We start from the raw sequence: 56,968 nt of genomic DNA, 5'->3' as shown, positions 1-56,968 counted from the left end.
GCCATTGGCGGACAGACAGCCCGTAGGCCACGCATTCCTCCCAGGTCACGGCGGTGCCCCATTCCTCGGCCAGGCGACGATAGACCACAGGCAGAAGCTCGTAATACTTCTTCGCCGGGGTCCAGCGTTGGGTGGTGGATTCGTGATGGGCATGGGCCTCAAGGATCTGGTCGCGGGTCAGTTCGCGCCCCGTCTCGCGTGCGACGCGGTCGGTCAGCGGCTTCAATGCCGTGACCATGCCGCTTTCCCAGTCGATCAGCGTTCCATAGACATCGAAGGTCAGCGCCTTGTAATCGCTCAGTTTCATGTGTCAACCTTTCCGGTTCGGCAGGGTGTCGAATGTCGCCATCCGCTCGTTCGTCAATCACTCATCCTATGGAAGCCGGTTATCATCATCGGTCGAATATTGCGACAGATCAGCATTTTATGCTGTCCGCACAATGTCAGGCGGGATTTCGTGCTGCCCAGATCAATGCAGCTGCACGGTTGGTGCCCGTTCCTCGGTCAGGCGGCGCCTATTCGCGCAGCCGCCAGCCGGTCAGGAAAATCCAGCGGATCGTGAACATGCAGACCGCGATCATCAGCGCCACTGCGAAAAGCGACAGTCCCACCGGCACATCGGCCATGTCGAAGAAGGCCCAGCGGAAGCCCGAGATCAGATAAAGCACCGGATTCAGCTTGGCCACCGCCTCCCAGAAGGGGGGCAGCATCGAGGCCGAATAGAAGGCCCCGCCGAGGAAAACCAGTGGCGTGATGACCATCATCGGCACGATCTGAAGCTGTTCGAAATTCTTCGCCCAAAGCCCGATGATGAAGCCCAGAAGCGAAAACGCGAAGGCGGTCAGGAACAGGAAGGCCAGCATCCAGAACGGATGGGCGATATGCACGCCGACGAAGAAGAAGCTGGTGATCAGGATCAGGAAAGCGATCAGGATCGCTTTCGAGGCGGCGGCGCCGACAAATCCCACCGTCACCTCGATCCAGCCGGCGGGGGCGACAAGATATTCGTAGATCGTGCCCGAGAATTTCGGGAAATAGATGCCGAAAGACCCGTTCGAGACCGATTGCTGCAACACCGTCAGCATCATCAGGCCGGGCACGATGAAAGCACCGTAGGAAATACCTTCGACCGACTGGATGCGCCCGCCGATGGCGGCGCCGAAGACGACGAAATACAGAACCGTGGACAGCACCGGCGAGGCGATGGACTGCCAGATGGTGCGGAAAAAGCGGCTCATCTCGTGGTGGAAGATGGCCCGGATCGCGCCGGTATTGATCATGCCGCGCCCTCCTCTTCATTGCTGACGAGCGACATGAAGACCTCTTCCAGGCTGGATTGCTTGGTCGACACGTCGCGCACCGCGATGCCCAGCCGGGCAAGCTCGGCCAGAAGATGGGCGATGCCGGTCCGGTCGGAACGGGTGTCGTAATCGTAACCCAGCCGCAGCCCGTCCTCGGACAGGGTAATGCCGCGTTCGGACAGTTCGGGCGGGCAGATGGCCATGCGCTCGGACAGCTCGACGGTCAGGTGCTTCTTGCCGAATTCGCCCATCAGCTCGGCCGTGGGTTTCATCAGCAGCAGCTTGCCGCGATTGATGACGCCGATGCGGTCGGCCATTTCCTCGGCTTCCTCAAGATAATGGGTGGTCAGGATGATGGTCACCCCGTCGCGGCGCAGCTGATCGACGACCTGCCACATCTCGCGGCGCAGCGCCACGTCGACGCCGGCGGTGGGCTCGTCCAGGAACAGCACCTGCGGATTGTGCGACAGCGCCTTGGCGATCAGCACCCGGCGCTTCATGCCGCCGGAAAGCGCGCGCGTCTGCGCATCGCGCTTGTCCCAGAGCGAGAGGCTACGCAGCACCTTTTCCAGATAGGCATCGTCGGGCGGGGCGCCGTAAAGGCCACGGGTGAAACGGGCACAGTTCATCACCGTCTCGAAAGGTTCCAGCGTGATTTCCTGCGGCACCAGCCCGATCAGCTTGCGCGCCGCGCGCCAGTCGCTGCGGATGTCATGCCCGCCGACACGCACGGTGCCGCCGGTCGGCACCACCAGCCCGCAGACGATCGAGATCATCGTCGTCTTGCCGGCCCCGTTCGGCCCCAGAAGGGCCACGATCTCGCCCTCGTCGATGGACAGCGAGACATCGTCCAGCGCCTTCGGACCGTCGGCATATTGCTTGCTGAGGTGATCGACCTCGATAATGGCGGCCATGGTTTCGTCCTTCCTGTTCGGCGGCGAAAGCTAATGCGCGCGGCCGGGCCTGTCCATCGGGACCGGGCGACGCCGGACCACAAGGGCCAGAAGCAGCGCCAGCACGATGCAGCCGACCGCCGCGATGCGGAACGTCCCCTGATAGCCGTAGCTGGCCACCAGCGGCGTGCTGACGATGGGCGACAGGAACTGGCCGAGGAAGAAGGCCGAGGTCACGAAGCCCGAGACCAGCCCGCGCCGATGCGCCGGCGTCGCGTTCAGCGCGGTGATGACAAAGGTCGGCACGCAAAGCCCAAGGCCGGCCCCGATCAGCGCCGTGCCCAGCATCGCCATGACCAGCGTTTGCCCGGTGGCCAGGGCGGAAAAGCCCGCCGCCAGCAGCATGTAACCCGAAACCGGCGTGCCGATCCGACCCAGCCAGGGCCGGATCCAGCCCGACAACACCGCCATCAGCGCGGCCGAGAACATCATCGCGCCCATCACCTCGCCGGCATAATGCGGATCGGTCAACCCGATCTCGGTCAGGTGATAGGGCACCTGCGTCGGGACCGAGTAGAAGATGACGAAGGTCAGCGCCGCCGCCGTCGCCATGATGGCCACGGTAATCGGCCAGCCCGTTTCCCCCGGATCGGCGGTTCTGGCGCCGGGGGCGCTGTAATCGATGCGCGGCGGCTCCGGCAGGATGCGCCACAGGATTGGAAGCAGCGCCAGCGAGAAGGCATAGATCAGGAAGGGCAGCTTCGGATCGCGCTGCGCCAGAAAGCCCGCCGTCATGACGAAGACCAGCCCGCCCATGTTCACCGCTGCCAGCTGGTAACCCATCAGCCGGCCCCGCTCTGGCCCGGTGAAATAGTCGCCGATCAGCGCCGCCTGCGCGGTCATGATCGCGGCCACACCGATGCCCAGGACAACGCGGCTGGCCAAAATCGCCTCCAACGAGTTCAGATAAAGACCCGCCGTGCCGGCCAGCGCATAGATGACCATCCCGGTGAACAGCGGCTTGCGGCGCCCCAGCCGGTCGGTCAGCACACCGGCGAATGGCGCGATGATGGCCACCGCCAGCGAGGGCGCGGTGATCAGCAGCCGGGTCAGAAGCTCGGCCCGGGGGTTGTCCGAAAACATCTGCTGCAGGCCGGGCAAAGCCGGGGTGATCGTCGCGTTCGACATGATCGTCAGCATTGCCGCAAGCATCACGCCCCACGCACGCGGGTCGAGCAGGATCCGGTCCATGATATCGCCTTCTGATCAGACAGGACCGCGCATGACGCAACCGAAACGTGGCCACAAATTGCCGACGGTCCCTGAAAAGGATGCGGCGGCCTGATTGGCCGCCGTGCCTCTTATGTCGGTCATATGTCCGCCCGCGTCAAGGTGCCGCGCCGGTCGCGGAGCCTCAGCCCCGCGCCGCCTTGACGCTGTCTTCGAGGATATCCAGCGCCTCGCCGAAGACCTCGTACGGGATGGTCAGCGGTGCGAGAAAGCGGATGACATTGCCGTAAACCCCGCAGGTCAGCAGGATGAGGTTGCGCTTCAGCGCCTCCTCGCGGACGCGGTTGGCCATTTCGGGGTTGGGCCGGTCGCTGCCGGCGATATTGAACTCGACCGCGTTCATGAAACCCGGGCCGCGAATATCGACGATCTCGGGCACCTGATCGCGCAGGCCGGACAGGCGCTGTTTCAGCCGCTGGCCCAGCCGCTCGGCCCGGTCGCAGAGCTGTTCTTCCTCGATCACGTCCAGCACGGCATGGGCGGCGGCCACGCCAAGCGGATTACCGGCATAGGTGCCGCCCAACCCACCGGGGCCGGGGCTGTCCATGACCTCGGCCCGGCCGGTGACAGCGGAAATCGGCAGGCCGCCGCCCAGACCCTTGGCCATGGTGGTGATATCGGCGGCGACACCGGAATGCTCCATCGCGAACAGCTTGCCGGTGCGGGCAAAGCCGGTCTGGACCTCGTCGGCGATCAGCAGGATGGAATGGGCGTCGCAGATCTCGCGCAGCTTCTTCAGGAAACTGGCCGGGGCCTCGTAGAAGCCGCCCTCGCCCTGCACCGGTTCGATGATGATGGCGGCAATGCGCTCCGGCTCCAGATCGGCCTTGAACAGCCGGTCGAGGCCTGCCAGCGCCTCTGCCTCGCTCACGCCATGCAGCGGATTGGGGAAGGGCAGATGCCAGACATCGTTCATCATCGGCCCGAAACCGGCCTTGTAGGGCTGGACCTTGCCGGTCAGCGCCATGCCCATGAAGGTGCGCCCGTGAAAGCCGCCGGCAAAGGCCACGACGGCGGGGCGGCCGGTATAATGGCGGGCGATCTTGATCGCATTCTCGACCGCCTCGGCGCCGGTGGTGGCGAAGATGGTCTTCTTCGGTCCCTTGCCGGGCACCAGGGCGTTCAGGCGTTCGGCCAGTTCGACATAGTTTTCGTAAGGCACGACCTGATGGCAGGTATGGGTGAAGCGGTCCAGCTGGTCCTTCACCGCCGCCATCACCTTCGGATGGCGATGGCCGGTATTGACCACGGCAATGCCGGCGGCGAAGTCGATATAGCGGTTGCCGTCCTTGTCCCAGATCTCGGCATTCTCGGCCCGGTCGGCATAGATCTGGGTGGTCATGCCCACCCCGCGCGAAATGGCGGCATTCTTGCGGTCGGTCAGCGTGGACATGGCATCCTCTCGATTCTGTCGCGCGATCCTAGCGCCGCCGGATCGGCCCGGACAAGGGCCATGCTTGCACGCAGGGCCATGCTCGGGCATCGTCGCGGGACCAGTTGCACAGGACCGCCATGTTTCCGATCCGAGATCACAACCCGTCCGAGCGGACGCCCTATGTCACCACCGGGCTGATCTTCCTCAATGTGGTGATGTTCCTGCTGACCATGCCCTGGGCGCTTGGGATGACCGGCCTCTGGGACCGGCTGGCGCTTTATCCGGTCGCGGTCGTGCACGGACAATATCTGTGGGGGCTGATCACCCATATGTTCCTTCATGCCGGGCTCATGCATATCGCCGGCAATATGCTGTTCCTGTGGATCTTCGGCGACAATCTGGAGGATCAGATGGGACATCTGGGCTTCCTGGTCTTCTATCTGGCCTGCGGGCTGGCGGCGGCGGGCGCGCAGATCGCCGTCAACCCGTCCGAGGGGGTGCCCATGGTCGGCGCCTCGGGCGCCATCGCCGGGGTGATGGGCGGCTATCTGCTGCTGTTCCCGAAAGCGCGGGTCGATGTGCTGGCGATCATCATCGTTATCATCAAGATCTTCACCATCCCGGCCTGGGTCATGCTGGGGGTCTGGTTCGTCCTGCAGCTTTTCGGGGGCTTTTCGCTGATGGGCGGGGACGGCGTCGCTTATTGGGCCCATGCCGGCGGTTTCGTCGCCGGGGTCGTGCTTGCCCTGCCCCTGTTCTTCCGGCGCGGCGGCACGGTGTTCTGGGATCGCACCCATGGCCACCCGCCACACCCGCCGATCGACTATCACCGCTCGCGCATACCGGAGGTCCGTCGATGAGCCTGCCCGAGATCCAGAGCCCGCACCGCCTGACCTGCCATTGCGGCGCGGTCGAGCTGGCCGTCACCCTGTCCGACGGGCTGAACAGCAAGCGCCGCTGCGACTGTTCCTTCTGCCGCCGCCGGGGCGCGGTCGCGGTCAGCGCCCGCTTGGACGGCATCCGCATCGTCCGGGGCGAGGATGCGCTCAGCCTCTATCAGTTCAACACCGGATCGGCGAAACACTACTTCTGCCGGCATTGCGGCATCTATACCCATCACCAGCGGCGTTCGAACCCGAACGAATACGGCGTCAATGCCGGCGCGCTGGAAGGTGTGAACCCCCGCGATCTCGACCCGGTGCCCTGGAACGACGGGGTCAACCACCCCTCGGATCGCTGACCCGCGCCTGTCAGCCGGCCCGCAACCCGGTCATGGCGTAATTCACCGACAGGTCGCGATCCGACAGCGACCAGCCCCAGCTTATCGGGTTGAAGACCATGCCGCGCCGGTCGGCGACGCGCAGCCCGGCTTTCTGCATCATCTCGGCAAGCTCGTCCGGGGTGACAAAGCGCTGCCACTCATGCGTGCCCCTGGGCAGCCAGCGCATCACCCATTCCGCCCCGATGATCGCCGCGCCATAGCTGCGCAGCGTCCGGTTCAGCGTCGACATGACCAGCACGCCGCCCGGACGCAGCAGATCGTGGCAACTGGCGACGAAGCCGGGCGGATCGGCGACATGCTCGACGATCTCCATCGCCAGCACCGCGTCGAAGCTTTCGCCCGCCGCCAGCAGGGCCTCGGCGGTTTCGGCGCGATAGTCGATCTGAAGCCCGACCTGATCGGCGTGAATGCGGGCCACCTCGATATTCTTCGCCGCCGCATCGGCACCGACCACCTGCGCCCCCAGCCGCGCCATCGGTTCGGACAGCAGGCCGCCGCCGCAGCCGATATCCAGCAGCCGCAGCCCCTCAAACGGGAGGGGCGCCTTCAGGTCGCGGCCGAATTCGGCGGCGATCTGCGTGGTGATATATCCCAGCCGGACCGGGTTCATCATGTGCAGCGGCTTGAACTTGCCCTTCGGATCCCACCATTCGGCGGCCATGGCCTCGAACTTGGCGATCTCGGACGGGTCTCTGCTGTCAGTCATGGTCGGTCCTTTCGCGTCCCTTCGGCGGGGTATATAGGGAAAACATGGATCGCACGTCAGGGCAAATCGGCGCAGCGCGCCTTTATCCCCATCTCGAACCCTTCGATCGCCGCAGGATCGAGGTCGGCGACGGCCATGTGCTTTACGTTGAGCAATCCGGCAATCCCGAGGGCCAGCCGGTCATTGTGCTGCATGGCGGCCCCGGCGGCGGTTGCAGCCCGTTCATGCGCCGCTTCTTCGACCCGGCGCATTACCGTGCCATCCTGTTCGATCAGCGCGGCTGCGGGCTGTCCACGCCCCATGCCAGCGTCGAGGCGAACACCACCCCCCATCTCGTCGCCGATATCGAGGCGATCCGGCAGGCGCTCGGCATCGGGCAATGGGCGCTGTTCGGCGGCAGCTGGGGCGCGACACTGGCGCTTGCCTATGCCGAGGCCCATCCGCAGGCGGTGACGGCGCTGATCCTGCGCGGGGTCTTTCTTGGAACCCAGGCCGAACTGGACTGGTTCTATGGCGGCGGCGCGGGGCGGTTCTGGCCCGAACGCTGGCAGGATTTCTGCGCCCCCATCCCCGAGGAGGAGCGGGGCGACATGATCGCCGCCTATCACCGGCGCCTGTTTTCGGGCGACGAGGCCGAGGAGCAGCGCTTCGCCCGCCACTGGATCATGTGGGAAAACGGGCTGGCCGGCATGGATATCGCCAATCCCGGCGCGGCCTCGCCCGCCTATGCCCGCGCCTTCGCCCGGCTGGAGAACCATTATTTCCGCAATCGCTGCTTTCTGGACGAGGGCCAGCTTCTGCGCGACCGCGCCCGGATCGAACATATCCCCTGCCAGATCGTCCAGGGCCGCTATGACATGGTCTGCCCGCCGATCAGCGCCTGGACAGTGGCGCAAGACTGGCAGAATTGCCGGCTGCGCATGGTCCCGGCCTCGGGCCATGCATTGAGCGAGCCGCGCATCGCCGCCGAGCTGGTCGAGGTCATGAACGACATGCGCTGAGCCCCCGCGCCATAGCGGCCTTCGGACGCGCAACGTGCAGGCTTGTAACGGGCGCCGATTCCCTCTATATCACGCTCAACAGCGGTGCAGGCCTCCACCCCCTGCGCCACCGAACGCACAACGGGCCGCTGCGGGCCCGTTTTTCATTTCCGGGGATGCTCATGTCGAACGACCTGATCGCCAAGACCGCCATCGACCGCCGCCTGGCGGAAATCATCACCCCTGTCATCGAGGATATGGGGTTCGAACTGGTGCGTGTCCGGCTTCAGGGCGGCAAGACCGCAACCCTGCAGATCATGGCCGACCGGCCCGATGGCGGCATCAATGTCGATGACTGCGCCGAGATCTCGACCATGGTCAGCGCCACGCTGGATGTGGAAGATCCCATTGAAGACAAATACAATCTTGAGGTCTCCTCGCCCGGGATCGACCGGCCGCTGACCCGGCTGAAGGATTTCGCGACCTATGAAGGCTATGACGCCAAGCTGGAAACCGACCAGCAGATCGACGGCCGCAAGCGCTTTACCGGCGTGCTGGCCGGGGTCGAGGGCGAGGATGTCCTGATCAATATCGAGGTCGGGGGCGAGACCCAGACCATCGGGCTGAATTTCGACTGGCTGGCCGATGCCAAGCTGATGCTGACCGACGAACTCATCGCCGAGATGCTGCGCCAGAAGAAGGAAGCCGGGGTCGAGATCGACAATCTCGACGAATCGATTTTCGACGAAGTGCAAACCGAAGACGGCGACGAGGACGACGCCGCAACGAAGGAGTAAGTGATGGCAATCACCTCTGCCAACCAGCTTGAGCTGCTGCAAACCGCCGAGGCCGTGGCCCGCGAGAAGATGATCGAGCCCGAACTGGTCATCGAAGCGATGGAAGACAGCCTCGCCCGCGCCGCCAAGTCGCGCTATGGGGCCGAGATGGACATCCGCGTGTCCATCGACCGCAAGACCGGCAATGCCACCTTTACCCGCGTGCGCACCGTCGTCGACGAGGAGGTGCTGGAAAACTATCAGGCCGAGTTCACCGCCGAACAGGCCAAGCCCTATTTCGAAAAGCAGCGCGACCCGGCCAATGCCTGGATCCGCGAAGGTGCCGTGGTCGAGGATTTCGCCGGCGGCCCGCAGATCGGCGATGTCTTCCAGGAACAGGTGCCGCCGGTCGAACTGGGCCGGATCGCCGCGCAATCGGCCAAGCAGGTCATCCTGCAGCGCGTCCGCGAGGCCGAGCGCGACCGCCAGTATGACGAATTCAAGGACCGCGCCGGCACCATCATCAACGGCATCGTCAAGCGCGAGGAATACGGCAATATCATCGTCGATGTCGGCCGTGGCGAAGCCATCCTGCGCCGCAACGAGAAGATCGGCCGCGAAAGCTATCGCCCGAACGACCGCATCCGCGCCTATGTCAAGGATGTCCGCCGCGAGACCCGCGGCCCGCAGATCTTCCTGTCGCGCACCGATCCGCAATTCATGGCGGAACTGTTCAAGATGGAAGTGCCGGAAATCTATGACGGCGTGATCGAGATCAAGGCCGTGGCCCGCGACCCGGGCAGCCGCGCCAAGATCGCCGTGATCTCCTATGATGGCAGCATCGACCCGGTCGGCGCCTGCGTCGGTATGCGCGGCTCTCGTGTGCAGGCCGTGGTCGGCGAGTTGCAGGGCGAGAAAATCGACATCATCCCGTGGTCCGAAGATCAGGCCACCTTCCTGGTGAACGCGCTGCAACCGGCCGAGGTCTCGAAGGTCGTCGTCGACGAGGACGCGCCCCGGATCGAGGTCGTGGTGCCGGAAGAACAGCTGTCGCTGGCCATCGGCCGTCGCGGCCAGAACGTGCGTCTGGCCAGCCAGCTGACCGGGCTCGATATCGACATCCTCACCGAGGAAGAGGAATCGAAGCGCCGTCAGGCCGAGTTCAACGCCCGCACTCAACTGTTCATGGACAAGCTGGATCTGGACGAGTTCTTCGCCCAGCTTCTGGTCGCCGAAGGCTTCACCAATCTGGAAGAGGTCGCCTATGTCGATCAGGACGAGCTTCTGTCCATCGACGGCGTGGACGAAGGCACCGCCGACGAATTGCAGGCCCGTGCCCGCGACGTGATCGAAGCCGCCAACAAGGCGGCGCTGGAAAATGCCCGCGCGCTCGGTGCCGAGGACAGCCTCATTGAATTCGAAGGCCTCACCCCCCAGATGGTCGAAGCCCTGGCGAATGACGGCGTGAAGACGCTGGAAGACTTCGCCACCTGCGCCGACTGGGAACTGGCCGGCGGCTGGACCACGGTCGACGGGCAGCGGGTCAAGGATGACGGCCTGCTGGAGCCTTTCGGCATCAGCCTTGAAGATGCGCAGGACATGGTGATGACCGCACGGGTCATGCTGGGCTGGGTCGACCCGACCGAGCTTGAACAGCCCGAGGACGAAGCCGGCGAAGAAGATGCCGAAACCGAGGAGGCCGGGGCCTGATGCCCCGGATCCGGTGGCATGACGCGAGGCGGGCGCGATAAGACGGACGAGGGCACGGAACGCCGTTGCCTGGTCACCGGCGAGGTGCAACCGAAGGCGGGGCTGATCCGCTTCGTGTTGGGCCCCGACGGCATGGTCGTGCCCGATCTGGCCGAAAAGCTGCCGGGTCGCGGTTTCTGGCTGACGGCGGATCGTACGGTGATCGAAAAGGCCGTGGCCAAGGGCGCCTTCTCGCGCGGGGCCAAGGCACAGGCGACCCCGCCCGAGGGGCTGATCGAGCTGATCGAGACGGGACTTGCAAGACGCGTGATCGAGCTGGTCTCGCTGGGGCGCAAATCCGGCGTAGCGGTCGCCGGGTTTGAAAAGGTGAAGGACTGGCTTGCGGCCGGTCGGGTGAAGGTGCTGCTGCAGGCGTCGGACGGGTCCGAACGCGGCAAAGGCAAGCTCTGGACACCGGAAGGGGCACGCTGGTTCGGCTGTCTCACCGCATCAGAATTGGGTTTGGCTTTCGGACGCGATCATGTCATACACAGCGCGCTTTCGAAGGGCGGACTCGCAGACAAGGTTATCCGGGACGCTGGCAGGCTGAATGGCCTGCGAGGGCAATCGGCCATCCGGGCCGGGAAGGAATAAGACGCAGATGAGCGATACAGACGGCAAGAAACCTCTCGGCCTCGGCGGCAACCGCCCGGGTCAGGTGAAACAGAGCTTCAGCCACGGCCGCACCAAGAGCGTGGTGGTGGAAACCAAGCGCAAGCGTGTCGTCGTGCCCAAGCCGGGCGCGACGGGCGACAAGCCGCGCCCCACGGTCACGCCGGAAAACGCGGCGCGCGCCGTCGCCTCCTCGTCCAAGCGCCCGGCGGGTATCTCGGATGCGGAAATGGAGCGTCGTCTCAAGGCCTTGGCCGCTGCGAAAGCGCGTGAGGCCGAGGAAGCCGAAGCCCGCGCCGCCGAGGAAAAGGCCCGCGAGGAAGAACGCGAACGCCGCCGGGCCGAGATCGAGGCCAAGGAGCGCGAGGACCGCGAGCGCGAGGAAGCGCTGAAGGCCAAGGAAGAAGAGGACGCCCGCAAGGCCGAAGAGGCCAGGCTGCGCGCCCAGAAGAAGGAAGAGGTGCGCAAGCCCGCCGCCAAGGAAGCGGGTCCGGTCGATGCCGCCGCCGCCCAGGCCGCCGCTGCGCGCGCCGAGACCAAAGGCGTCGCGGCACGCCCCTCTCGCCCCGATCGCGAGCAACGCGGCGCGCGCACCGAGGACCGTGATTCGCGCAACAAGGCCGGCGACCGCGACGGTCGGCGCACTGGCAAGCTGTCGGTGACCGCCGCACTTGCCGGCGAAGGCGGCCGGCAGCGCAGTCTCGCAGCCATGAAGCGCAAGCAGGAACGCGCCAAGCAGAAGGCGATGGGCCAGTCGACCCGCGCCGAGAAGCAGGTGCGCGACGTGCAGCTGCCCGAAGCCATCGTGGTCAGCGAACTCGCCAACCGCATGGCCGAGCGCGCCGCCGATGTGGTCAAGGCGCTGATGAAGATGGGCATGATGGTCACCATGAACCAGTCCATCGACGCCGATACCGCCGAGCTGGTGATCGAGGAATTCGGCCACCGCGCGGTTCGCGTCTCGGATGCCGATGTGGAACAGGTCATTGACCAGGTCGAGGACAAGCCCGAAGACCTGCAGTCGCGCCCGCCGATCATCACCATCATGGGCCATGTCGACCACGGCAAGACCTCGCTTCTGGACGCGATCCGTCATGCCAACGTGGTCTCGGGCGAGGCCGGCGGCATCACCCAGCATATCGGCGCCTATCAGGTGACCACCGATAGCGGCGCGGTGCTGAGCTTCCTCGACACGCCCGGCCACGCGGCCTTCACCTCGATGCGCGCGCGCGGTGCCAATGTGACGGATATCGTCGTGCTGGTCGTCGCCGCCGATGACGCGGTCATGCCGCAGACCATCGAGGCGATCAACCACGCCAAGGCCGCCAAGGTGCCGATGATCGTGGCGATCAACAAGATCGACAAGCCCGATGCCGACCCGCATAAGGTGCGCACCGCGCTTCTGCAGCACGAGGTCATCGTCGAGGAAATGTCCGGCGACGTGCAGGATGTCGAAGTTTCGGCCAAGACCGGCCAGGGGCTCGACAACCTTCTGGAAGCCATCGCGCTGCAGGCCGAGATCCTCGAACTCAAGGCCAATCCCGGCCGCGCCGCGCAAGGTGCGGTGATCGAGGCCAAGCTGGATGTCGGGCGCGGCCCGGTCGCCACCGTGCTGGTCCAGAACGGCACCCTGCGCCGCGGCGATATCTTCGTCGTCGGCGAGCAATGGGGCAAGGTCCGCGCACTGATCAACGATCAGGGCGAGCGCGTCGAGGAGGCCGGTCCCTCGGTCCCGGTCGAGGTACTGGGCCTGAACGGCACACCCGAAGCCGGCGACGTTCTGAACGTCGTCGAGACCGAGGCCCAGGCCCGCGAGATCGCCGATTACCGCGAGCAGGCGGCCAAGGACAAACGCGCCGCCGCCGGTGCCGCGATCACGCTGGATCAGCTGATGGCCAAGGCCAAGGCCGATGAAAGCGTGGCCGAACTGCCGGTGGTGCTGAAGGCCGATGTGCAGGGCTCTGCCGAGGCCATCGTTCAGGCGCTGGAAAAGGTCGGCAATGACGAGGTCCGCGTCCGCGTGCTGCATTACGGTGTTGGCGCCATCACCGAAAGCGATATCGGCCTGGCCGAAGCCTCGGGCGCGCCGGTCATCGGTTTCAACGTCCGTGCCAACGCCCCGGCCCGCAACGCCGCCAACCAGAAAGGTGTCGAGATCCGCTATTACTCGATCATCTATGACCTGGTCGATGACATCAAAGCCGCCGCCTCGGGCCTTCTGTCCGCCGAAGTCCGCGAAAACTTCATCGGCTATGCCGAGATCCGCGAGGTCTTCAAGGTCACCGGCGTCGGCAAGGTCGCCGGCTGTCTGGTCACCGAAGGCGTGGCACGTCGTTCCGCCGGCGTCCGCCTGCTGCGCGACAACGTGGTGATCCACGAGGGCACGCTGAAGACGCTGAAGCGCTTCAAGGACGAGGTGAAAGAGGTCCAGTCGGGCCAGGAATGCGGCATGGCCTTCGAGAATTACGACGACATCCGCCCCGGCGATGTCATCGAGATCTTCGAACGCGAAGAGGTCGAACGGACGCTGTAAGCGACGTTTCGGACCGTAATCAGGAAGGCCCGCCGCGATCGGCGGGCCTTTTTCATGGTGCGCGCTTGATTTGTACAGAATTTTGTACCATATTGGCGCGGTATCGTCTCGATACGGGCGAAAAAGCGGCCAATCCCATGGACATTCTGACCTATACCGACGCGCGCAAGCACCTGAAGGACGTGATGGATCACGCCATCCACAACAAGACCGAAACCGTCATCACCCGCCCCGGCAAGGAAGCGGTGGTGGTCGTCGGCAAGGAAGAATGGGATGCGATTCAGGAAACGCTCTATCTTCTGACCTCGCCGGCCAATGCGAGCCGTTTGCGGGAATCCGTTGCCCAATTGAACAGCGGGCACGGGACCGAGCGGGTTCTGGACGATGAAGCTGATATTCTCGGATAATGCCTGGCAGGATTATCACCACTGGCGCAACAGCGACAGCAAGGTGTTCGAAAGGCTGAACGAGTTGATCAGGGCAGCGATGCGCACCCCTTTCAGGGGCACCGGAAAGCCCGAGCCGCTGAAAGGCGATCTGAGCGGTTGGTGGTCACGCAGGATCACACAACGCGACCGGCTGGTGTATCGGGTATCCGGCAGCGGACGGGATCAGGCGCTGGAGATCGCTCAGTGTCGCTATCACTATTAGCGCGCGCAGGCTAAGCGCTTCCACGCGCCCCTTCCGCCGCTGCCGCGAGCGCTGCCCGCAGCACATCCATATCCCCGACATGGTTCATCAGCACCAGGATCAGCCGCGCGTTCAGCGCGTCTGATTGCGCCTTGGTCAGCCCCTCATGCGCCTCCAGCAGCAGGGCATAGGCGTCGTCGGGGGATTTCAGGTTCGGTTGCAGGTTCAGGTTCATGGCGTGGTCCCCGTGGCGCGGTGAAGGGCGGCGCAGACGGCTTTGGCGTCAAAGGCTGGCCAGCGGGCGGCGATGTGCTGATCGGGGCGGATCAGGTAGATGCCGCTGCCATAACGCTCGGCCAGTTCGCCGGTTGCGGGCAGCGAGAGGAGGTCGGCGCCCTCGATGGCTTCACCCTCGACCCCGATGGCCAGCAGCGTGAAACGATTGCCGAGGCGGTCCAGCAGGAAGCCACCCTCAATGGGCGCATCCGGGCAAGGGCTGCCGGGGCGGGTGCGGGCGGGGCCGTCCGGGATAGCATCGAGCGTGTTCAGGGCCGATCCGTCATAGGTGCAGGGCACCGACAGCCGGCCCGAGTTGACGAAGGGCCGCGCGAAGGCGTGGCGTTCCGACAGATGCAGCGCCGCGTCGCGGAACAGCCGGCTGATTTCCGATTTCGGGGTGATGAAATCGGTCGAACGGGTGGAGTTCAGGATGTTTTCCTCGGCCCCGTGAACGCGCTCAGTGTCATAGCTGTCCAGCAGGGTCTCGGGGGCTGCGCCATCCAGCACCAGTTTCAGCTTCCAGCACAGATTGTCGGTGTCCTGAAAGCCACTATTGGCACCGCGCGCGCCGAAGGGGCTGACCTGATGGGCGGCGTCACCAGCAAAGATCACCCGACCGTGGCGGAAGCTTTCCATCCGGCGGCACTGGAAGGTGTAGACGCTGACCCATTCCAACTCGAACGGCACATCCTCGCCCAGCATCGCCTTGATGCGGGGGATGACGTTTTCCGGGCGCTTTTCCTTTTCCTTGTCGATGTCCCAGCCCAGTTGCAGGTCGATGCGCCAGACGCCGTCGGGTTGCTTGTGCAGAAGCGCCGACTGACCGGGATTGAAGGGCGGATCGAACCAGAACCAGCGTTCGGTCGGGAAATCCGCCTGCATGATCACATCGGCGATCAGGAAATTGTCCTCGAAGACGCGGCCCTGAAAGTCGATTCCCAGCATCCGCCGCGTGGCCGAACCGGCCCCGTCGCAGGCGATCAGCCAGTCGGCTTCCAGATCATAGGGGCCTTCCGGCGTGTCGATCTCGATCCGGGCATGGTCGTCATGTTGGCCGATGGCCGAGACGCGGGACTTGCCGCGCAACTGGATCGGCGCACCTGTCTCCTGCAGGTCGCGCAAGCGGTTCAGCAGGATATGTTCGAGGTGATATTGCTGCAGGTTGATGAAGGCGGGGCGGCGGTGGCCTGCCTCGGGCAGAAGGTTGAAATCATAGACCTCGCGCTCGCCCATGAAGACGCGGCCGCGGTTCCAGACGACGCCCATGTCCACCATCGCATCGCCGCAACCCAGCCTGTCAAAGATCTCCAGCGGGCGCTTGGCGAAGCAGATGGCGCGGCTGCCGGTGGACACGCGGTCGTTATCGTCCAGCACCACCACCGGCACGCCCTGCATCCCCAGATCTATCGCCGCGGCCAGCCCGACCGGGCCGGCACCGATGACGATGACCGGGTGGCGCACCGGCATATGTGCGTCCTGATCGGCGTGCCGCTTATAGGGATAAAGCGGGGTTTCGAAGATTTTCGCGTCTGCCATGGGCCTCCCCTCCCTGCCTTGCTCAGCCTTGCAGCAGATCCCACATCTGCTTGTCGCGCGCCGCCGTCCAGACGCGCGGCGTGTCGATGCCAAGCGCCTCGTCATAGGCGCGGGCGACGTTGAAGGGCAGGCAATGCTCATAGATCGCATAGCTGCCGAATTTCGGGTCGCAGGCGGCGCGCACGGCGTCCCAGGCTTCCTTCAACGTGCCCCCGCCGCACGCCACACGCGCCGCCGGCTGAAAGGTCGAGCGGACGAAATCGGCGGTGTTATCGAGCGCCGCATTGACCATGTCGGCCCCGACAAGCGCATCGCCGCGCCCCGGCGCGATGGCGGCAAGCTCGAATTTCCGGATTTCTTCCAGCGTTGCCGGCCAGTCGGCGAAATGACCGTCCCCGCAATAGCAGGCCGAGTGGTATTCGACGATATCGCCGGTGAACATGACATTCTGATCGGGCACATAGGCGACGATATCGCCCGCCGTATGGGCACGACCCAGATGCATCAGGTCGATGCGGCGCTTACCGAGATAAACGGTCATGCGGTCGTTGAAGGTGACATTCGGCCAGGTCAGGCCGGGGATTTCCTCATGCGCCTGGAACAGGCGCGGGAAGCGTTCGAATTCGCTGTCCCAATCCTCCTGCCCGCGTTCGGCGACCATCGAGCGCGCCTTCTCGCCCATGACGACGGTCGGCGCGCCATAGGCCGAGGCACCGAGCACCCGCACCGCGTGGTAATGGGTCATGACCAGATGGCTGATCGGTTTGTCGGTGACCTCGCGGACCTTCTCGATCACCTTGCGGGCAAGGCGCGGCGTCGCCTGCGCCTCGACGATCATCACGCTTTCGTCGCCGATGATGACGCCGGTATTCGGGTCGCCCTCGGCGGTGAAGGCCCAAAGCCCCTCGCCGATTTCGGTGAAGCTGATCTTCTTTTCCGCCATATCGCCGGCAGAGGCGAATTTCTTGCTCATCGCTTACTCCTTCGCGGGCAGCACTTTGCCGGTGCAGGACCCGAATCCGATGCGATAGCCATCGCCCTCAGCATAACCGCTCAGGGTGATCCTGTCGCCGTCCTGAATGAATTTCCGTTCGCCCGAGCCGGTTTTCACCGGTTTCTTCCCGCCCTCGGTCATTTCCAGAAGCGCGCCGGTCGAATCCGGCGTCGGGCCCGAAATCGTTCCCGATCCCAGCAGATCGCCGACCCGCATCGGGCACCCCGACGAGGCGTGATGCGCCAACTGCTGCGCCGAGGAATAATACATGACGTTGTAATTCGTCCGGCTCAGCACCTCGTCGTTCAGGCTCCATGACAGGTTGATGTCGTAAAGCCCGGGGCGGGATTCGTGCAGATAGGGCAGCAGCGGGTTCACGCGCTCGGGACCCTCGCTGCGGAAGGGTTCGAGCGCGGCGGTGGTCACCACCCAGGGGCTGATCGTGGTGGCGAAGGCCTTGGACTGGAACGGGCCGAGCGGCTGGTATTCCCAGGCCTGGATGTCGCGCGCCGACCAGTCGTTCAGCAGCACATAGCCGAAGATCATCTGTTCGGCCTGATCGACACCGATACGCTCGCCCATGGTCGAATCCGCACCGACGATGGCACCCATTTCCAGTTCCAGATCAAGGCGTTGACAGGGTGCCCAGACGGGTCCGGCATCGGTCTTCAACTGCCCCATCGGGCGGATCACATCGGTGCCCGAGACCACGACGGAAGACGCCCGCCCGTTATAACCGATGGGCATATGCGTCCATTGCGCCGGCAGGGCGTTTTCGGGGCCGCGGAACAGCACACCCACGTTGAAGGCGTGATTCTTCGAGGCATAGAAATCGGTGTATTCGGTAACCCGGATCGGCAGGTGAAGGGTCGCATCGGCCATGGCGACGGTGGGGGTGTCACGATTGCCGTCCTCGGCCAGAAGCGCGCTCAGCGCCGCACGGATCGCCGCCCATCTGTCGCGGCCAAGGGCGATGAAGTCGTTCAGCTGCGGGGCCGCGAAGGTGCCGCCCGCATCCAGCAGCCCGGCGGCTTCGCAGGCCGCCAGATCGACGATGCGATCGCCGATTGCCACCCCGCAGCGCGGCGCCCCGCCCCCGGTCGAGAAAACCCCGTAAGGCAGATTCTGGATCGGAAAGTCGCAACCGCGCGCATTTGCCGCATCCACCCAGCTTCTGTTGACCTTTGTCATCTTCCCCATCCTCGCGTTATCGGTTGCAAACGCAACTAACACAGAGGCGGTTTTGGCGCAAGTCGCCGCTCTCAGCCCTCGCCAAGCGCGCGCAGCAGCTTCGCCAGACCGTCCACCTCCTCGACGCCGAGCCGATCCGTCAGCGCGGCCTGAAAGCGCCGCGCATGGGTGGCAAGGTCGGCATGGACGCGCCGGCCCGCCTCGGTCAGGGACAGAAGCTCGGCCCGTCTGTCCTTGCTGGACGGGCTGCGCGCCAGATATCCGGCCTCTTCCAGCCCCGAAACGGCGCGCGAAACCTTCGACTTTTCCAGATGGGCGCGGGTGCAGATATCGGTCGCGGTCAAGGGCGTGCCGCGCCCCAGATGGGCCATGATCCGCCATTGCGCGCGCGACATGCCGTAAGCGTCGCGGTAATGCGCCGAGAAGGCCCGTCCGGTCGCCTCGGCCGCGTTGGTCAGAAGATAGGGCAGGAAATCGTCCAGCTGAAAGTCCGGCATCTCGGGTCCAGGGGTCTCGGGAGTCGTGCTTTCCGGACTGTCGCACAGGCAGCGGCCTCTTGCCAATGCGGCTGAAACGGGTAACGGAAGATTCATGAACGGCTATGTATCCTTCGTTTCCTCTGGCCCCGGCGATCCGGAGCTTCTGACCCGGCGTGCGGCCGACAGGTTGGCCCGTGCCGAGGTGGTCCTTTACGACGACCTGTCCTCGGGTCCGATCCTGGCGCTGGCTGCCCAGGCGGAACTGATCCCGGTCGGCAAGCGCGCCGGGCGGCCAAGTGCCAAGCAAGAGGCGGTGAATGCCCTGATCCTGGAACATGCCCGGGCAGGTCGCCGCGTCGTGCGGCTGAAATCCGGCGATTCCGGCATGTTCGGTCGGCTGGAGGAAGAACTGGCCGCCGTGCGCGGTGCCGGCCTGCCCTTCGAGATCGTGCCGGGCGTATCCTCGGTCAATGCGGCGGCGGCGGCGGCTGCCCTGCCGCTGACCCGGCGGCTGACGGCGCGGCGGGTGCAATATGTGACCGGCGCCGATGTGACCGGCAAGCTGCCCACCGACCTGAACTGGGCCGCGCTTGCCGATTCCCATGCGGTGACGGTGGTCTTCATGGGGCAGCGCAGCTTTCCCGACCTCGCCCGGGGGCTGATCGCCCATGGCATGTCGCCCGACACCCCGGCCCTGATCGCCGAGGCCGTGACCCAGCCCGCCCAAAAAATCCGGCGCGGGACCATCGGCGCGCTGGCAGAGGCGCTTGTCCGCGAAGGCCCAAGCGCCGCGCCCGCCCTGATCTTCTACGGTCCCCTGGCCGAGATCAGCGATGCGGCGGTGGAACTGTTCGGCACCCCCTGACCTGCGCTTCGGCGCAGCCAAAGGCCGTCACAGGGCAAGCGCCGCCCGTGCCTCGGCATATTCCCGCGCCAGACGGTCGATATAGGCGCCGGCGGGCTGCACCTCGCCAATGGCACCGATGCCCTGACCGGCGCCCCAGATCGCGCTCCATGCCTTGGGCTTGGAGGAGCCCTGACCGAAATTCATGCTGCTCGGGTCGGCATGTTCCAGATCGTCCGGGTCCAGCCCGGCGGCCCGGATCGAGGGTTTCAGATAATTCCCGTGCACCCCGGTGAAAAGCGAGGAATAGACGATGTCCTCGGCCCCCGATTCGACGATCATCCGCTTGTAGTCGGGGACGGCATTGGCCTCCTCGGTGGCGATGAAGGGACTGCCGATATAGCCCAGATCGGCGCCCATCGCCTGCGCAGCCAGCACCGCGCGACCGGTGGCGATGGCACCCGACAGCGCCAGCGGACCGTCGAACCACTGCCGGATCTCCTGGATCAGCGCGAAGGGTGACTGCATCCCGGCATGACCGCCCGCCCCCGCCGCCACCGCGATCAGCCCGTCGGCACCCTTCTCGATGGCCTTGCGGGCGAAGGTGTTGTTGATGATATCGTGCAGGACCACGCCGCCGACCGAATGCGCGGCCTCGTTCACCTCGGGCCGGGCACCGAGCGAGGTGATCCAGAGCGGCACCTTGTGACGCACGCAGATCTCGATATCGCGTTCCAGCCGGGCGTTCGAGCGGTGCACGATCTGGTTGACGGCGAAGGGCGCTGCAGGCCGGTCGGGATTGGCCTGATTGTGGCGGTCCAGTTCCTCGCCGATCCGGGTCAGCCAGGCGTCGAGCTGGATCGGCTCGCCCTCTTTCTCGCGCGCATTCAGCGCCGGGAAGCTGCCGACGATCCCGGCCTTGCATTGCGCGATGACCAGTTCCGGCCCCGAGACGATGAACATCGGCGAGGCGATGACCGGAATGCGCAGATGCGACAGGATGGGCGGCAGGGACATGGGAAACCTCCTTGGAGTTTTGCCCATCATCCCCGCCATCCGTCCGGGGGCAAGCGTGACGTGGCGGCGTCAGGCGCTGCGGCCGAGCCGGTTCAGATAGGACGGCGCGACCTCGGCCGAGCGCTTCCACAATTCCCACGGCTGGCGCTTGGCCAGGGCGAAGTCGATCTCGACCTCGTCGAAGCCCGAGCGGCGCGCCATCGGGAACTGGTCGGCGATGACATGGCCCTGCGCCCGCAGCCGGCCCTTGTAGCCGGCGACGCGAAGGCGCCGCGCCAGCGTAAAGCCGCGCCCGTCCGAGAAGCTCGGGAAGGCGATGCGGATCATCGGCGCGTCCATGTAATGCAGGTTCGGATCATCCAGATCGGCCTCAGGCGCCAGTTCGAGGATCGGGCCGGTCCAGTCCTCGGGTCCGAAGCCCGCATCGCGCACGATGACCGGACGGCCTTCTTCGGGGGTGAAGACGACAGGTTCGGCCGGGGCGATACGTTGCATTTTTCCGTTCACGAAATGGATCCCGCATTCGGTCTTGTCCAGCCCGCGCCAACGCCCGGCACGGGGATCCTCGCCTTCCAGCACCGGGCTGGTGCAGGGCTGGCAGCCGATCGAGGGATAGCCTTTAGCCACCAGCGGGTGGCGCGGCAAGTGGTTGTTGGCGATGTAATCGGCCACGTCGCGGGCATCCCAATGGGCCAGCGGGTTGATCTTGATGCGCGGGCCAGCCGGGTCTTCCTCGAAGAATTCCAGCGCCGCGCGGTCGGCACCCTGAAAGCGCTTGCGGCCGGTGATCCAGCTGTCGAAATCCGCGAGCGCGCGGTTCAGCGGCACGGTCTTGCGCAGGTCGCAGCAGGCATCGGGATCGCGGCCATGCAGGTCCCCGTCCGGGTCGGCAGCGTTGATCGCGGTCGGATTGGCCCGGATCGTGCGCAGGTCGGTCAGGCCAAGCTTCGAGGCCACCTGCGACTGGTAGATCAGCGTCTCGGGAAACAGCATCTGCGTGTCGATGAACAGGACCGGGGTGTTACGCTCAACCAGCGACAGCATGTGCAAGAGCACCACCGAATCCGCCCCGAAGGAGGACACCATGGCGACGCGGCCCAGTTCCTTGTCCTGCAGGGCATCGCCCAGCACCTTGATCGCCGCATGATGGCGATAGCGGGTGTTCAGCGCCGCGATCCGCGCCGCCCGCGTCGGAATGGCCACGACATTCGCCATCATGCGGCCTCCTTGGCGGGATAAAGCGCAGCCTTGAACGGTTCCGGGCCAAGCCGGCGATAGGCCTGCAGGAAGGTTTCCGATGCATCCTCGCGCACGGCCAGATAGCCCTGAACGAGACGCTCGATAGCCGGAATGATCTCGTCCTTCGAAAAGCCGGGGCCGGCGCGTTCGCCGACCGCCATGGTCTCGGTCCCGTCGCCGCCAAGCGTGACCTGATAGTTTTCAACGCCCGCGCGGTCGAGACCGAGAATGCCGATATGGCCGACATGGTGATGCCCGCAAGCATTGATGCAGCCGGAAATCTTGATCTTCAATTCGCCGATCTCGTGTTCCAGCTTCAGCTCGTCGAAGCGGGTGGCGATCTGCTGGGCGATCGGGATCGAGCGCGCCGTCGCCAATGCGCAGTAATCCAGCCCCGGGCAGGCGATGATGTCGCTGATCAGCCCCAGATTGGCGGTACCCAGCCCGGCCTCGCGCAGCGCCGCGTGCAGCACCGGAAGATCGGCCTTGTGGACATGCGGCAGGACCACATTCTGTTCATGGCTGATGCGGATATCGCCATGACCCAGCTTCTCGGCCAGATCGGCGATCAGGCGCATCTGGTCGGAACTCGCATCGCCGGGGGTCTCGCCATGCTTTTTCAGCGAGATGGTGGCAATCGCGTAATCCGGGTGCTTGTGGCCATGCAGGTTGGTATCGCTCCAGGCGCGGAAGATCGGATCGGCCTTGCGCGCCGCGTCGTAAACTTCGGTGCCGCGGCCCGAGACCAGATCGGGGGCGCGGAACTGCGTGGCGATCTCGGCCAGGACCTGCTGGTCCGAGCCGTCGAATTGCGGGCGGATTTCCTTGAAGCGGGCCTCGACCAGTTCGCGGATATGCTCGATCCCCAGTTCCAGCACGGCGATCTTGAGCCGGGCCTTGAACTTGTTGTCGCGCCGCCCGACGGTGTTATAGGCCGAGAGGATCGCTTCCAGATAGGGCAGCAGATCGACGGCGGGCACGAAATCGCGCACCACCTTGCCGACCAGCGGCGTCCGGCCGAGGCCACCGCCGACCGAGACCTCGAACCCGGTCACGCCGTCCCGAGACAGCATCCGCAAGCCGATATCGTGGGATTTCACCACCGCGCGGTCGTTCGGGCTGCCGGAAATGGCGATCTTGAACTTGCGCGGCAGGAACTGGAATTCCGGGTGATCGGTGGACCATTGCCGGATCAGTTCCGCATAGGGGCGCGGATCGGCGATCTCGTCAGCCGCAGCGCCGGCGAAATGGTCGGCGGTCACGTTGCGGATGGTATTGCCCGAGGTCTGGATGGCGTGCATCCCGACCTCGGCCAGGCTGTCCATCATGTCGGGAATATCGACCAGCTTCGGCCAGTTGAACTGGATATTCGTGCGGGTGGTGAAATGCCCGTAACCCTTGTCCCAGCGATCCGCGATATGGGCCAGCTGGCGCAACTGGTCGGGGCTGATCGTACCATAGGGAATGGCGATGCGGAACATATAGGCGTGAAGCTGCAGATAGACGCCGTTCATCAGCCTGAGCGGGCGAAACTCATCCTCGGTCAGCGCGCCGGAGATGCGGCGATGTACCTGATCGCGGAACCGCGCGGCGCGGTCGACGACGAAGGCCCGGTCGAATTCGGAATGCTGATACATTACGCGTCCTCTGCCTGCTTGCCGTGGAAATAGTTCGAGGGGCCATAAGCCCGGAACGCCTCGCGCGGATGACCCGGCTCTGGCCCGTCGGGGCCGGCCTTGGCGGGTGCCAGAAAGACGCCGACAGCGTGATCCGACAGCGCCAGCGCATGGGCCATGCGATGACGGGCATGTTCCTCGTCGGTGATCAGCTCGGCCTGGCGCAGATGGGGAACCCACTCATCCTTGCCGGTCAGATAGATGGTGCGACCGTCGAACAGGTCGTTGGCCGATATGACGACAGGCTCAAATGCGCGTGCCATGGCGAATCTCCGTTTGTGCTGGCGATAATATGGAATATTTTTCCATGTTCGCGCTAGTATCTGCGGGAAATAAGGAATATTGTTCCCCTGACGCCGCGATACAGGACAAAACCCCGCCATGGACGATCTCAGCGAAAAGAAACTCCGGCTTGATGCACTGGACCGGAAAATCCTTACCGAATTGCAGGAAGATGCCAGCCAGTCGCTGGACGATATCGCCCGCAAGATCGGCTCGTCGAAGACGCCGGTCTGGAACCGCATCCGCAAGCTGAAGGATGCTGGCGTCATTACCCGGCAGACGGTGATTCTGGACCCGGATTCGGTCGGGCGGGGCACCTGTTTCTTCGTGCTGATCCGCACCAGCGAGCACGAGGCCGGCTGGCAGAAGAAGTTCCTAGCCGCGCTGCAATCGCGCCCCGAAGTGCTGGAGGCGCATCGCCTGGCCGGCGAGATCGACTATATCGTCAAGCTGCGGGTATCGGATGCGCGCGCCTATGACGCCTTCTATCAGGCGCTGATTGCCGAGGTGAAGATCTTCAACGTAACAGCACTTCTGTCCATGGAAGAGCTGAAATCCACCACCTTCCTGCCGGTCTAGGTCAGGGCTTCTGGACAGCGGGCCGGCGGGCAGTTGCGGCAATTGTCGCACCAAGTCCCACAACGCGCACGGTCAGCTCGCTGATACCGTCTATTCCGCCGCCACCATCTGACCCGGCACATAATTCAGGATAGGGGCCAGCCAGCGTTCGGCCTCGGCCAGGTCCATGCCCTTGCGGGCGGCGTAGTCCGCGACCTGATCGGCCTCGACCTTGGCGACGCCGAAATAATAGGCCTCCGGGTGCCCGATATAGAGACCCGAGACCGAGGATCCCGGCCACATCGCCATGGATTCCGTCAGTTCGACCCCGGTCGCTTCGGTCGCCTTCAGCAGATCGAACAGGGTCCGCTTTTCGGTATGATCGGGCTGCGCCGGATAGCCGGGCGCGGGGCGAATGCCGGCATAGCTTTCGGCGACCAGTTCCTCATTGCTGAAATCCTCGCCCGCGGCATAGCCCCAATGCGTGCGGCGGACGCGTTCATGCATCATCTCGGCAAGCGCCTCGGCGAAACGATCCGACAGCGCCTGCACCATGATCGCGGAATAATCGTCGGCCTCGGCCTTGAAGCGGGCTGCGATCTCGTGATCCTGCGGGCCTGAGGTCACCACGAAGCCGCCGACATAATCCGGCTGACCGACGGGGGCCACGAAATCCGACAGCGCGACATTCGGTCGACCCTCGCGCTTCTCGACCTGCTGGCGCAGGGTGTGGAAGGTGGCGAGGTCCTGACTGCGGCTTTCATCGGTATAAAGCCGGATATCGTCGCCGATCCGGTTCGCGGGCCAGAAACCCACCACCGCGCGCGGTTTGAACCAGCCTTCGCGGACGATCTTTTCCAGCATCGCCTGCGCATCGGCAAAGAGCGCTCGCGCCGCCTCGCCCTGCTTTGCATCGTCGAGGATGCGCGGATAGACGCCCTTCATTTCCCATGTCTGGAAGAACGGGGTCCAGTCGATATAGCGGGCGATCTCGGCCAGATCGAAATCCTCGATCACACGGGGGCCGAAGAATTGCGGCGCGGTTGCCTGCCAGTTGGCAAAATCGACCTTCACCGCATTGCCGCGGGCATCGGCCAAAGGCAGGCGGCGCTTGTTCTTGTCGCCGCGATTGTATTTCTCGGCCACGTCCTCGTATTCGCTGCGGATATTCGCGACATAATCGGCCTTCTGATCCGACAGCAGGTTCGAGACCACGCCGACCGCGCGGCTGGCATCGGTGACATAGACCGTCTGGCCCTTGTGATAGCGCGGGTTGATCTTGACTGCCGTATGCACGCGGCTGGTGGTCGCGCCGCCGATCAGAAGCGGGATATGGAAGCCCTCGCGCTCCATCTCGGAGGCCACATGCACCATCTCGTCGAGCGAGGGCGTGATCAGCCCGGACAGCCCGATCACATCGACCTTCTCGGTCTTTGCAACCTCAAGGATCTTGGTCGCCGGGACCATCACGCCAAGGTCGATGATCTCGTAATTGTTGCAGGCCAGCACGACGCCGACGATGTTCTTGCCGATGTCATGCACATCGCCCTTCACCGTCGCCATCAGGATCTTGCCGTTGGTATTGGCCTCTCCGCTCGCGGCCTTCTCGGCCTCCATATAGGGTAGCAGGTAGGCCACGGCCTGCTTCATCACGCGGGCCGATTTCACCACCTGCGGCAGGAACATCTTGCCGGCCCCGAACAGGTCGCCGACCACGTTCATCCCCGCCATCAGCGGGCCTTCGATGACATGCAGCGGGCGGTCGGCCTTGGCGCGGGCTTCCTCGGTATCGCCCTCGATGAATTCGGTGATGCCGTTCACCAGCGCATGTTCCAGCCGCTTCTCGACCGGCCATTCGCGCCAGCTCATGTCCTTTTCGCGCGCCTTGGCCCCGCCCTCGCCGCGATATTTCTCGGCCAGTTCCAGCATCCGCTCGGTCGAATCGGCGCGGCGGTTCAGGACCACATCCTCGCAGGCCTCGCGCAGTTCCTCGTCGATCTGGTCATAGACGGCCAGTTGGCCGGCATTGACGATGCCCATATCCATCCCCGCCTGAATGGCGTGGTAAAGGAAGACCGCATGCATCGCCTCGCGCACCGGTTCGTTGCCGCGGAAGCTGAAGGAAAGGTTCGAGACCCCGCCCGAGATATGGACATGCGGCAGGGTCTGGACGATCCGGCGGGTGGCGTTGATGAAATCGACGCCGTAATTGTCGTGTTCCTCGATTCCCGTCGCCACGGCGAAGATGTTCGGGTCGAAGATGATATCCTCGGGCGGGAAGCCGACCTCCTGCGTCAGGATCTCATAGGCGCGGGTGCAGATCTCGACCTTGCGGTTTTCGGTATCGGCCTGCCCGGTCTCATCAAAAGCCATGACCACCACCGCCGCCCCGTAGGCACGGCACAGGCGCGCGTGATGCAGGAAGGCTTCCTCGCCCTCTTTCAGGGAAATCGAGTTCACCACCGGCTTGCCCTGAATGCATTTCAGCCCGGCCTCGATCACCTCCCATTTCGAGGAATCGACCATGATCGGCACCCGGGCGATATCGGGTTCCGAGGCGATCAGGTTCAGGTAATCGACCATGGCCTTTTCGCTGTCGATCAGGCCCTCATCCATGTTGATGTCGATGATCTGGGCGCCGTTCTCGACCTGATCGCGGGCCACATCCAGCGCCGCCGCGAAATCGCCATTGGTGATCAGCTTGCGGAAACGGGCCGAGCCGGTGACGTTGGTGCGTTCGCCCACGTTCACAAAGGGAATGTCGGCGGTCTTCGTAAACGGCTCCAGCCCCGAAAGGCGCAGGGCCGGCGCGATCTCGGGGATTTCGCGGGGCGCGATGCCCGCCACGGCCTCGGCAATGGCGCGGATATGTTCGGGGGTCGAGCCGCAGCAGCCGCCGACGATATTGACCAGACCCTCGCGCGCGAATTCGGCCACCTGCGCGGCCATCTGGGCGGGGGTTTCGTCGTAAGCGCCCATCTCGTTCGGCAGGCCGGCATTGGGATAGGCGCAGACCAGCGTGTCGGCCACGTCCGAGATCTCGGCCAGATGTGGGCGCATGGCTTCGGCGCCAAGGGCGCAGTTCAGCCCGATGGTCAGGGGTTGGGCGTGGCGGATCGAATGCCAGAAGGCGGTGGGCGTCTGGCCCGACAGCGTGCGCCCCGACAGGTCGGTGATCGTGCCCGAGATCATCACCGGCAGGCGCAGGTTCTTTTCGACGAAGACCTGTTCGCAGGCGAAGACGGCAGCCTTGGCATTCAGCGTGTCGAAGATCGTCTCGATCAGGATCAGGTCGGCGCCGCCATCCATCAACCCCCGGATCTGCTCCGCATAAGCCGTCGCCAGCTGATCGAAGGTGACCGCCCGGAAGCCGGGATTGTTCACATCCGGGCTGATCGAGGCGGTGCGGTTCGTCGGCCCAAGCGCGCCGGCCACGAAACGCGGCCGCCCGTCTTCCGCCGTCGCCCGATCCAGCGCCGCACGGGCCAGCCGCGCGCCTTCGACGTTCAGGTCATAGACCTTGTCCTGCAGCCCGTAATCGGCCTGCGCGATGGTGGTCGAGGAGAAGGTGTTGGTTTCCACGATATCCGCGCCGGCCTTGGCATAGCGGTAATGGATTTCCTCGATCGCCTCGGGGCGGGTCAGGTTCAGAAGGTCGTTATTGCCCTTCTGCGGATGGTCCGAGTGGATATGGCAGGCGCAGCCCGCGCCATGGCCGGTATAGTCGTCCTCGGATAGGCCGAGATCCTGGATCTGCGTGCCCATCGCCCCGTCGAGGATCAGGATACGGTCCCGGGCCAGCGTCTTGAGCTGATCGAATACGGGCGAAAGCGGAAGTGCGGCCACGGAAAACCCCTGTCTCGGATACAAGAGGCGCTTGTAGCAGCCTCGCAACCCGTCGACAAATTCATGTTGCGCATGATCTACATGCGCGGCGCTCATCCTGCGGCGCCATGGAAGCGCCCGAACCCTTTCCAACCCGCCCGGCAGGGGTTACATACGCGCGACATATCTCCGGGGACGCAAATGGCACGCCATCTCATCACCTCCGCCCTGCCTTATATCAACGGCATCAAGCATCTGGGCAATCTCGTCGGCAGCCAGTTGCCGGCGGATCTTTACGCGCGTTACCTGCGCGGTCGCGGCCATGAGGTGATGTTCATCTGCGCCACCGACGAACACGGCACGCCGGCTGAACTCGCCGCCGCCAAGACCGGCGAGCCGGTGGCCGAATATTGCGCCCGGATGCATGCCGAACAGTCGAAACTGGCGGCGGGTTTCGGGCTCAGCTTCGATCATTACGGGCGGTCTTCAAGCGCCCAGAACCGCTGGCTGACCCAGCATCTCGCCGGCAAGCTGGACGAGGCCGGGCTGATCAACGAAATCAGCGAAAAGCAGGTCTATTCCATCGACGACGGCCGCTTCCTGCCCGACCGCTATATCGAGGGCACCTGCCCGAATTGCGGCTATGAAAAGGCGCGCGGCGATCAATGCGAGAACTGCACCAAGCAGCTCGATCCGACCGACCTGATCAACCCGCACAGCACCATTTCCGGCAGCACCAACCTTGAAGTGCGCGAGACCAAGCATCTTTACCTGCGCCAATCGGCGATGAAGGACCAGATCGCCGCCTGGATCGACAGCAAGACCGACTGGCCGGTGCTGACCACCTCGATCGCGAAAAAATGGCTGTTCGACGGCGACGGGCTGCAGGATCGCGGCATCACCCGCGATCTCGACTGGGGGGTGCCGGTGCAGAAGGGCGACCAACCCTGGCCGGGGATGGAGGGAAAGGTCTTCTATGTCTGGTTCGACGCGCCCATCGAATATATCGGCGCGACCGCCGAATGGGCCGATGCGAATGGCGGCGACTGGGAACGCTGGTGGCGCACCGACAAGGGCGCCGGGGACGTGACCTATACCCAGTTCATGGGCAAGGATAACGTGCCCTTCCACACGCTCGGTTTTCCGACCACGATCATGGGCTCGGGCGAGCCGTGGAAGCTGGTCGATTACATAAAAAGCTTCAACTACCTGACCTATGACGGCGGGCAGTTCAGCACCTCTCAGGGGCGCGGCGTGTTCATGGATGACGCGCTGTCGCTGCTGCCGGCGGATTACTGGCGGTGGTGGCTTCTCAGCCACGCGCCCGAATCCGGCGACAGCGAGTTCACCTGGGAGAATTTCCAGCAATCGGTGAACAAGGACCTGGCCGATGTGCTGGGCAATTTCGTCAGCCGGATCACCAAGTTCTGCCGCTCGAAATTCGGCGAAGCCGTCCCCGAGGGCGGCGCATGGGGCGAGGCAGAGCGCGATCTCGCTGCCGCGCTGACCGCGCGCATCCGCGCCTATGAAGGCTTCATGGACGGGATGGAGGTCCGCAAGGCCGCCGGCGAATTGCGCGCCATCTGGGTTCTGGGCAACGAATACCTGCAGGCCGCCGCGCCCTGGTCCACCTTCAAGGAAGACCCGGTCGAGGCCGCGATGCAGGTCCGTCTCGGCCTGAACCTGATCGCGCTTTATGCCAGCCTCTCGGCCCCGTTCATCCCCTTCACCGCTGCTGCGCTGCGCGAGGCGATGAACAGCGGCGACAGCTGGCCCGATGACATCGACACGGCCCTGAGCGCCCTGCCCCCCGGCCATGCCTTCACGGTGCCCGACAACCTCTTCGCCAAGATCGCCGACGATGAGCGCGAGGAATGGACCGAGCGCTTCAAGGGCATACGGGCCTGACCCTGCATGACGTTTGAGCCCGGGATCCTGATCTTCTGGGCCATCGCCGCACTTGCCGCCTGGGTGCAGACGCTGACCGGCTTCGCGCTCGGGCTGATCCTGATGGGGGCGACGGGCGCGCTTGGGCTGATGCCGGTGCCGCAGGCGGCGGCGATCACCTCGCTTCTGGTGCTGGTCAATGCGATGCTGGTGCTGTCGCGCGGCTGGCGCGATGTGGACCGCCCGGCTTTGCGGCTGATCCTGCTGGGTGCATTCCCGGCGCTGATCGCGGGGTTTTTCCTGCTCAACTGGCTGGCGGGGACGGCGCTTGGCCTGCTGCAACTGCTGCTCGGGCTGGTGATCGCCGGATCGGCGGCGCAACTGGCGGCACGCCCGACGCTGCGAGAGACACGCTCGCCCCCTGTCACCTTCTTCCTGTCCGGCCTGATCGGCGGCACCATGGGCGGGCTGTTCGCCACCACCGGCCCGCCGGTGATCTGGCACCTTTACCGCCAGCCGATGCCGCTGGCGGCGGTGCGCGTGACGCTGGTTTCGGTCTTCTTCCTGACCCAGATCCTGCGCACCGGGCTGGTGATCGCCAGCGGCGGCATCACCCAGGCATTGCTGATCAGCGCCGCCGGGGCCGCACCTGCTGTCGTGCTGGGCACATGGCTTGCCCGCCGCTTCCCGCCGCCGGTCCAGCCGGCCACGATCCGCAAGGCGGCTCTGGCTCTGCTGTTCCTGTCCGGCGTTTCGCTGATCGCCTCGGCCATCGGCAAGCTCGGCTAAGGCGGGACTGGCGTCGCCAAGGCCGGGCGCCTATCTTGCTGACAACGCAAAAGGAAAGGCCAGCCATGACCCATTGCATCCTGATCGGCGCCCCGGTGGACGAGGGGCAGCGCGTGCCCGGCTGCATGATGGGGCCATCGGCCTATCGCGTGGCGGGGCTTGGCCCGGTGCTGCAATCGCTCGGCCATACGCTCGAGGATCGCGGCGATGTCGCCCCCGCGCCCGCCGCTGCCCATACTCATACCAACGCCGCCATCCACCACCTGCCCGAGGTCATCGCCTGGACCGAGGCATTGTCATCAGCGGCGCAGACGGCCATGCCGGACGGGATGCCGATCTTCATGGGCGGCGATCACTCGCTGGCGCTTGGCACCGTGGCGGGCGTCGCGGCCCATGCCAAGGCGGCCGGTCGCCCGCTTTTCGTGATCTGGCTGGACGCCCACAGCGATTTTCATACGCCGCAGACGACGACCTCGGGCAACCTGCATGGCACGCCCATGGCCTATGCCGCCGGCCGTCCCGGCTTCGCCCCCTTCCCCGATTTTCCCGCCCCGGTCCCGGCCGAAAACATCTGCATGTTCGGCATCCGCAGCGTCGATCCTGCCGAACATGCCATGCTTCAGGAAACCGAGATCACCGTGAACGACATGCGCGTGCTGGACGAGCGCGGCATCGTCGCCCCCCTGCGCGAATTCCTCGAACGGGTCCGGGCCGCAAACGGGCTTCTGCATGTCTCGCTCGACGTGGATTTCCTCGATCCCGGGATTGCGCCGGCGGTCGGCACCACGGTCCCCGGCGGCACCACCTTCCGCGAGGCGCATCTGGTCTGCGAGATCCTGCACGAATCCGGCCTCGTCACCTCGCTCGATCTTGTCGAGTTGAACCCCTTCCTCGACGAGCGCGGACGCACGGCAAAGCTGATGGTGGACCTCGTCGGTTCGATGATGGGCCAGAAGGTCTTCGACCGCCGCACCCGCAGCTTCTGAGCTGCCGGTTGCAATCCGGGACCGCGCGGCCCATCTGTTCCTTGACCGGTGAAACGGAGAAAGCGATGTCCCGAAAAGCCACGCAAAGGCTGTCATTCTACCTGCTGATCCTGCTGACGCTTTATGCGTCGCTGGCCGGCGCGGCATAAGGGCGGGTCATGGCTCAACGGTTTGGCGGGCGCTATTCGCCGGGGGCGCAGGACATGCCGCAGCCGAAGGGCGCGCCGGCGCATCCGCTGGAATCGCGGGTGAAATGGATCACGGTCGCCGCGATCCCCTTTCTGATCGGCGCTTTCTGGCAGGGCCCGCTGGGGCTGGTCACCAATCTTGCCGCCTTCGGCATCGTGGCGCTTGGCGGGGTGCTGACCCGCGAAGGGCTGCAGGCCGAGGCCGCCTATGACGCGCGGCGCGTGGCCCGCCGCCCGGCCTGGCCGCGCAAGCTGGCGGGCGGTGTGCTGACCGGGCTCGGCCTTGCCATCGGGGCCTGGGCTCCGGGGGCTGTGGCGGGTGCGGCACTGATCGGCATGGCCGGGCTGGCGCTGCATTATCTGGCCTTCGGTCCCGATCCGATGCGCGACAAGGGGATGGAGGGCATCGACAGCTTCCAGCAGGACCGCGTGGCCCGCTTCGTGGCCGAGGGCGAAGGCTATCTGAAGGGGACGCAGGATGCGATCCTGCGCAGCGGCGATGCCCGGCTTCAGGCCCGCGTCGCTGTCTTCGCCGAAACCGCGCGCGAGTTGTTCCGCCGGGTCGAGGAAGACCCCGGCGATCTGGCTGCCGCGCGGCGTTATCTGGGCGTCTACCTGATGGGTGCGCGCGATGCGACGGTGAAGTTCGCCGACCTTTATGCGCAGACCCGGGATGCTGCGGCACGGGCGGATTACGAGGCGCTGCTGAGCGATCTGGAGGGGAATTTCGCGGCAAGGACGCGCTCTCTGATCGAGGAAGGACGAACCGATTTCGATATCGAGATGCAGGTCCTGCGCGAGCGGCTGGCGCGCGAAGGCGTGCGCCCGACCGAGGCGGTGCTGGAGGATCGGCGGGGCATGGAACTGACTGATCTCATACGGGAAACCGTGAAGGCGGGGCGGAAGCCGGACTGATGCCGCGTTACGCTTTTCGGGTCGAATATGATGGCGCGCCCTTTGCCGGCTGGCAGGCGCAGGCCGAGCATCCCAGCGTGCAGGGCGCGATCGAGGCGGCGCTGGCGAAGCTCGATCCGGGCTTCGGGACGGGTGCGCGGATCGCGGCGGCGGGGCGGACGGATGCCGGGGTTCATGCCTCTGGCCAGGTGTTTCACGCCGATTTAGTCAAGGAATGGCAAGGGTTTAAGCTGGCAGAAGCGCTGAACTGGCACCTCAAGCCGGCGCCGGTTGCTGTGACGGCGGTGGCGCAGGTGCCGGCGGATTTCCATGCCCGGTTTTCGGCGCTGGAGCGGCGCTATAGCTTCCGGCTGGTCGCCCGCCGCGCGCCGGTGGTGGCGGATCGGGGGCGGGTCTGGCAGGTGCTGAAACCACTGGATATTGATGCGATGCACGAGGGTGCGCAATATCTTGTGGGTCGGCATGACTTTACCACCTTCCGCAGCACCATGTGCCAGTCGGCCAGCCCGGTGAAGACGCTGGACGAGATCCGCATCGAGGCGCTGGATTACCCTGCCGGGCAGGAGATCCGCTTTCACCTGCGGGCCAGAAGTTTCCTGCATAATCAAGTGCGTAGCATTGTCGGCACGCTGGAACGCGTGGGCGCCGGGGCCTGGGCGCCGGCCCGTGTCGGGGCGGCGCTGGCGGCGCGGGACCGGGCGGCCTGCGGGCCGGTCTGCCCGCCCATGGGGTTGTCGCTGACCGGGGTGGGTTACGATCCCGACCCGTTTTCGGAGGGGTAATATCGCGTCCATAACGCGTACATACCCCGTCCATATCCCGCCCGGACAGAACGCGCGCCGCGTTTACCCCTTTTTCATCCGACCCTGCCATGATGGCCCGATCAGCGGAAAGGGACCGGCATGACACGGGCAGAGACGGCGCGGCGGGCGAATTACCACTACATGGCCGATGCGATGCGGCGGCTGGAATGGGACCTGCATCAGCGCGTCCTGACCGAGGGGCGCATCCCCGACGCCTGGCACGAGATCGCGGCCGAGGGCTCGGTGCCGAAGAAGGAACGCATCTCGATCCGGCTGGATGGCGACGTGGTGAAATTCTTCCGCGACATGGGGCCGGGCTGGCAGCCGCGCCTGAACGCGGTCCTGCGCAGCTTCATGCATGCGCGTCTGGCCGGGCTGCTGCGCGGGGCCGAGACGATGGATTACCTGAAACGCCGCGCGGAAGAAGGGCTCGACGGCCGGAAACCCGGCTGGGGCGGGGTGCAGGCGGAATATGAGGATCTTCTGGGCGAAGACCTCGCCCGGGAGATGAGCGAGGAGCCGGGCGTGCCGATGGGCGAGGAGACACGGGGGCAGCGGGAGGATCTGATGGCCTGGATGAAGGTGCGGGATGGGTAGGGGGCGGCGAAGGGTGCGTGAGCATAGAACCGCCGCGAGTTGACCAACTACAGTTCTGATGAAAAATTGGCGGCACTCGAAGTTTCTGTGGGGCCAAATGTCGGAAGAACGAGATAGTGCTTTGCTGGAGGATTTGCTTAGCCTTCCGGCCGAAACGTCATGGCTGGAGTTTAAGGAAAATAACGCTGATCCTCAACTAATCGCAAAGCTTTGCTCGGCTCTATCCAACGAAGCTCGACTAGCCGGCAAGGATGCGGCGTTTATCATTTGGGGTGTGCGTGACGCTAGCCGAGATGTGGTAGGCACGACGTTTATTCCTGACAAGGCAACAGTCGGAAATCAGGTCCTCAGCTTGTGGCTGGCTAACCAGCTTCAACCCAGCCCCGCCTTCGAGTTTAGAACCCTGAACCATCAAGCTGGATCGGTGGTAATATTGGAGATACCGGCGGCGCTTAACGCACCTGTGGCCGTAGGCGGAGTCCCGTATATCAGAATCGGTCCCGCCACGCCAAAGTTGTCAGACTATCCCGAGAGATATCAAAAGCTGATCGACCGACTTCGGCCATATCACTGGGAATCGGGGGTTGCGGTTTCGTTCGTCGAAGCAGGGGACATCTTGCAGTTGCTCGACTTCACGAGCTACTTCAAGCTCACCGGCCAGCAATTGCCAGATAGCTCAGCAGCCATCTTGGATCGTATGTCGGCAGATCGGCTGATCGCCCGCGATGTGGGTAACAGATGGAATATCAGCAACCTCGGCGCGATACTCTTTGCATCCAATCTGGAGGATTTCCCACCGTCGCTCGCGCGCAAAGCCGTGAGGTTCATTTCCTATGCAGGACGGACTCGTGCATCGGCAGTTCAACATCGCAGGGATGGCAAACGGGGTTACGCAGCCGGTTTTCAAGGACTTATGGACTATATTGACTCGCAAATTCCGAGGAATGAGCACATTGGAAGGGCGCTTCGAGCAGCTGAACCGTTATATCCGGAACTTGCCGTAAGAGAGCTCGTTGCGAACGCACTGATTCATCAGGATATGACCATCAGCGGCGCGGGCCCCCTCGTAGAGTTGTTTGAAGACAGGCTGGAGATTACCAATCCCGGCAAACCTCTTGTCGACCCACAAAGGATGATTGATTTGGCGCCGCGCTCGCGCAATGAGGCCTTGGCATCGTTGATGCGCCGCATGGGCTTTTGTGAGGAGCAGGGAAGCGGCTTGGATAAGGTTCTCACGGAGGTGGAGTTGTCACAACTTCCGCCACCACTGCTGCGAGATAGCGAAAGTTCGATGCAAGTCTGCTTATATGGCCCGCGAACCTTTGCGGATATGACCCCAGAGGAGCGAGTCAGAGCCTGCTATTTTCACGCCGTGTTGCGGTTTCTAGCAGGTGATCGCATGCGAAACGTCAGTCTATGTGAGCGATTCGGGATTGATCCGCGCAATGCTGCGCAGGCCTCTCAGGTGATCAAGAGGGCGCTCGACCAAGAGTTGATACGCGTAGCAGATCCCCAGCATCCCAGAGCAGGATACGTGCCCATCTGGGCGTAGGAACTCTTGATCCATTCTTGATGGAGAGCTAGCTTTCGCAAGCGAACTTTTATATAAACAAACGAATTCAATGTATTATAGTAGGCGACTTTCTTGATTCACTCTTGATCCTCACGCCTGCAGACTTCTCACCCCAACTTCCCCTTCCCCACGCGACCTGATCGCCGCAACCGCCGCGATGCTCCCGGCCGCCGTGGTGAAATAAGGGATCTTGTCATAGAGCGCGACGGCGCGGATTTCGCGGCTGTCGGCGATGGCCTGGGCGCCCTCGGTCGTGTTCAGGACCATGGCGATCTCGTCGTTCTTCAGGCGGTCGACGATGTTCGGGCGGCCCTCATAGACCTTGTTGACGCGGGCGCTCTCGACGCCGTTTGCGGCCAGGAAATCGGCGGTGCCGCTGGTGGCAATGATGCCGAAGCCCATCTGGACCAGGTCGCGGGCGGCGGCGGCGAGATCGGCGGTCTTGTCGGCATCCTTGATCGAGATGAAGACCATGCCGGCATCGGGCAGCACGGTGCCGGCGCCAAGCTGGGCCTTCAGGAAGGCGCGCGGGAAGTTGCGATCCCAGCCCATGACCTCTCCGGTCGAGCGCATCTCGGGGCCGAGCAGCGTGTCGACGCCGGGGAAGCGGGCGAAGGGCAGCACGGCCTCTTTCACGGAAAACCACGGCGTGATCGGGTCGGCCAGCGTCAGCGGGTCGGCGAAGGGCAGCGGGTCTTCGGGTCCGGCGCCTTCCGGATAGGGGGCGCGGTCGGGGAAGTTCGACATGGGTTCCCCGGCCATCAGCCGCGCGGCGATGGAGGCGATGGCGCTGTCGGTGGCCTTGGCGACGAAGGGGACGGTGCGCGAGGCGCGGGGGTTGACCTCCAGCACATAGATCGCGCCGTCCTTGATGGCGAATTGCACGTTCATCAGCCCGACCACGCCCAGTTTCAGGGCCATGGCGACGGTCTGGCGCTTGAGTTCCTCGATGGTCGCGGGGTCGAGCGTGTGGGGCGGAAGCGAACAGGCCGAGTCGCCGGAATGGACGCCGGCTTCCTCGATATGTTCCATGATGCCGGCGACGTGGACGGTCTGGCCGTCGGAGAGCGCGTCGACATCGACCTCGATCGCGCCGGACAGGTAGCTGTCCAGCAGGACCGGGTTTTTCCCCGACACGTCAACGGCATGGGTGATGTAGCGGTTGAGGTGGTCCATGTCGCGCACGATCTCCATCGCGCGGCCGCCAAGGACGTAGGAGGGGCGGATGACCAGCGGGAAGCCGACGCGGGCGGCGATGTCGCGGGCTTCCTCGTCGCTATGGGCGATGCCGTTGACGGGCTGTTTCAGGTCGAGTTCGTGGAGCAGTTGCTGGAAACGCTCGCGGTCCTCGGCCAGGTCGATGGCGTCCGGCGTGGTGCCGAGGATCGGGATGCCCTCGGCCTCCAGCGCATTGGCGAGTTTCAGGGGCGTCTGGCCGCCGAACTGGACGATGACGCCGTGCAGCGTGCCGTTTTCCTGTTCGATGGCGAGGATTTCGAGGACGTGTTCCAGCGTCAGCGGTTCGAAATAAAGCCGGTCCGAGGTGTCGTAATCGGTCGAGACGGTTTCCGGGTTGCAGTTGACCATGATCGTCTCATAGCCGGCATCGGTCAGCGCGAAACAGGCGTGGCAGCAGCAATAGTCGAACTCGATCCCCTGCCCGATCCGGTTCGGGCCGCCGCCGAGGATGACGACCTTCTTGCGGTCGGAGGGCCGGGCCTCGTTTTCCACCTCGCCCATCGCCGGGGCTTCGTAGGTCGAATACATGTAGGGGGTCTGGGCCTCGAATTCGGCGGCGCAGGTGTCGATGCGCTTGAAGACCGGGCGCAGGCCGTTGTTGTGGCGGGTGCGGCGGATGTCGGCTTCGTCCAGGCCGGTCAGGATGGACAGGCGGGCATCCGAAAAGCCCATCATCTTCAGCGCACGCAGGCCCTCGGCGCCGGGCAAGCCGTTCGCGCGAATGTCGTTTTCGGCATCGACGATCTCGCGGATGCGGGCGAGGAACCAGGGTTCGAAGGCGGTGACGTTGTGGATCTCGTCATCGTTCATGCCTTCGCGCATGGCCTGGGCGATGGTGCGGATGCGGTCGGGGGTCTGCTTCGCCAGGGCGCGGACGATGGCGGGCTTGCCCTCTTCGGCGGCGCCGGGGATCTCGATCTCGTCAAGGCCGGTCAGGCCGTTCTCCATCGAGGCGAGCGCCTTTTGCAGCGATTCGTGGAAGGTCCGGCCGATGGCCATGACCTCGCCCACGGATTTCATCGCCGTGGTCAGTTCGGGCTTGCTGCCCGGGAATTTCTCAAACGCGAAGCGCGGGATCTTGGTGACGACATAGTCGATGCTGGGCTCGAAACTGGCCGGCGTGACCTTGGTGATGTCGTTGTCGAGCTCGTCCAGCGTATAGCCCACGGCCAGTTTCGCGGCGATCTTGGCAATCGGGAAGCCGGTGGCCTTGGACGCCAGCGCCGAGGAGCGGCTGACCCGCGGGTTCATCTCAATCACCACCATGCGGCCATCCGCCGGGTTGATCGCCCATTGCACGTTGGAGCCGCCGGTTTCCACGCCGATCTCGCGCAGCACGGCAATCGAGCCGTTGCGCATCCGCTGGTATTCGCGGTCGGTCAGGGTCAGCGCCGGGGCGACGGTGATCGAATCGCCGGTATGGACGCCCATCGGATCGACGTTTTCGATGGAGCAGACGATGATGGCATTGTCGGCGCGGTCGCGCACCACCTCCATCTCGTATTCCTTCCAGCCGAGCAGGCTTTCATCGACCAGCACCTGCGCAACCGGGCTGGCATCGAGGCCGGAGCGCACGATGGCTTCGTAATCGTCGCGGTTATAGGCGACACCGCCGCCGGTGCCGCCAAGGGTGAAGGCGGGGCGGATGATGGCGGGCAGGCCGATTTCTTCCAGCGCGCTCAGGGCCTGGGCGACGCCGGCATTGATATCGTAGCGGCCCTTGGGGTCCTTGGGGGCGGAGATGATCGTGGCCTTGGGGTTTTCAAGCCCGATCCGGTCCATCGCCTCGCGGAACAGCTTGCGGTCCTCGGCCATTTCGATGGCGGCGCGCTGTGCGCCGATCAGCTCCACCCCGTATCGGTTCAGCGCCCCGGAATCGGCCAGTGCCAGCGCCGTGTTCAGCGCGGTCTGCCCGCCCATGGTCGGCAGAAGCGCGTCGGGACGTTCGGCGGCGATGATCTTTTCGACCACCTCGGGGGTGATCGGCTCGATATAGGTCGCGTCGGCCATTTCCGGGTCGGTCATGATCGTCGCCGGGTTCGAGTTCACCAGAATGACCCGGTAGCCTTCCTCGCGCAGGGCCTTGCAGGCCTGGGCGCCGGAATAGTCGAACTCGCAGGCCTGCCCGATGACGATGGGTCCGGCGCCGATAATGAGGATGGACTGGATGTCGGTTCTCTTCGGCATATTGGACCCCTGGCGCATGTCTGTCGGCAAATCGTCCGGGGTTATAGTTGAGAGTCGCCGGGACGCAAGGGGCCGGGACAGGTTCGTCGCCCCTTCCGGGCCGAACGGGGCGTAAATTGTCGTGAAGGACGGGCGGCGCGGGTTCTACTGGTCGTGGTCGGTCAGCCGCCTGTGGGGGTCGTCGAGGCAGGGCACCTGCGCCGCCCAGCGCGCGTAATCGCCCGAGGTGGCGCGAAGCAGCAGCGTTTCCAGCGCCGCAAGCGGGCGGTCGGACAGGTCCACCCGCAGGCTGAGCGGCGCCATATCCGGGCCGACGACCAGAATCGCCGCCGATTTCAGCCCGCGAATATCGCCGCCCGCCGTCTCTGCCGCCAGAAGTGCTGCCATCAGCCGCGCATGAAGCGGCCCGGTGCTGTCCATGAAGCCGCGCGCCAGTGCCTTCAGCACCGCCGGGCCGGCCAGCATATTGCCGGCGACGATGCCGTGATCGAAGCCGTGATGGCCCTTCCAGTCGGTATTGTCGCTGCCGCTATGGCCGCCGGTGCCGCCCTTTCGGTCGAGCGCGGTCAGTTGGCGCCATTCCCGGCCCCGGTCGGGGGCGATCACCTCGGCCACGGCCACGGGGGCGGTGGCGCCGCGACGCATTGCCGCCAGCACATCCTCGCCCCAGAAGGTCGAGGGCGCGGCCCCCTGACAGGCCGACATGCCGGCGCGGATATCGCCGCGCAGCACCCAGCCGCCGACGCAAAGGCTGCCGGTCGCCGCCGCCCCGCCCATCCGGCCGCTCTCCGGGTCCTGCGCAAGAATCGAGAAGGTCATCGGGTCTCTGCCTAATTATCATGCGGGTGTTTTGTGTAATTTATCATGAAAATTGACGGATGCAAATTATCATGATAAATAGACATCAAGAAGAGCCAGAATAGGGCCGCAATCCCCGACAACGGAGTTTGACCAGATGCGCCAGTTTTCCCTGACCCGCCGCTTTCTTCTGACCGCCAGTGCCGCGACGCTGGCCACGGCTGCCCTGCTGCGCCCCGCGATGGCGCAGACCCCGCCCGGCGTGCTGATCGTCGGCCAGATCGCCGAGCCGAAATCGCTGGACCCGCAGGCGGTGACCGCGGCGAATGACTTCCGCATTCTCGTCAATCTTTACGACGGGCTGGTGCGCTTCAAGGACGGCACGCTTGAGGTCGAGCCGGCCCTGGCCGAAAGCTGGGAGATCAGCGAGGACGGCAAGACCTATACGTTCAAGCTGCGTCCGGGGGTCAGTTTCCATGACGGCACCCCCGTCGATGCCGAGGCGGTGAAATTCACCTTCGACCGGATGCTGAAGGAGGATCACCCCTTCTACAATACCGGCCCCTTCCCGCTGGCCTTCTTCTTCTCCTCGGTCGAGAATGTCGAGGCGGTGGACCCGGCCACGGCGGTCTTCACCCTGAACGAGGCCTATGCGCCCTTCCTGTCGAACCTGGCGACGCCGACCGGGGCCATCGTGTCGCCCGCCGCGGTGGAACAGCATGGCGCCGATTTCGGGCGCAATCCGGTCGGTTCGGGCGCGTTCAGGTTTGCCGAGTGGCGCTCGAACGAGGCCGTGGTGGTCGAGGGCAATCCCGATTACTGGGACGGCGCGCCGCCTTTGCAGGCGGTGGTCTTCCGCCCGATCACCGATGCCAATACCCGCACCGCCGAGATGCTGGCGGGCGGGATCGATGTCATGGTCGAGGTGCCGCCGGTCAGCCTGTCGCAATTCCAGTCCGGCTATCGCATCGTCGAGGCGGCGGGCCCGCATGTCTGGTATCTGATGCTGAACATGAAGGAAGGCCCCTTCACCGATCAGAGGGTGCGGCAGGCGGTGAACTATGCCGTCGACAAGGAGGCGATTGCCAATAACGTGCTGGAAGGCACCGCGACCGTCGCCGAAGGCCCGATCCCGGCGGCTTTCGGCTGGGCCTATAATCCCGATGTCGCGCCCTATCCCCATGATCCCGAGAAAGCCAGGGCGCTGCTGGCCGAGGCCGGCGTGGCCGAAGGCACCAAGCTGAAATTCCTGGTGACCGAGGGCGGGTCGGGGATGCTCGATCCGGTGGCGATGGCGACGGCGATTCAGGCCGATCTGGCCGCCGTGGGGCTGGATGCGGAAATCCAGACCTATGAATGGAATACCTTCCTGGGCGAGGTGAATCCGGGGCTGGAAGGCAAGGGCGACATGGCCGAGATGGCCTGGATGACATCGGACCCCGACACCCTGCCCTTCCTGACCCTGCGCACGGCGGCGATGCCGGATGAAGGCGGGTTCAACTCGGGCTATTATTCCAACCCGGACGTGGATGCGCTGCTGGAAGCGGCGCGGGTGGCGACCGATCAGGCGGCGCGGGCGGATGCCTATAAGCAGGTGCAGCAGATCGTGCATGACGACGCGCCCTGGCTGTTCGTCGCCAACTGGAAGCAGAACGCGGTGACCAGCGAGGCGGTCGAGAATTTCGCGCTGCAACCTTCCTTCCTGCTGAACCTGCACAAGGTCGCCAAGAACTGAGCCCGCTCGCGGGGGCCTGCCCCCCGCGCGCCAGCCCCGTGGCGGGCCGGACGGTCCGCCTGATCCGTTCACGGAGGGACGCGATGGGACGTTACATCCTGCGCCGGCTGATCTCGGCCATTCCGGTTCTGCTGGGAATCACGGTGATCGTCTTTGCGATCATGTCGCTGATCCCCGGCGATCCGGCGACGGCGATCCTCGGCGCCTATGCGACGCCCGAGAATGTGGCGCGGATCAACCGCGATCTCGGCCTCGATCAGCCGGCGATCCAGCGTTACTTCATCTGGCTCGGCAATATGCTGACCGGGGAATTCGGGCGCTCCTACTCGCTGAACCGGCCGGTGCTGGACGAGATCCTCGACCGGTTCGGGGCCACGCTGATCCTGGCCGGGACGGCGTTCGTTCTGTGCGCGGTGCTGGGCGTGCTGGCGGGCGTCATCTCGGCCTCGCGGCAATATGGCTGGGCCGACAAGGCGATCACCTTCGCGGTCATCATCGGGATTTCGATCCCCTCCTTCTTCCTCGGGATGCTGATGATCCTGATCTTCGCGGTCCGGCTGAAATGGCTGCCGGTCAGCGGCATGTATGCGATCTATGGCGGCGGGGGGCTTGGCGATCTGCTCACTCACCTGATCATGCCGGCCTTTGCGCTGGCCGTGGTCGCCACCGGCGTGGTCGCGTGGCTGTCGCGCGGCGCCATGCTGGAGGTGCTGCGGCAGGACTATATCCGCACCGCCCGCGCCAAGGGAGTGCCGGAGCGCCGGGTGCTGATGGGCCATGCGCTGCGCGCGGCGATGGTCTCGATCATCCCGGTTCTGGGCCTGCAGGCGGGCTTCGTGCTGTCGGGCGCGGTCTATATCGAGACCGTGTTCCAATGGCCCGGCATCGGACGGATGCTGGTCGACGCGATCCTGAAGCGCGACCTGCTCCTGGTGCAGGGCGGCGTGGTCTTCGTGGCCGCGATCTATGTGCTGTTCAACATCGCAGTCGATGTCGCTCAATCCATGCTGGACCCGAGGATCAAGACATGAAGCTGTTCCTGAGCCTGCTGTTCCGCAACCGGCTGGCGGGCTTCGGCGCGGTGGTGCTGGGCATCGTCGTGCTGGCCGTGCTGGCAACGCCCTTCCTGCCGCTGCCGGACCCGAATGCGACCGATACGGCGCAGAAATTCCTGCGTCCCGGCACGGCGGGGCATCTGCTGGGCACCGATCATCTGGGCCGCGATCTGCTGAGCCGGCTGCTTTGGGGCACGCGCCTGTCGCTGGCCGTGGGGGTGGCTGCGGCGGTGATGGCGGCGCTCGGCGGCTCTGCCGTCGGGCTGATCGCCGGCTATGTCGGCGGGCGCACCGACAATATCATCATGCGCGGCGTCGATATGCTGATGGCCTTCCCCTATATCCTGCTGGCCTTGGCCATCGTCGCGGCGCTTGGCCCCGGCCTTCTGAACGCGCTGATCGCGGTGGCGGTGGTCAATATCCCCTTCTTCGCCCGCAATATCCGCGGCATCGTCGTGGGTCTGGCCCATCGCGAATTCGTCGAGGCGGCGCGGCTGTCGGGGATGAGCCATATCCGCATCATGCTGTCCGAGATCCTGCCCAATGTCGTGCCGGTGATCGTCATCGCCATGTCGACAACGGTCGGCTGGATGATCCTTGAAACGGCAGGGCTGAGCTTTCTCGGCCTCGGTTCTCAGCCGCCGACGGCGGATCTGGGTTCCATGTTGGGCGAGGCGCGGGCGGCGCTGATCACCGCACCGCATACGGCACTGGTGCCGGGCGCGATGATCTTCCTGATCGTGATGTCGATCAACCTTCTGGGCGACGGTGTGCGCGACGCGCTTGACCCGCGCCTGCGTTCGGGCGCGCTGTCACGGCCGATGGCGGCGGCGCTGGTGCGCCGCAACGGGCCGGTGCCAGAGGCCAGCGACGACCTGCTGGCGTTGCAGGACCTGCATACGGAATTCCATGCCGGCAAGCGCGTGCTGCGCGCGGTCAGCGGCGTGTCGCTGGCGGTAAAGCCGGGCGAATGTCTGGGCGTGATCGGCGAAAGCGGCAGCGGCAAATCGGTGACGGCGCTGTCGGTCATGGGGCTCGTCGCCTCTCCGCCCGGGGTAATTACCGGGGGCGCGGCACGCTTCAAGGGTCAGGACATGATCGGCGCCGATTTCGAGACCCTGCGCCGGCTGCGCGGCGACCGCATCGCCTATATCTTCCAGGACCCGCTGGCGACGCTGCATCCGCTTTACAAGGTCGGGCGGCAGATGGCCGAGGCGATCCAGGTTCATCACCAGATCGGCAATGCCGAGGCCCGCGCCCGCGCACTGGACCTGTTCCGGCAGGTTCGCATCCCCAACCCGGAAAGCCGGCTGGACAGTTATCCGCACGAACTCTCGGGCGGGATGCGTCAGCGCGTCGGCATCGCCATGGCGCTCGCGAACGATCCCGATGTGATCATCGCGGATGAGCCGACGACCGCGCTCGATGTGACCGTGCAGGCGCAGATCCTGTCGCTTCTGGACGATCTGCGGCGCGAACGCGGCCTTGCCATCGTCTTCATCACCCATGATTTCGGCGTCGTGGCCCAGCTTTGCGACCGGGTGGCGGTGATGTATGCGGGCCGCATCGTCGAGGAAGGGCCGACCATGGCGGTGCTGGAGGCCCCCGCCCATCCCTATACCCGGCGGCTGATCGCCTGCGTGCCGGAACTGGGCGGTGGGCGGCGCGAACTTGCCGCCATTCCCGGCCTTCCCCCCGCCGTCGACGCCCTGCCGCCGGGCTGCGCCTTCGCGCCGCGCTGCGACAAGGCGCAGGAGGCCTGCCGCGCGGGCGATATCGCACTCGAAGGCGCCAGCCCCCGCCGCGTCCGCTGCATCTTCCCCGAGGAGGCCATCGCATGAGCGACCCTGCGCTTCAGGTCGAGGACCTTTCCAAGACATTCGATGTCGGCAAGACCCTGCTCGGCGGCGCGCGCGGCCATGTCCGCGCCGTCCGGCCCATGTCCTTCACCGTCGAACGCGGCGAGACCATGGGCATCGTCGGCGAATCCGGTTGCGGGAAATCGACTTTGGCGCGGATGCTCGTGGGCCTCGCCCCGCCCTCGACCGGGCGGATCGAGATCGCGGGACGGGCGCAGGACCGCGCCGATCCGGCGGCGTTCGGGCGGCTGATCCAATATGTGTTTCAGGACCCGCTCAGCAGCCTGAACCCGCGCAAGACCATCCGTCAGATCATGGAAGCGCCGCTGCGTCTGCTGCATGGCATGAACCGGGCCGCCTGCGATGCGCGGATTGCAGAGATCTTCGACGCCGTGAACCTGCGGCCGGAATTCCTGAGCCGCTATCCGCATGAATTCTCGGGCGGGCAGGCGCAGCGCATCGGCATCGCCCGCGCCCTTGCCGCCAGCCCCGAGATCATCGTGCTGGACGAGCCGGTCTCGGCGCTGGATGTCAGCGTGCAGGCGCAGGTGCTGAACCTGCTGGCGCAGTTGAAGGATGAATTCGGGCTGACCTATCTGTTCATCAGCCATGACCTTGCCGTGGTCGAGGCGGTCTCGACCCGGATCATGGTGCTGTATTTCGGCGCGGTGGTCGAAATCGGCCCGGCGGATCAGGTCTTCGCCCGGCCGCGCCATCCCTATACGCGGCTGCTGGCCGAAAGCGCGCCGGTGGTGGGCCGCCCGCTGAGCGCACCCGAACAGAAGGGCACCGAACTGCCCGATCCGCTGAACCCGCCGCCGGGTTGCGCCTTTGCCGCGCGCTGCCCGCGCGCATCCGAGACTTGCCGCAAGCTGGACCCGCCGCTAAGCGATATGGGCCATGGACAATACGCCGCCTGTCACCACCCGCTCTGACCGCCGCCGGTCCCGACCCGAGGCCGTCGCGGAGGAGCTGAAATCGCTGATGGTCCGTCAGGGCTTGCGCCCCGGCGACCGCCTGCCGGGCGAGGCCGAGTTGATCGAGCATTTCGCCATGGCCAAGGGCACCATTCGCGAGGCGATGCGGATTCTGGAAACCCAAGGGCTGATCCGCACCCGCACCGGCCCCGGCGGCGGCAGCTTCGTGGCCGAGGTCGGGCGCGACAGGGCCAAGCGGCTGCTGGGGAATTACTTCTATTTCCACGATCTGCGCGTCGACGATATCTATCAGTTGCGCTGCCTGTTGGAGCCGGAACTGGCCGCCGATCTGGCCGGTCGGCTTTCGCCCGAGGTGCTGGAGGAGTTGCGCGCCATCACCCGCCGCTATGACGCCCCCTCGACCTCGCCCGAGGAGGAGCGGGATCAGCATGTCGCCTCGCTGGAGTTCCACAAGGTGCTGGCGCGCGAGGCGGCGAACCCGGTGCTGGGCTTCATGCTGGATTTCCTGGCGACGATGCTGTCGGACCTGACCGTCTGGCGCGCGCTTTATGCCCCGGCCAATCGCGATCTGTGGCAAAGCGGGCGCGACAGCCAGCTGCGCCTGCTGGCGGCGATGGAGTGCGGCGATGGTGCCGAGGCGCGGCGGATCATGGCCGAGCATATGACCCGCGCCCGTCACCTGATGGCCGCGCAGGAAGCGGCACTGGCGTCGGATTTCCTCGGCTGAACGGCGGGGCGCTTGCCGTCAGGGCAGATTCGGCCCGGCACGGCTTTGCAGTTCCCTGTAAACATTCATGATTTCTTTTCTCTCCATGTGAGCGAGCAGGAAGATCATTGACAGATCGGTTAAGTTGGGGAATTATCTAAAGCGCTTTAGAAGACTGATTCTAGCTTGAGTGGGGAGGCTTGGGCACTGGCACGTCGCGGATCATTGCGTGAAATCGCGGACGAATTGGGGCTTTCGGTCCCGACCGTCTCGCGCGCGCTTGGCGGCTATACCGACATTGCCGAGGCCACACGCAAGCGTGTTGCCGAAACCGCGAAGCGGCTGGGATATGCGCCCAATGCGGCGGGCAGGATGCTGGCCTCGGGCAAGTCGGGCTTTGTCGGGCTGGTCCTGCCGGTGGGCGCACAGCAATTCGTCGATGCCTATCTGGGCGCGATTGTCGCCGGCCTGTCGGAAGGGTTCAGCGAACGCGGCCTCGATCTGATGATCGCCACGGTTCCGGCCACCGAAACGCCGCTGGACACGATCCGCAAGCTGATCGGCTCGCGCCGGGTGGATGGGCTGATCCTGGCGCGGATCGCGCCGCAGGACCCGCGCATCGCGCTGCTGCGCGAGGCCGAGGTGCCTTTCGTGGCGCTTGGCCGGCAGTTGGACGGGCCGGGCGATCACAGCTGGCTGGACGTGGACAGCGGCGCCGCCTTCGCCGAGGCGGTGGAACGGCTGGCCGCACTGGGCCATCGCCATATCGGGCTGGTCTCGATCACCGACGATTTTTCCTTCGCACGCCATCGCGATGCCGACACCGCGCTGGCCGCCGCGCGGCTGGGGCTGCGCATCAGCCGGATCGCCGCGCCGCGCGCGGATCGCGAGGCGCGGCGGCAGGGGATCAGGGACCTGCTGACCGCGCCCGACCGGCCGACGGCGGTGCTGGGTCTGGTCGACGGGATCGCGCTGGATGTGCTGAACATCGCGGCGGATATGGGCCTGTCGGTTCCCGCCGATCTGTCGGTGATCGGCTTCGACGACATCGCCGGCAGCGGCCATTCGACGCCGCCCCTCTCGACCTTCGAGCCCTATAACCAGCGTCTTGGCCGCCGGGCCGCGCATGTGCTGGCCGACCTGCTGGCCGGCACCGGCAAGGCGCCGATCCAGATCCTTGAAAAAGCCGAATTCGTCACCCGCGGCTCTCATGCGCGGGCGCCGGACACCAAATGAAAATCCGAAAGGGAGGACTAACATGACCAAACTGAAACTCACCGCAGCCCTGCTGGGCACGACCCTCGCGCTTGGCGCGGGTGCGGCCCATGCCGAAGGACTGCTGTTCTGGTCGACCCAGGCCAAGCCGGTCGAGGAAACCCAGAAGATGCGCGACGAGGTGCTGGCGGGCTTCGGCGCGGCGGTCGATTATCAGGCCAGCGACGAAGGCCCCTGGATCACCCGGATCGACGCCGAGACCCAGGCCGGCAGCGGCTCCATCGGGCTTCTGGGAGGGCTGCATGGCGATTTCACCTCGGTCGAGGACAGCCTTGCCGATGTGCCGACCGATCTGGCGGCGGCAGGCGTGGTGCCGGGCTATGTCGAGTTGGGCAAGCTCGGCGGTGACAGCCAGAAATATGTGCCGTGGATGCAGGCCACCTATATGATGGCCGCGAACAAACAGGCGCTGGAATACCTGCCCGAAGGGGCGGAATTGAACGACCTGACCTATGACCAGTTGATCGACTGGTGCAAGGCCATTGCCGAAGGCACCGGCGGCCCGAAATGCGGCCTGCCTGCCGGTCCGAAAGGGCTGAAGCACCGCTTCTTCCAGGGCTACCTGGTGCCGTCCTATACCGGCGGCATGGTCAGCACCTTCAAAACGGCCGAGGCCGAGGAGGGCTGGAACAAGTTCAAGGAGCTGTGGCAATACATGAACCCGGCTTCGACGAATTACGGCTTCATGCAGGAACCGCTGCTGACCGGCGAAGTCTGGGTCGCCTTCGACCATACCGCGCGGCTGGCCGATGCCTTCAACCAGAAGCCTGACGATTTCGTGGCCTTCGCCACGCCGAAAGGGCCGAAGGGGCGCGGTTACATGCCGGTCATCGCCGGCATGGCGATCCCGACCAATGCACCCGACGCCGCCGCCTCGGCCGCGCTGATCGACTATATGCTGAAGCCGGAAACCCAGATCGCGACACTGAAGGCGACGAACTTCTTCCCGGTCGTCGATGTCACCCTGCCCGACGACATGCCGCCCTCGGTCAAGGCGGCGGGAGAGGTGATCAGCTATACCTCGACCTCGCCGGATTCGATCACCGCGCTTCTGCCGATGGGGCTGGGCGATGCCGGCGGCAAGTTCAACCAGGTCTATACCGACATGTTCGAGCGCAGCGTGCTGGGCGGCCAGCCGGTGCGCGCGGCACTGGACGATCAGGCCAAGGCGCTTGAGGCGATCATGCAGGAAACCGGCGCGCCCTGCTGGGCCCCGGATGCGGCCTCGGAAGGTCCCTGCCCGGTCAACTGAGCCCCACGACCCGGAGGGCCCGGCCAGTTTCGCCGGGCCCCCAACCGATCCCGCATGAGGAGGTGGCGATGTCCCCCGCCCGGATACCCTATCTGTTGCTGTTGCCGGCGACGCTGTTCCTGCTGGTCTTCTTCGTCTATCCCTTCGGGCTGGTCGCAATCGAGGCCTTCAGCCGTGACGGCAGCTTCACCGCCGCGAATTTCCAGACCGTCTTCGGCCATTGGAAATTCCCCGCCGCGATGACCAACACGCTGCTTCTGGCGCTTGTCATCGTGCCGATCCAGACGGTGCTGGCACTGGCCATGGCGGTGCTGGTCACCAAGATGACGCGCGGTCGCGACATGGCGCTCTATGTCTTCACCATCCCGCTCGGCATTTCCGATCTGGCCGCCGGGATCATCTGGCTGGCGATCTTCGAACAGTCGGGCTTCCTCAATTCGATGCTTTATCACCTCGGCGTCTCGGAGCAGCCGACGATCTGGCTGGGCTATCAGTCGAAATGGGTGATCTTCCTGGCCGTGGTGCTGGCCGAAGTCTGGCGCGCCACCGCGATCATGCTGGTCATTCTGGTGGCCGGGATCGGGCTGATCCCCAAGGAATATAACGAAGCGGCCGAGGTTTTCGGCGCCTCGCCCTGGAAACGCTTCACCCGGGTCACGCTGCCGCTTCTGCGGCCCAGCCTGCAGACGGCGCTGATCCTGCGGGTGATCCTGGCCTTCGAGGTCTTCGCCGTCGTCGCCACCCTTGGCGGCACCACCCTGCCGGTGCTGATGGGCGAGGTCTATCAATGGCAGTTCGCGCTGCAGGATCGCGGCGTGGCGGCGGCCTATGCCATCGTCATCCTCGCCATCTCCATCGCGGCCACGCTTGTCATCATGCGCGCCCTGCGCGTCCCGAAGGAGGCCCGGATATGAGCGCCGTGACCACCAACGCCACCGACGCCACCCCGGCCCATCGCAAGCGCGGCCAGTTCTGGATGCGCGCCGCCGTGGTGGTGCTGATCCTCTGGGTGCTGTTCCCGCTCTGGCTTCTGGCGGTGAATGCCTTCAGTTCGCCCGATGCGGTGAACGGCTTTCCGAAATCTCTCTGGCCGGAAGGGGACATGGGCAGCCTGAATTTCTTCCTGAGCTTTCAGGGGGTGACGGGTGCCTTGCTGAATTCGATCATCGTCGCGGTACTGACTATGATCATGTCCATCGGTCTGGGCGCGCCCGCCGGCTATGCCCTGTCGCGCTTCGACTTCAAGGGCAAGGAAACCTTCCGCCTGCTGGTCTTGATGACCCGCGCCTTTCCGCTGCCGCTGCTGGCGCTGCCCTTGGCGGTGATGTTCATCCGCACCGGGCTCGATGACAGCCTGTTCGGACTGGCGCTTGTCCATACCACGCTGGCGCTGCCCTTCGCGGTGCTGATCACCTTCTCGCTTTTCTCGGGCATCCCGATCGAGCTGGAGGAAGCCGCCTGGACGCTTGGCTGCACCCGCCTTGGCGCGTTTCGCAAGGTGGTCTGGCCGCTCATCATGCCGGGCATCGCCGCCAGTGCCGTCTTCGCCTTCGTGATCTCGTGGAACGAGGTCTTCGCGGCCTCGGTCCTGACCATCCAGAACCGGACGCTGACCGCGTTCCTGCTGCAATCGCTGGATGTCTCGCCCATGCCGCTGAAATTCGCCGGCGGCTTCGTGCTGGTGCTGCCGGCGCTCATCTTCATCTTCCTCGTGCGCAAATACCTGTTTGCCATGTGGGGCATTGCCAATCGTTAAGGGGGGCACATGGCCGTCATCGAAATCAAGAATGTCGCGAAGCGCTTCGGCGACTTCACCGCGCTGCACAATGTCGACATGACCATCGCCGACAAGGAATTCATGGTGCTTCTGGGCGCCTCGGGCTGCGGCAAGACCACGCTTCTGCGTATCATCGCGGGCCTTGAAACCCCGTCGCAGGGCGAGGTCTGGATCGGCGGGCGGCGCGTGGACAACCTGCCGCCGCGCCAGCGCGGCATCGCCATGGTGTTCCAGAACTACGCCGTTTTCCCGCATCTGACCGTGTTCGAGAATATCGCCTTCGGTCTTCGGATGCAGAAACTGCCCCAGGCCGAGGTCGAGCGCCGGGTCAACCGCAATGCCGAGCTGATGCATATCGAGCAATTGCTGAAGCGCTATTCCGGCCAGCTTTCCGGCGGTCAGCGCCAGCGTGTCGCCGTGGCCCGGGCGCTGGCGATGGAGCCGGAGGTGATCCTGATGGACGAGCCCCTGTCGAATCTCGACGCGCTGTTGCGTCTTGAGATGCGGGCCGAGTTGAAGGGCGTACTGGCCGAGGCCAAGTCGACCGCGATCTATGTCACCCACGATCAGGTCGAGGCGATGAGCCTCGCCGACCGGATCGCGGTCATGCACAAGGGCAAGATCGTGCAGGCGGCGACCCCGATCGAGGTCTATCGCAACCCCGCCACCCGCTTCGTCGGCGGCTTCATCGGCAATCCGCCGATGAACTTCCTGCCCGCCGCGCGCGCCGGCGACGGGCGCTGGAACATCGCCGGCTTCCAGATCGACGGGCCGGCCACGGACCGAGTGCTGGAATTCGCCATCCGCCCCGAGGATCTGGTCCCGGCCGAGGACGGCATTCCCGCCACAGCCCGCATCGTCGAACCCTTGGGGCCGCATCTGCTGGTCACTGCCGATGTCGGCGGCCAGCAGTTCCGCGCGGTTCTGGAAAGCGAGTTGCGCGTCGTTCCCGGCGATCAGTTGCACCTTGCCCCCCTGCCCGGTCGCGCCCGCTGGTTCGACCCGGAAACCGAAACCGCCGCCCCCGTCACCACGGCTGCCTGAGCGCGGCCCCTATTTCCGAGTGTCTTCCATGACCGAGATGACCAATCCCGATTTCGACGCCGCCATCGCCATTCTGCGGGAAAACGACCGTGGCGCTTACACCGTGCCGACCAAGGGGCTTTACCCGTTCCAGTGGAACTGGGATTCCTGCCTGACCGCGCTTGGCCTTGCCGCCCTGGACGAGGACCGCGCCTTTACCGAGATCGAAACGCTTTTCGCCCATCAATGGCCCGACGGGATGGTGCCCCATATCGTCTTTCACGTCATGGATGACGGCTATTTCCCGGGGCCGGACGTGTGGAACACCGCCGCGATCCTCGGGTTCGAGACGCCGACCTCGGGCATCACCCAGCCGCCGGTTGCGGGCTTTGCGCTGGCGCGGCTGATGGATCGCAGTCCCGATCCGGCGCACATGGCCGACCGGGCGCGGGCGCTGGCCGCCGCCATCGACCGTTGGCACGACTGGTTCTTCCGCGCCCGCGATCCGCAGGGTCAGGGGCTGGTCGCGATCCTGCACCCCTGGGAATCGGGGCGCGACAATTCCATCGACTGGGACGAGGCGTTCGAGCGCGTCCCGACCGATGGCATCGCCCCCTATACCCGCCGCGACACCCAACATGCCAATCCGGCGCATCGCCCGACCAAGGCGCAATATGACCGCTATCTGTGGCTGGTCGAACATTTCCGCAGCCTCGGCTGGGACAATGCGAAACTGCACGACGCCTCGCCCTTCCGGGTCGTCGATCCGGGCTTCAACGCCATCCTGATCCGGTCCTGCGCCGATCTTGCGCGGCTGGCCGAGGTGCTGGACCTGCCCGAGATCGCCGCCCGCAACCGCGCCTGGGCCGAACGCGCGACCGAGGCGCTCGATAGCCTGTGGAGCGAGGATCACGGCCAATATCTGTGCTTCGACCGCGCCGCAGATAAGCTGGTCGACAGCGCCTCGGTCGGCGGCATCCTGCCCGCCTTTGCCGCACTTCCGGCCAGACGCAGCGCCGGGCTGGCCAAGCGGATCGAACATATCGCTGAGCACGCCGAATATGTCGTGCCCAGCCACGACCCCGCCGATCCGCGCTTCGACGCGCTGCGTTACTGGCGCGGGCCGGTCTGGCTGGTGGTGAATTACATGATCGCCGACGGGCTTCTGGCCGCCGGACACAAGGCCACGGCGGAACGCATCCGCCGCGATTCGCTGCGCCTGATCGATGCCGGAGGGTTCGCCGAATATTATGGCCCGCAGGACGGCACACCCTGCGGCGGCGGTCGCTTCACCTGGACGGCAGCGATGGTGATCGAGTTCCTGCGCGACCCCGGCTGACACGCCATCCCGGCTTTCCGGCCGACTTGCTTGCAATATCGTCGTTTTCGCCTTTCGATGAGTCTTGGGAATTGCGCCGGCACGCAAGACCGGCCGCGATGCCCGCAAGCGAGTGCAACAGGAGAGAAGCGGATGAAACGCGTCACCACTCTGGCTGCGGCGGCCCTGATAGGGCTGGCCGGCGGGGCTGCCTCGGCTCAGGATATCGTCGTCTCCTCGAAGATCGACACCGAGGGTGGGCTGCTGGGGAACATGATCTTCATGGCCCTGCAGAATGCCGGGCTGCCGGTGCAGGACAGGCTGCAACTGGGCGGCACGCCGATCGTGCGCGATGCGCTCGTGGCCGGGCAGATCGACATCTACCCGGAATATACCGGCAATGCCGCCTTCTTCCATAACGAGGCCGACAGTCCGGTCTGGAAGAAGGCCGCCGAAGGTTATGCCCGCGCGGCGGAACTGGACAGGGAGGCCGGTCTGATCTGGCTGACGCCCTCGCCCGCCAACAATACCTGGGCCATTGCCGTGCGGCAGGATCTGGCCGATGGCAACCTGAAGACGATGTCGGATTTCGGCAGATACGTGGCCGATGGCGGCGAGGTGAAGCTGGCGGCATCGACCGAATTCGTGACCTCGCCCGCAGCGCTTCCTGCCTTCCAGACCACCTACGGGTTCGAATTGACCCCGGATCAGCTGGTCCAGCTTTCGGGCGGCGACACGGCGGCGACGATTGCGGCGGCGGCGCAGCAGACCTCGGGCGTGAACGCGGCCATGGTCTATGGCACCGATGGCGGCATCGCCCCGGCCGGGCTGGTGGTGATGGAAGACGACAAGTCGGTCGAGCCGGTCTATCAGCCGGCCCCGGTCGTCCGTGCCGCCACGCTGGAGGCCCATCCCGAGATCGCCGAGGTTCTGAACCCGATCTTCGAGGGCCTGTCGCTGGAGACCCTGCAGGAACTCAACGGCCGCATCCAGGTCGGCGGCGAGCCCGCGAATGCCGTGGCCAGGGATTACCTGACCCAGGCCGGCATCCTGAAATGAGCGTGGCGCCGGCGCGTGACCCGCGCCGGCCCTCGCATCGGCCGGGCGGAGGCGCATGACCGATCTTTCCATTTCCGCAACCGATCCCCGCCCGGCCCTCAGCCGGCCGGGTCTGCTGTTCGCGGTTCTCGGCCTGATCGGTCTGGCCGTGCCGCTGGTGCAGTTCAAGGCCAACCGGATCGTGCTGGGCAATGGCATCCTGCTGCCCGGCGGGCTTGGCCTCGCAGGCTGGCTTCTGGGGGCGGCGCTGGCTGTGGCGCTGCTGGCCGGGGTTTCGGCCCGGCTGCCGCTGCGGTTGCGCCTGCTGATCGGTTGCGCCGGCGTGGTGGCGGTGCTGCTGGCGCTTGGGGCGACGGCGCGGGCATTGGCCCCGCCCGACAACACCATGGCCCGCGTCGCCCCGGCCTCGGGCTTCTGGCTGCTGCTGCTGGCCTTCGCGCTGATGGCCGCCGATGCGCTGTCGCGGATGCGCCTTGGCCTGGCGCAACGCTGGCTGATGCTGGCCGGCGCTGTCGTGGTGATCGGTGCGATCCTGTGGTCGGGCTGGCTCGACGGGGTGTCGGTCATGCGCGAATACGAGGCCCGCAAGGATATCTTCTGGCGCGAGGCCGGGCGGCATCTGGTGCTGGCCTTCGGCTCGCTGGGGGCGGCGCTGCTGGTCGGGCTGCCCATCGGCACCGGCATCTACCTGTCGGCGCGCCTGCGCCGGCCGGTGCTGGGGGTGCTGAACGTCCTGCAGACCATCCCCTCGTTGGCGCTGTTCGGGATCATGATCCCGATCTTCGGCTGGATCGCGCTCAATGTGCCCGGCGCCGCCGCCATGGGCATTGCCGGGATCGGCATCTTTCCGGCGCTGGTGGCGCTGTTTCTCTATTCGCTGCTGCCAGTCGTTTCGAACACGCTGGTCGGGTTGAACGGGGTCTCGCCCGCCGCCCGCGACGCGGCCTTCGGGCTGGGCATGACCCGGGGCCAGGTGCTGCGCGGCGTGCTGTTTCCACTGGCCCTGCCGGTCATTCTTGCCGCCGTGCGCATCGTTCTGGTGCAGAATATCGGCCTTGCCGTCATCGCCGGGCTGATCGGCGGCGGCGGCTTCGGCACCTTCGTCTTTCAGGGGCTGAACCAGACGGCGATGGACCTTGTCCTTCTGGGCGCGCTTCCGACCATCGCGCTGGCGCTGAGCGCCGGGATCGCGCTCGATCTGCTGGTCGAGGCGCTGGATCACCGCAAGACCGAAAGGAGCGGCCCATGATCGAGATCCGCAACCTGACCAAACGCTATGATGCCAATACCGTCGTCGACAGCGTCAGCCTGACGGTCGAAAAGGGCCAGATCGCGGCGCTTGTCGGCACTTCGGGTTCGGGCAAGACCACCTTGCTGCGGATGATCAACCGGCTGGTCGAGCCGACATCGGGCAGCGTCCTGATCGACGGCAGCGATACCGCCACGCTGGAGCCGCATCTGCTGCGCCGCCGCATCGGCTATGCGATCCAGGGGCACGGGCTGTTTCCGCATCGCACCGTCGGCCAGAACATCGCCACCGTGCCCATGCTGCTGAAATGGTCCGAGGCCGAGATCCGCGCCCGCGTCGATGAGTTGCTGGAGCTGTTCCAGCTCGATCCCGCGCAATTCCGCGCGCGGATGCCGCATGAACTGTCCGGCGGCCAGCAGCAGCGCGTCGGCGTCGCCCGCGCCCTTGCCGCCCGGCCCGAACTGCTGCTGATGGACGAACCCTTCGGCGCGCTCGACCCGGTGATCCGGGCCAAGGCGCAGGAAGACCTGCGCGCCCTGCAGCGCCGCCTTGGCACGACGCTGGTGATCGTGACCCATGACATGGAGGAAGCCGTGGCCCTTGGCGACCGGATCGCGGTCATGGACAAGGGGAAACTGCTGCAATACTGCCCCCCGACCGAGATCCTGTCCCGGCCCGCCACCCCCTTCGTGCAGGCCCTGATCGGCGAGGGCGAGCGTCCCTTCCGCCTGCTGTCGCTGGCCCCGGTCTCGGAACTGGTCCAGCCGGGCGATGTCCCCGGCCCCGCCATCGCGCCCGACGCCAGCCTGCGCGATGCGCTGGCGGAATGCCTGTGGTCGGGCCGCGACCTGCTGCCGGTCGAGGGCGGCGGCGTGGTGACGCTGGCCCGCCTGCGTGAACGTGCGACGGGCGCGGGTGCATCATGATCGGGCGTCTGCTGATGTCGCTGGCGGCGCTGTTCCTGCTGGCTTTCCTGCTGCGCCCCGAAGGTTTCGCCTGGCTGTTCCAGCCGCTGACCAGAAACGGCGCGCCGGCGATCTATACCCAGACCAGCCTGCTCAGCCTGACGCTGTCGCATCTGGGGCTGGTGGGGCTGGCGGTGCTGGCCTCGACCATTGTGGCGGTGGGTCTGGGGATCCTCGTCACCCGACCGGCGGGGCGCGAGTTCCTGCCGCTGGCGCGCACCGTCACCTCGGTCGGGCAGACCTTCCCGCCGGTCGCGGTGCTGGCGCTGGCAGTGCCGGTCATGGGCTTCGGGGCCGGGCCGACGCTGGTGGCGCTGTTTCTTTACGGGCTTCTGCCGATCTTCGAGAACACCCTGACCGGGCTGACCAACCAGCCCCCCGATGTGGCCGAGGCCGCGCGTGGCATGGGCCTGACCCGGCGCCAGCGTCTCTGGCAGGTGGAACTGCCGCTGGCGCTGCCGCTGATCCTTGCCGGCATCCGGCTGTCGGCGGTGATCTCGCTGGCGACGGCGACGATCGGGTCCACCGTCGCCGCGAGGACGCTGGGAGAGGTGATCATCGCTGGCCTGCTGTCCTCGAACACCGCTTTCGTGGTGCAGGGCGGGCTGGTCGTGGGCCTGCTGGCGATCCTGATCTATGAAGGGTTTCAGGCGCTGGAAAACCAGGGCGCGCGGCGCATGGGGCAGGCGGGGCGCTAAAGCATTTCGCCGCAACCCTGAATCGTTTTGGGTTCCGCTGAAGCGTTGAT

51 protein-coding genes and 1 pseudogene (1 of these 52 cut by a window edge) are annotated in these 56,968 nt (G+C 65.3%); 33 read left to right on the top strand and 19 right to left on the bottom strand.

Translation table 11 applies throughout. The features are described 5' to 3' along the window. The 5 genes from Q0330_RS14035 to Q0330_RS14015 all read right to left on the bottom strand — a co-directional run. Positions 1 to 307, bottom strand: partial view of a haloacid dehalogenase type II gene (locus Q0330_RS14035; RefSeq protein WP_299480596.1) — the 5' portion only. Its footprint begins 425 nt before the window's first position; the window shows 307 of its 732 coding nt (coding positions 1-307); the start codon lies at positions 305 to 307; its stop codon lies beyond the left edge, outside the window. A 208-nt stretch (positions 308 to 515) separates the two neighbouring features. After that, positions 516 to 1,277 carry an ABC transporter permease gene (locus Q0330_RS14030; protein ID WP_299480799.1) on the bottom strand — a complete coding sequence of 254 codons (762 nt, stop codon included), beginning with the start codon at positions 1,275 to 1,277 and terminating at the stop codon, positions 516 to 518. Next, positions 1,277 to 2,215 (bottom strand): ABC transporter ATP-binding protein, encoded by a 939-nt coding sequence (locus Q0330_RS14025; protein WP_299480593.1) that lies wholly within the window; start codon positions 2,213 to 2,215, stop codon positions 1,277 to 1,279. The genes Q0330_RS14030 and Q0330_RS14025 overlap by 1 nt, the downstream gene beginning before the upstream one ends. Before the next feature lie 30 nt (positions 2,216 to 2,245). Next, on the bottom strand, positions 2,246 to 3,445 hold the full coding sequence (locus tag Q0330_RS14020) for an MFS transporter (RefSeq protein WP_299480590.1): 1,200 nt from the start codon (positions 3,443 to 3,445) through the stop codon (positions 2,246 to 2,248). Positions 3,446 to 3,608: 163 nt separating this feature from the next. Beyond that, on the bottom strand, positions 3,609 to 4,877 hold the full coding sequence (locus Q0330_RS14015; RefSeq protein ID WP_299480587.1) for a 4-aminobutyrate--2-oxoglutarate transaminase: 1,269 nt from the start codon (positions 4,875 to 4,877) through the stop codon (positions 3,609 to 3,611). A 119-nt stretch (positions 4,878 to 4,996) separates the two neighbouring features. Between Q0330_RS14015 and Q0330_RS14010 the strand changes: the two genes are divergently transcribed. Next, on the top strand, positions 4,997 to 5,719 hold the full coding sequence (locus tag Q0330_RS14010; protein WP_299480583.1) for a rhomboid family intramembrane serine protease: 723 nt from the start codon (positions 4,997 to 4,999) through the stop codon (positions 5,717 to 5,719). Beyond that, on the top strand, positions 5,716 to 6,099 hold the full coding sequence (locus Q0330_RS14005; RefSeq protein ID WP_299480579.1) for a GFA family protein: 384 nt from the start codon (positions 5,716 to 5,718) through the stop codon (positions 6,097 to 6,099). The genes Q0330_RS14010 and Q0330_RS14005 overlap by 4 nt, the downstream gene beginning before the upstream one ends. A gap of 10 nt (positions 6,100 to 6,109) precedes the next feature. Here the strand turns inward: Q0330_RS14005 and ubiG are convergent, their stop codons facing one another. After that, entirely contained in the window at positions 6,110 to 6,847 is a 738-nt protein-coding gene (gene ubiG, locus Q0330_RS14000) for a bifunctional 2-polyprenyl-6-hydroxyphenol methylase/3-demethylubiquinol 3-O-methyltransferase UbiG (protein WP_299480576.1), read from the bottom strand. Between the two features lie 44 nt (positions 6,848 to 6,891). On the opposite strand from ubiG, the gene pip reads away from it, so the two are divergent. The 7 genes from pip (at position 6,892) to Q0330_RS13965 (ending at position 14,148) form a co-directional block, all read left to right on the top strand. Next, a complete protein-coding gene (pip, locus tag Q0330_RS13995) occupies positions 6,892 to 7,848 on the top strand; it encodes a prolyl aminopeptidase (protein ID WP_299480573.1) in 957 nt (318 codons plus the stop codon). 161 nt (positions 7,849 to 8,009) lie between these two features. Beyond that, complete coding sequence (gene rimP / locus Q0330_RS13990) at positions 8,010 to 8,624, top strand: ribosome maturation factor RimP (protein ID WP_299480570.1); 615 nt, start codon at positions 8,010 to 8,012, stop codon at positions 8,622 to 8,624. A 3-nt stretch (positions 8,625 to 8,627) separates the two neighbouring features. After that, positions 8,628 to 10,313, top strand: a complete 1,686-nt coding sequence (gene nusA, locus Q0330_RS13985; protein WP_299480567.1) for a transcription termination factor NusA — start codon at positions 8,628 to 8,630, stop codon at positions 10,311 to 10,313. An 18-nt stretch (positions 10,314 to 10,331) separates the two neighbouring features. Next, complete coding sequence (locus Q0330_RS13980; RefSeq protein WP_299480565.1) at positions 10,332 to 10,946, top strand: RNA-binding protein; 615 nt, start codon at positions 10,332 to 10,334, stop codon at positions 10,944 to 10,946. Between the two features lie 7 nt (positions 10,947 to 10,953). Then, on the top strand, positions 10,954 to 13,497 hold the full coding sequence (infB, locus tag Q0330_RS13975; RefSeq protein ID WP_299480562.1) for a translation initiation factor IF-2: 2,544 nt from the start codon (positions 10,954 to 10,956) through the stop codon (positions 13,495 to 13,497). Between the two features lie 92 nt (positions 13,498 to 13,589). Beyond that, positions 13,590 to 13,904, top strand: coding sequence for a type II toxin-antitoxin system prevent-host-death family antitoxin (locus Q0330_RS13970; RefSeq protein WP_299480559.1), 315 nt, complete (start codon positions 13,590 to 13,592; stop codon positions 13,902 to 13,904). Then, positions 13,882 to 14,148 (top strand): Txe/YoeB family addiction module toxin, encoded by a 267-nt coding sequence (locus Q0330_RS13965; protein WP_299480556.1) that lies wholly within the window; start codon positions 13,882 to 13,884, stop codon positions 14,146 to 14,148. Before Q0330_RS13970 ends, Q0330_RS13965 begins: the two co-directional genes overlap by 23 nt. A 10-nt stretch (positions 14,149 to 14,158) precedes the next feature. On the opposite strand, the gene Q0330_RS13960 is transcribed toward Q0330_RS13965, so the two are convergent. The 5 genes from Q0330_RS13960 to Q0330_RS13940 all read right to left on the bottom strand — a co-directional run bounded on the left by Q0330_RS13960 (position 14,159) and on the right by Q0330_RS13940 (position 18,624). Continuing rightward, positions 14,159 to 14,362 (bottom strand): DUF2783 domain-containing protein, encoded by a 204-nt coding sequence (locus Q0330_RS13960; RefSeq protein WP_299480553.1) that lies wholly within the window; start codon positions 14,360 to 14,362, stop codon positions 14,159 to 14,161. Next, the gene (locus tag Q0330_RS13955; protein ID WP_299480550.1) at positions 14,359 to 15,942 is read right to left on the bottom strand and encodes an FAD-dependent oxidoreductase; all 1,584 of its coding nucleotides are present in this window, start codon (positions 15,940 to 15,942) and stop codon (positions 14,359 to 14,361) included. The genes Q0330_RS13960 and Q0330_RS13955 overlap by 4 nt, the downstream gene beginning before the upstream one ends. Before the next feature lie 22 nt (positions 15,943 to 15,964). Beyond that, positions 15,965 to 16,915 carry an MBL fold metallo-hydrolase gene (locus Q0330_RS13950; RefSeq protein ID WP_299480547.1) on the bottom strand — a complete coding sequence of 317 codons (951 nt, stop codon included), beginning with the start codon at positions 16,913 to 16,915 and terminating at the stop codon, positions 15,965 to 15,967. Between the two features lie 3 nt (positions 16,916 to 16,918). Continuing rightward, positions 16,919 to 18,127 (bottom strand): fumarylacetoacetase, encoded by a 1,209-nt coding sequence (gene fahA, locus Q0330_RS13945; RefSeq protein ID WP_299480544.1) that lies wholly within the window; start codon positions 18,125 to 18,127, stop codon positions 16,919 to 16,921. A gap of 71 nt (positions 18,128 to 18,198) precedes the next feature. Then, positions 18,199 to 18,624, bottom strand: a complete 426-nt coding sequence (locus Q0330_RS13940) for a MarR family winged helix-turn-helix transcriptional regulator (RefSeq protein WP_299480541.1) — start codon at positions 18,622 to 18,624, stop codon at positions 18,199 to 18,201. 94 nt (positions 18,625 to 18,718) lie between these two features. Between Q0330_RS13940 and cobA the strand changes: the two genes are divergently transcribed. Further along, positions 18,719 to 19,471, top strand: coding sequence for a uroporphyrinogen-III C-methyltransferase (gene cobA / locus Q0330_RS13935; RefSeq protein WP_299480538.1), 753 nt, complete (start codon positions 18,719 to 18,721; stop codon positions 19,469 to 19,471). A gap of 27 nt (positions 19,472 to 19,498) precedes the next feature. On the opposite strand, the gene Q0330_RS13930 is transcribed toward cobA, so the two are convergent. From Q0330_RS13930 to Q0330_RS13910, 5 genes and pseudogenes are all read right to left on the bottom strand, one after another. Next, on the bottom strand, positions 19,499 to 20,467 hold the full coding sequence (locus Q0330_RS13930) for a nitronate monooxygenase family protein (protein WP_299480535.1): 969 nt from the start codon (positions 20,465 to 20,467) through the stop codon (positions 19,499 to 19,501). A gap of 69 nt (positions 20,468 to 20,536) precedes the next feature. Beyond that, positions 20,537 to 20,962, bottom strand: a complete 426-nt coding sequence (locus Q0330_RS13925) for a DUF934 domain-containing protein (protein ID WP_299480797.1) — start codon at positions 20,960 to 20,962, stop codon at positions 20,537 to 20,539. After that, positions 20,960 to 21,682, bottom strand: a pseudogene (locus Q0330_RS13920) (phosphoadenylyl-sulfate reductase); the annotation flags it as partial. The gene Q0330_RS13925 and the pseudogene Q0330_RS13920, both read right to left, overlap by 3 nt. Further along, positions 21,682 to 23,343 carry a nitrite/sulfite reductase gene (locus tag Q0330_RS13915; RefSeq protein ID WP_299480532.1) on the bottom strand — a complete coding sequence of 554 codons (1,662 nt, stop codon included), beginning with the start codon at positions 23,341 to 23,343 and terminating at the stop codon, positions 21,682 to 21,684. The gene Q0330_RS13915 and the pseudogene Q0330_RS13920, both read right to left, overlap by 1 nt. Continuing rightward, positions 23,343 to 23,645, bottom strand: coding sequence for a DUF2849 domain-containing protein (locus Q0330_RS13910; protein ID WP_299480529.1), 303 nt, complete (start codon positions 23,643 to 23,645; stop codon positions 23,343 to 23,345). Before Q0330_RS13910 ends, Q0330_RS13915 begins: the two co-directional genes overlap by 1 nt. Before the next feature lie 118 nt (positions 23,646 to 23,763). Here Q0330_RS13910 and Q0330_RS13905 point away from each other — a divergent pair, with 118 nt between their 5' ends. Then, the gene (locus tag Q0330_RS13905; RefSeq protein WP_299480526.1) at positions 23,764 to 24,243 is read left to right on the top strand and encodes an Lrp/AsnC family transcriptional regulator; all 480 of its coding nucleotides are present in this window, start codon (positions 23,764 to 23,766) and stop codon (positions 24,241 to 24,243) included. 90 nt (positions 24,244 to 24,333) lie between these two features. On the opposite strand, the gene metH is transcribed toward Q0330_RS13905, so the two are convergent. Next, positions 24,334 to 28,068: a methionine synthase gene (gene metH / locus Q0330_RS13900; RefSeq protein ID WP_299480523.1), complete on the bottom strand. Its 3,735-nt coding sequence runs from the start codon at positions 28,066 to 28,068 to the stop codon at positions 24,334 to 24,336. Between the two features lie 180 nt (positions 28,069 to 28,248). On the opposite strand from metH, the gene metG reads away from it, so the two are divergent. The 7 genes from metG (at position 28,249) to Q0330_RS13865 (ending at position 35,764) form a co-directional block, all read left to right on the top strand. Beyond that, positions 28,249 to 29,955, top strand: a complete 1,707-nt coding sequence (gene metG / locus Q0330_RS13895; RefSeq protein WP_299480520.1) for a methionine--tRNA ligase — start codon at positions 28,249 to 28,251, stop codon at positions 29,953 to 29,955. Positions 29,956 to 29,961: 6 nt separating this feature from the next. Then, positions 29,962 to 30,723 carry a sulfite exporter TauE/SafE family protein gene (locus tag Q0330_RS13890; RefSeq protein ID WP_299480517.1) on the top strand — a complete coding sequence of 254 codons (762 nt, stop codon included), beginning with the start codon at positions 29,962 to 29,964 and terminating at the stop codon, positions 30,721 to 30,723. A gap of 65 nt (positions 30,724 to 30,788) precedes the next feature. Next, complete coding sequence (gene rocF / locus Q0330_RS13885; RefSeq protein ID WP_299480515.1) at positions 30,789 to 31,709, top strand: arginase; 921 nt, start codon at positions 30,789 to 30,791, stop codon at positions 31,707 to 31,709. A gap of 158 nt (positions 31,710 to 31,867) precedes the next feature. Then, positions 31,868 to 32,812, top strand: coding sequence for a 5-bromo-4-chloroindolyl phosphate hydrolysis family protein (locus tag Q0330_RS13880; RefSeq protein ID WP_299480512.1), 945 nt, complete (start codon positions 31,868 to 31,870; stop codon positions 32,810 to 32,812). Beyond that, the gene (truA, locus tag Q0330_RS13875; RefSeq protein ID WP_299480509.1) at positions 32,812 to 33,594 is read left to right on the top strand and encodes a tRNA pseudouridine(38-40) synthase TruA; all 783 of its coding nucleotides are present in this window, start codon (positions 32,812 to 32,814) and stop codon (positions 33,592 to 33,594) included. The genes Q0330_RS13880 and truA overlap by 1 nt, the downstream gene beginning before the upstream one ends. 120 nt (positions 33,595 to 33,714) lie before the next feature. After that, positions 33,715 to 34,212 carry a BrnA antitoxin family protein gene (locus tag Q0330_RS13870; protein WP_299480505.1) on the top strand — a complete coding sequence of 166 codons (498 nt, stop codon included), beginning with the start codon at positions 33,715 to 33,717 and terminating at the stop codon, positions 34,210 to 34,212. A 58-nt stretch (positions 34,213 to 34,270) separates the two neighbouring features. Then, positions 34,271 to 35,764 carry an ATP-binding protein gene (locus Q0330_RS13865; protein WP_299480502.1) on the top strand — a complete coding sequence of 498 codons (1,494 nt, stop codon included), beginning with the start codon at positions 34,271 to 34,273 and terminating at the stop codon, positions 35,762 to 35,764. Between the two features lie 111 nt (positions 35,765 to 35,875). On the opposite strand, the gene carB is transcribed toward Q0330_RS13865, so the two are convergent. Next, positions 35,876 to 39,211 carry a carbamoyl-phosphate synthase large subunit gene (carB, locus tag Q0330_RS13860; protein ID WP_299480500.1) on the bottom strand — a complete coding sequence of 1,112 codons (3,336 nt, stop codon included), beginning with the start codon at positions 39,209 to 39,211 and terminating at the stop codon, positions 35,876 to 35,878. 144 nt (positions 39,212 to 39,355) lie between these two features. Further along, positions 39,356 to 40,030, bottom strand: coding sequence for a DUF1028 domain-containing protein (locus tag Q0330_RS13855; RefSeq protein WP_299480498.1), 675 nt, complete (start codon positions 40,028 to 40,030; stop codon positions 39,356 to 39,358). Between the two features lie 136 nt (positions 40,031 to 40,166). Between Q0330_RS13855 and Q0330_RS13850 the strand changes: the two genes are divergently transcribed. From Q0330_RS13850 to Q0330_RS13780, 15 genes are all read left to right on the top strand, one after another. Beyond that, positions 40,167 to 41,744 carry an ABC transporter substrate-binding protein gene (locus Q0330_RS13850; RefSeq protein WP_299480495.1) on the top strand — a complete coding sequence of 526 codons (1,578 nt, stop codon included), beginning with the start codon at positions 40,167 to 40,169 and terminating at the stop codon, positions 41,742 to 41,744. An 83-nt stretch (positions 41,745 to 41,827) separates the two neighbouring features. After that, the gene (locus Q0330_RS13845; RefSeq protein ID WP_299480492.1) at positions 41,828 to 42,775 is read left to right on the top strand and encodes an ABC transporter permease; all 948 of its coding nucleotides are present in this window, start codon (positions 41,828 to 41,830) and stop codon (positions 42,773 to 42,775) included. Beyond that, entirely contained in the window at positions 42,772 to 44,640 is a 1,869-nt protein-coding gene (locus Q0330_RS13840) for a dipeptide/oligopeptide/nickel ABC transporter permease/ATP-binding protein (RefSeq protein WP_299480489.1), read from the top strand. Before Q0330_RS13845 ends, Q0330_RS13840 begins: the two co-directional genes overlap by 4 nt. Continuing rightward, positions 44,637 to 45,593 (top strand): oligopeptide/dipeptide ABC transporter ATP-binding protein, encoded by a 957-nt coding sequence (locus tag Q0330_RS13835; RefSeq protein WP_299480486.1) that lies wholly within the window; start codon positions 44,637 to 44,639, stop codon positions 45,591 to 45,593. Before Q0330_RS13840 ends, Q0330_RS13835 begins: the two co-directional genes overlap by 4 nt. After that, positions 45,559 to 46,323: an FCD domain-containing protein gene (locus Q0330_RS13830; protein WP_299480484.1), complete on the top strand. Its 765-nt coding sequence runs from the start codon at positions 45,559 to 45,561 to the stop codon at positions 46,321 to 46,323. Before Q0330_RS13835 ends, Q0330_RS13830 begins: the two co-directional genes overlap by 35 nt. 204 nt (positions 46,324 to 46,527) lie before the next feature. After that, positions 46,528 to 47,538, top strand: a complete 1,011-nt coding sequence (locus Q0330_RS13825; protein WP_299480481.1) for a substrate-binding domain-containing protein — start codon at positions 46,528 to 46,530, stop codon at positions 47,536 to 47,538. Positions 47,539 to 47,560: 22 nt separating this feature from the next. Then, positions 47,561 to 48,829: an ABC transporter substrate-binding protein gene (locus Q0330_RS13820; protein ID WP_299480478.1), complete on the top strand. Its 1,269-nt coding sequence runs from the start codon at positions 47,561 to 47,563 to the stop codon at positions 48,827 to 48,829. Between the two features lie 68 nt (positions 48,830 to 48,897). After that, positions 48,898 to 49,743, top strand: coding sequence for a sugar ABC transporter permease (locus Q0330_RS13815; protein ID WP_299480475.1), 846 nt, complete (start codon positions 48,898 to 48,900; stop codon positions 49,741 to 49,743). Continuing rightward, complete coding sequence (locus tag Q0330_RS13810) at positions 49,740 to 50,585, top strand: carbohydrate ABC transporter permease (RefSeq protein ID WP_299480472.1); 846 nt, start codon at positions 49,740 to 49,742, stop codon at positions 50,583 to 50,585. Before Q0330_RS13815 ends, Q0330_RS13810 begins: the two co-directional genes overlap by 4 nt. Before the next feature lie 9 nt (positions 50,586 to 50,594). After that, a complete protein-coding gene (locus tag Q0330_RS13805) occupies positions 50,595 to 51,650 on the top strand; it encodes an ABC transporter ATP-binding protein (protein WP_299480469.1) in 1,056 nt (351 codons plus the stop codon). A 28-nt stretch (positions 51,651 to 51,678) separates the two neighbouring features. Then, a complete protein-coding gene (locus Q0330_RS13800) occupies positions 51,679 to 52,968 on the top strand; it encodes a trehalase family glycosidase (RefSeq protein WP_299480465.1) in 1,290 nt (429 codons plus the stop codon). A gap of 132 nt (positions 52,969 to 53,100) precedes the next feature. Next, entirely contained in the window at positions 53,101 to 54,006 is a 906-nt protein-coding gene (locus tag Q0330_RS13795) for an ABC transporter substrate-binding protein (protein WP_299480462.1), read from the top strand. 55 nt (positions 54,007 to 54,061) lie between these two features. After that, a complete protein-coding gene (locus Q0330_RS13790) occupies positions 54,062 to 55,255 on the top strand; it encodes an ABC transporter permease (RefSeq protein ID WP_299480459.1) in 1,194 nt (397 codons plus the stop codon). Then, the gene (locus tag Q0330_RS13785) at positions 55,252 to 56,181 is read left to right on the top strand and encodes an ABC transporter ATP-binding protein (protein ID WP_299480456.1); all 930 of its coding nucleotides are present in this window, start codon (positions 55,252 to 55,254) and stop codon (positions 56,179 to 56,181) included. Before Q0330_RS13790 ends, Q0330_RS13785 begins: the two co-directional genes overlap by 4 nt. Next, positions 56,178 to 56,918 carry an ABC transporter permease gene (locus Q0330_RS13780; RefSeq protein ID WP_299480453.1) on the top strand — a complete coding sequence of 247 codons (741 nt, stop codon included), beginning with the start codon at positions 56,178 to 56,180 and terminating at the stop codon, positions 56,916 to 56,918. The genes Q0330_RS13785 and Q0330_RS13780 overlap by 4 nt, the downstream gene beginning before the upstream one ends. Positions 56,919 to 56,968: the final 50 nt, after the last annotated feature.

Origin of the sequence: uncultured Paracoccus sp., from assembly GCF_937873615.1 — a bacterium.
Classification (GTDB): Bacteria; Pseudomonadota; Alphaproteobacteria; order Rhodobacterales; family Rhodobacteraceae; genus Paracoccus.
The sequence above is the reverse complement of the archived record's forward strand: the minus strand, read 5'-3'. Positions and strand labels throughout refer to the sequence as shown.

Coding starts and splice junctions, on each gene's coding strand:
- Q0330_RS13845 (WP_299480492.1), top strand. CDS start 41,828: ATGGGACGTTACATCCTGCGCCGGCTGATCTCGGCCATTCCGGTTCTG.
- Q0330_RS13915 (WP_299480532.1), bottom strand. CDS start 23,343: ATGTATCAGCATTCCGAATTCGACCGGGCCTTCGTCGTCGACCGCGCC.
- Q0330_RS13960 (WP_299480553.1), bottom strand. CDS start 14,362: ATGAACCTGAACCTGCAACCGAACCTGAAATCCCCCGACGACGCCTAT.
- Q0330_RS13980 (WP_299480565.1), top strand. CDS start 10,332: ATGACGCGAGGCGGGCGCGATAAGACGGACGAGGGCACGGAACGCCGT.
- Q0330_RS13840 (WP_299480489.1), top strand. CDS start 42,772: ATGAAGCTGTTCCTGAGCCTGCTGTTCCGCAACCGGCTGGCGGGCTTC.
- Q0330_RS13835 (WP_299480486.1), top strand. CDS start 44,637: ATGAGCGACCCTGCGCTTCAGGTCGAGGACCTTTCCAAGACATTCGAT.
- Q0330_RS13820 (WP_299480478.1), top strand. CDS start 47,561: ATGACCAAACTGAAACTCACCGCAGCCCTGCTGGGCACGACCCTCGCG.
- pip (WP_299480573.1), top strand. CDS start 6,892: ATGGATCGCACGTCAGGGCAAATCGGCGCAGCGCGCCTTTATCCCCAT.
- Q0330_RS13800 (WP_299480465.1), top strand. CDS start 51,679: ATGACCGAGATGACCAATCCCGATTTCGACGCCGCCATCGCCATTCTG.
- Q0330_RS13925 (WP_299480797.1), bottom strand. CDS start 20,962: ATGCAACGTATCGCCCCGGCCGAACCTGTCGTCTTCACCCCCGAAGAA.
- Q0330_RS13950 (WP_299480547.1), bottom strand. CDS start 16,915: ATGAGCAAGAAATTCGCCTCTGCCGGCGATATGGCGGAAAAGAAGATC.
- ubiG (WP_299480576.1), bottom strand. CDS start 6,847: ATGACTGACAGCAGAGACCCGTCCGAGATCGCCAAGTTCGAGGCCATG.
- Q0330_RS14005 (WP_299480579.1), top strand. CDS start 5,716: ATGAGCCTGCCCGAGATCCAGAGCCCGCACCGCCTGACCTGCCATTGC.
- rimP (WP_299480570.1), top strand. CDS start 8,010: ATGTCGAACGACCTGATCGCCAAGACCGCCATCGACCGCCGCCTGGCG.
- Q0330_RS13890 (WP_299480517.1), top strand. CDS start 29,962: ATGACGTTTGAGCCCGGGATCCTGATCTTCTGGGCCATCGCCGCACTT.
- Q0330_RS13865 (WP_299480502.1), top strand. CDS start 34,271: ATGAAAAATTGGCGGCACTCGAAGTTTCTGTGGGGCCAAATGTCGGAA.
- cobA (WP_299480538.1), top strand. CDS start 18,719: ATGAACGGCTATGTATCCTTCGTTTCCTCTGGCCCCGGCGATCCGGAG.
- Q0330_RS13815 (WP_299480475.1), top strand. CDS start 48,898: ATGTCCCCCGCCCGGATACCCTATCTGTTGCTGTTGCCGGCGACGCTG.
- Q0330_RS13905 (WP_299480526.1), top strand. CDS start 23,764: ATGGACGATCTCAGCGAAAAGAAACTCCGGCTTGATGCACTGGACCGG.
- Q0330_RS13880 (WP_299480512.1), top strand. CDS start 31,868: ATGGCTCAACGGTTTGGCGGGCGCTATTCGCCGGGGGCGCAGGACATG.
- rocF (WP_299480515.1), top strand. CDS start 30,789: ATGACCCATTGCATCCTGATCGGCGCCCCGGTGGACGAGGGGCAGCGC.
- Q0330_RS13830 (WP_299480484.1), top strand. CDS start 45,559: ATGGACAATACGCCGCCTGTCACCACCCGCTCTGACCGCCGCCGGTCC.
- fahA (WP_299480544.1), bottom strand. CDS start 18,127: ATGACAAAGGTCAACAGAAGCTGGGTGGATGCGGCAAATGCGCGCGGT.
- nusA (WP_299480567.1), top strand. CDS start 8,628: ATGGCAATCACCTCTGCCAACCAGCTTGAGCTGCTGCAAACCGCCGAG.
- Q0330_RS13965 (WP_299480556.1), top strand. CDS start 13,882: ATGAAGCTGATATTCTCGGATAATGCCTGGCAGGATTATCACCACTGG.
- Q0330_RS13940 (WP_299480541.1), bottom strand. CDS start 18,624: ATGCCGGACTTTCAGCTGGACGATTTCCTGCCCTATCTTCTGACCAAC.
- metG (WP_299480520.1), top strand. CDS start 28,249: ATGGCACGCCATCTCATCACCTCCGCCCTGCCTTATATCAACGGCATC.
- Q0330_RS14025 (WP_299480593.1), bottom strand. CDS start 2,215: ATGGCCGCCATTATCGAGGTCGATCACCTCAGCAAGCAATATGCCGAC.
- Q0330_RS13910 (WP_299480529.1), bottom strand. CDS start 23,645: ATGGCACGCGCATTTGAGCCTGTCGTCATATCGGCCAACGACCTGTTC.
- Q0330_RS13785 (WP_299480456.1), top strand. CDS start 55,252: ATGATCGAGATCCGCAACCTGACCAAACGCTATGATGCCAATACCGTC.
- Q0330_RS14010 (WP_299480583.1), top strand. CDS start 4,997: ATGTTTCCGATCCGAGATCACAACCCGTCCGAGCGGACGCCCTATGTC.
- Q0330_RS13855 (WP_299480498.1), bottom strand. CDS start 40,030: ATGACCTTCTCGATTCTTGCGCAGGACCCGGAGAGCGGCCGGATGGGC.
- Q0330_RS13955 (WP_299480550.1), bottom strand. CDS start 15,942: ATGGCAGACGCGAAAATCTTCGAAACCCCGCTTTATCCCTATAAGCGG.
- Q0330_RS13805 (WP_299480469.1), top strand. CDS start 50,595: ATGGCCGTCATCGAAATCAAGAATGTCGCGAAGCGCTTCGGCGACTTC.
- infB (WP_299480562.1), top strand. CDS start 10,954: ATGAGCGATACAGACGGCAAGAAACCTCTCGGCCTCGGCGGCAACCGC.
- truA (WP_299480509.1), top strand. CDS start 32,812: ATGCCGCGTTACGCTTTTCGGGTCGAATATGATGGCGCGCCCTTTGCC.
- Q0330_RS13870 (WP_299480505.1), top strand. CDS start 33,715: ATGACACGGGCAGAGACGGCGCGGCGGGCGAATTACCACTACATGGCC.
- Q0330_RS13795 (WP_299480462.1), top strand. CDS start 53,101: ATGAAACGCGTCACCACTCTGGCTGCGGCGGCCCTGATAGGGCTGGCC.
- Q0330_RS13930 (WP_299480535.1), bottom strand. CDS start 20,467: ATGTCCCTGCCGCCCATCCTGTCGCATCTGCGCATTCCGGTCATCGCC.
- Q0330_RS13810 (WP_299480472.1), top strand. CDS start 49,740: ATGAGCGCCGTGACCACCAACGCCACCGACGCCACCCCGGCCCATCGC.
- carB (WP_299480500.1), bottom strand. CDS start 39,211: ATGCCGAAGAGAACCGACATCCAGTCCATCCTCATTATCGGCGCCGGA.
- Q0330_RS14015 (WP_299480587.1), bottom strand. CDS start 4,877: ATGTCCACGCTGACCGACCGCAAGAATGCCGCCATTTCGCGCGGGGTG.
- Q0330_RS13780 (WP_299480453.1), top strand. CDS start 56,178: ATGATCGGGCGTCTGCTGATGTCGCTGGCGGCGCTGTTCCTGCTGGCT.
- Q0330_RS13850 (WP_299480495.1), top strand. CDS start 40,167: ATGCGCCAGTTTTCCCTGACCCGCCGCTTTCTTCTGACCGCCAGTGCC.
- Q0330_RS14020 (WP_299480590.1), bottom strand. CDS start 3,445: ATGGACCGGATCCTGCTCGACCCGCGTGCGTGGGGCGTGATGCTTGCG.
- Q0330_RS13790 (WP_299480459.1), top strand. CDS start 54,062: ATGACCGATCTTTCCATTTCCGCAACCGATCCCCGCCCGGCCCTCAGC.